Here is a 57,671-nt window from a genome sequence, read left to right as displayed (position 1 = left end):
ATACTTCTTTTGGTACCGCGCGATAGTCGCCTTTAAAATCATCGTCTAGTGTACAAGGCACAAAGTAGGGCGTTGCTTGTGCCAGTATCGCCGCACCTTCGTATATTTGATAAAACGGATTGGGCATGACCACGGTAGGAGATAGACTGCTCTCCGGATTCGCTACATCATGATCAACAACCGCTTGTACAAAACTAAAAATCGCCTCGCGCGTGCCCATGACTGGCAATACTTCCGTGTTGGCATCGACATGATTTAAGAAAAATCGCTTTTCTAGCCAATGGGCGATGGTTTGACGTAGCTCAAAAGTACCATTAGTGGTGGGATAACGGCTTATTTTGTCCAAGTTTTCACGTAATACGTCCAGTACAAATTCAGGTGGTTCATGTTTTGGTTCACCAATGCCGAGCTTGATTGCACTGTGGTTATGGGCTGGCGTGCTATCAGCAAGTAACGTTGCCATTTTAGCGAAAGGGTAAGGATGCAGAGAGGTTAAGTTGTGATTCATAAGTAGGGTAACTATAATAGACAATTAATAATAAAGTTATAAAGAAAATTTACATTCAAGCAGTGTAGCACTTCTCTTATTTTTTGTCTTTTGCTTATCTTGGCTAATTTATCTCCTCTCAAATAGAGGCTCACAGCAAAATTGTGACGTGATAAGTAAATCTAAGACGTTGGCATAAGTTTGGTGCTTTATAACTGATAATAATATAAAAGTGACTGTCAGCGGTAACGACAGATTATGGTAAGGATGATTTGACATGGCTAGTGTCTCAAAAACTGATGATCTCAATGCCAAAAATATCCAGAATAAAAATTTGGGTAACAGTACGCCGCGCGCAGAGTTATACAAACAATTGAAACAGCGAGAGAATCATTGGTGGCAGGCGCGCCATCATTTGATTCGCCTGCAAGAGCGGCAGATGTTTTGGTTCGGTGACAACAGCTTTATGATGTGGCTATTGTGGCAGTTGGTCAGCTATGTGGTCGTGGCTACGGTACTTATGTTACTTAGTAGGCTATTTAGCATATCGCTACCTTTGTGGCAGTATGTCGCTTTATTTGTGCTACAAACGCTGATTTTCATCATTATGCTGGCTTTCAAAGGTCGATTGGCCAACAACTTGCAACGCCGAATTAATGAACAGGAAGTACTGCGGGAAGAGGCACTAAACGAGATGATTATCTTGGCAGATGACAGTCTCTATCTCGATGTTCATGCCAAAGCACCTATTTCCTTGCAAGCGCTTTATGAGCATTATGATGCCAAGTTCCATCTTTCAAGTTTGCAGTGCTTGCTAAAAAAAGAGGTCGATGCTGGACGATTACTATTAGGTGAACAACAGGTTGAGGCAAATATCCTGCCACCAGATTTGGCTGATGACGAGCTCAACGCTCATGCCAGCGAGATGATATATAGAAGTATCCTATAAACTCTGCTATCTATTCCGATGACTTTTTATTATGAAAGTGAGATTTTTACTGTATAAAAAATAGATTGATGCTAAACGGCATGACTTGCTTATCTAGCACCAATCTACTTTTTACGTTAAAGCGCCAATCCCAATCCACGATATTCGTTACTCGTTAAACTTCTTAATAGACCACACTGCTTAAGTTGCAGCACTATCGCTATGTAAGCTCAGACTCGTTGTCAATGCCGTTTTTAACGTTTCTAACTTGTCGGCAGACAAAGGCTCGTCATTTTGATCACTGATATAAAACATATCCTCTGCACGCTCGCCTAGTGTGGTAATGCGAGCCGCATGTACCTCAATTTTCTCCTGCAAGAATACTTGTCCCACCCGTGCCAGTAGCCCTGGCTGATCGAGGGTCTCTAAGCTCATAATGTGCTGACCTGATGCTTCATTAAACTCAAAATTAATCACCGTCTTCACCTCAAAATGTCTGAGCTGACGCGGCATTCGTTTATTCGTAAGCTTCAGTACGGTGGGGTCTTTAAAGGCATTGATTAAGCGCTGCTTAAGCTCTTGCTGACTATCTTCATCGACCAATAATGTGCCACTAGGATCTAGCAGTACATAAGAATCCAACGCAAAATTACGAGTGGCAGTGATGATGCGTGCGTCTAAAACATCTAGATTCATTTGATCAAATACGGCCATAGTGACGGCAAATAGGTTTGTCTGATCTTGGGTGTAAACAAAGACCTGCACAGCATCCAGTGCCAGCTCACGATGCTCTCGTAGTACCACTAATGGTGGGCTATCGGCATTAGAGGCAAGTCCAATCGGTGGATGGTTCAAAATGGCTTCGGTATGCCATAAGATATCTTCAGCAATCTCACGCAAGAAGTACTCATCACCTAAGTCATCCCACAGTCTAAGTACCTCACTGCGGTTCATGTGCTGATTATCGACGTTATCCAACATGACCATTGCTTGCTTGTGCGTGGCACTGATCATGTCTTGACGATTGGTTGGCGCATCGATATCAGCACGTAAAATACGACGCGTTTGCGAGTATAACTGTTTCATCAAGGTCGCCCGCCAGCTGTTCCATAACTGTGGATTGGTCGCGTTCATATCAGCGACGGTCAGTACGTACAGATGATTCAGGTGGGTGACGTTGCCAACCAAATCAGCGAAAAGTGTCACCACTTCTGGATCTGAAATGTCTTTTTTCTGCGCGGTCATCGACATCAATAAATGGTAGCGGGTCAGCCAACCAACCAAATTGGCATCTGCCTTACTCATGCCATGTGCCAAGCAAAACTCAATCGACTCAGTCTCACCAAGCAAGCTATGATTGCCACCACGACCTTTCGCAATGTCATGGAACATGGCTGCTAATACTAAAATTTCTTTGCGCTCAATACGCTGAAAGAGGGAACTGACCAGTGGAAAGTCTTCATAAAAATTCGGATCGGTAAAGCGGTGCAAGATGCGGATCAAAAACAACGTATGGGCATCAACGGTATAACGATGGAATAAATCATACTGCATCAGACCGGTGACTTGGGAAAAAGCAGGAATATAATTGCCCAAAACGCCATAGCGATTCATGGTACGCAGGCGATGAAACAAGTAGTTTTGTTCTTTTAAATTGGCCAAAAATAGCGTTTGGTGATTAGGGTTGTCGCGGTAAGTTTGATCGATACCGCGCGCGGCGATTTTTAGTGCTCGTAATGTATGCGTCCGGACGTTTTTGATACCGTACTGACCCATGAGTAAAAACATCTCTAGAATCGACTCAGGATGCTGGGCAAAAACGCGATGATGCGCCATGGCGATTTGGTCGCCAACTTGATTGAAACGCGCATTAATAGGCTGCTTTTTTGGGCGCTCATCATCAGGTAGATTGGGCTCTATGATTGTCTCATAATAGTGATTGGTCAGCATCTCAGATAGTGTTGATATCTGCATGGCACAGCGATAATAGTCGCGCATAAAGCGCTCAACAGCGGCATTGGGTTGATCATCCGGCTGTGCCTCATAACCCATAAGCTGGGCAATGTCACGTTGGTAATCAAACAGTAGCTTGTTTTCGTTACGTCCAGTCAATTCGTGCAAGTAATGCCGTATTTGCCATAAATAACCTTCGGCAAAGCTCAGCTCGTCGAACTCTTTTTCGGTCAAAAAGTTCTGCTGTACCAGATCATAGAGCTTAGTGACCCGAAAATAACGTTTGGTTACCCAGCCGATAATATGAATGTCACGCAGGCCACCAGGCGCTGTTTTGATATTCGGTTCTAGATTATATTCCGTCGCATTATGCTGCAAGTAACGCGCTCTGGCTTCCTCGGTTTTTACCTCAAAAAAAGCGCGCGGCGACCATTGCTTATTGACAATTTGAGCCGGAAAATCTTGCAAAACGTCATTACCAATCAGGAGCCGAGCTTCTAACTGCGCACTAGCAATCGTATGATCGAGCGCAGCTTCCAAAGCATCATTCACGCTACGTACAGAGAGGGCGGGCTCCAGCCCTATATCCCACAACAGCGCCACCAACCGATCGATTTTCCCACTGGCATCAGTGCCAACCTCATCAGGAGAGAGTAGTAAAATATCAATATCTGAATAAAGCGACAGCTCACCGCGACCATAACCACCGGTGGCGAATAATGCCAAATCGGTCTTATCCAGCTCAAACCATTTAAACAAGGCGATGAGTAAGCCATCAATAGCACACGCGCGTGCTGCCACTAATTGACGAATATTGACACCACGCTCAAGCGCGCGGCTGATATCCAAATTTATTTGGGTTAACCATTCAGGAATACCGAGTAGGGTTTTTTCCGTTGCATTCGTCGCCGGTTGCAAGGAGTCGACAGTCGCGGTCTTAGATGAAAATGAAGGGAGCGGTGTCAGATCAATCGATGCGGCATCACAAGTAAACATGAGTGTTATCCCGTTAAGAGTTTAAAAATAAAACGTTTCAGCTGAAAAGCGTAGAATCACCAATGTGCTGGTAGCTGATAAAAGCCACAAATAGAAGTTACTAATATAAGTTATTAAGTCATCAGAGTATAAAGATAAAAAGCGGGTAAGCACAATACTCAATATGCCTGAATTATTGGCCAAAAAAAAGACCGCCTAAGCGATCTTTTATGATGTTACTGTGTTAAAAAACTTAAATCTTCTTCAGGGCGGGCAGTAAACACCTCACAGCCATTGTCTGTGACGACCATGGTGTGCTCCCACTGCGCAGACAGTTTGCGGTCTTTGGTAATCGCCGTCCATTCATCAGGTAAGATTTTGGTCTGCCACTTACCTTCATTAATCATGGGTTCGATGGTGAAGGTCATACCTGTTTTTAGCTCGAACCCTGTGCCTTTTTTGCCATAGTGCATGACTTGTGGCTCGTGATGGAATTCATTACTGATACCATGCCCACAGAACTCACGAACGATACTGAAACGCTCAGGCTCGACCACTTCTTGAATCGCAGCACCTACATCGCCTAGGCGTGCGCCATCTTTGACAACACTCATGCCAGCATAGAGGGCATCTTGTGCCACTTTACAGATACGCTTTGCCATAATGGAGCCATTGCCCACGATCCACATTTTTGAGGTATCGCCATAATAGCCATCTTTGATAACCGTCACATCGATATTAATGATGTCGCCATCTTTTAGCAGTTTCTTTTCACTTGGGATACCATGACAAACCACATGATTGACCGAGGTGCAGATTGATTTTGGAAAGCCATTGTAGTTGAGAGGCGCTGGGATAGCACCTTGTACATTGACAATATAGTCATGAGCAATTTGATTCAATGCTTCGGTGCTGACACCCACTTTGACGTGCTCGTCTAACATTACCAGCAAATCGCTAGCAAGTTTACCGGCCACGCGCATTTTTTCTATGGCTTCTGGGGACTGGATAAGAGATTTTTTAATCATCATCATCTATCTTATAATTATGGGTTTAATGTGAGTAGATTATACCATAAATGGGTTGATGACAGTTTTACGTTAAGTGATAGCTAACCTATCATTGTGATTGATAATAATTGCTTTACAGCCAAATCAGGGCGGTTATGACTGTTCAGTCACGGTAATATATTCATATTTTGACAAATTAGTTGAATGTTACAGAATATATAAGTAATGTAATTTTGTCTGCTAAAGGGATTAGCAGCAATCTTTACTCCTTTTGGGAGGTAAAGATAACCAAAATTATTGATGACAAGGATGTTGTTATGACTCTAAAGACCTCTTTTGCTGCAGCTGTTACGCCCAGCGCATTTTTACCTTCACTCGGTGCTATCGCTGCCGGCATCCTCCTGATGACCTTGCAAACCACATCTGCTCAAGCAGCTGGACAGTATTATAACTGTGCTAATGCCAACGGTTGCAAGCTGGTTGATAGTAAATACTTCACCTCGAGTTACACTAAAACTCAGTATCCGGTCGTCATGGCTCATGGACTTGGTGGCTTCACTACGATGTTTGGGCTCGTTGATTACTTTAATGGAATACCTGGCGAATTGATGAAAGGTGGCTCAGAGGTATATACCACCAAAACATCAGCCGTCAATAATAGTGAGATTCGTGGAGAGCAGCTGCTACAACAAGTCAAGACCATCACTGCCATTTCAGGCAAATCTAAAGTCAATCTATTTGGGCACAGTCAAGGCGGTATAGACATCCGTTATGTCGCTGGTGTTGCGCCAAAATATGTGGCGTCAGTGACAGCAGTATCAAGTCCAGAGCAAGGGTCAAAAACGGCAGATTTTGTCAAAAACACGCTTGAGCCAAATAATAATACTGGAAGCCCGTCAAACATCACCACAGAGTTAGTATCAGGGCTGTTTAATTTGATTGGTGGCTTTACAGATATCGGCTCTGGTATCAGCTTCTCAGAGATTCAAGAACAAGATGGCTGGCAAACATTGATGGCGCTATCGACCGATGGTGCTGCTCAATTTAACGCTAAATTCCCTGCTGCCATGCCAACCAGTTATTGTGGTCAGCCGACTAGCACTGCTGCTAATGGCATCAAATACTATTCATTTAGTGGTGTTGGACAAATAACGAGCGTACTTGATCCTAGTGATTATATATTGGCAGTAACGGGTGTACCGTTTGCAGGCGAGTCTAATGATGGTTTGGTATCTGCCTGCTCAAGTCGTCTTGGTTATGTGATTCGTGATAATTATAGAATGAATCACTTAGATTCAGCCGATCAAGTGCTAAGTTTGACAGCATGGGGAGAGTCTGAGCCAAAATCTATTTATCGTACTCAGGTTAATCGTCTTAAAAATGCCAACCTTTAAGCTGACTTATAAGATAAGAACTCTCATTTATGTCGAATAATCGCCGTCCAGCCTATTTATCAATCGTTATAATTGCCGTGGTCACCATAGTCGTGACGGCGGCGGTTATTATGTGGTTCAAACCTGATCATACGAGTATGGCTCTAGCGCAACCAGCATCCAATGCTCTGGGCGAGGAGGCTGAGGGTACTCTATCAACTGCGCTGGCGGCGGGTCAAATGCTACCAACGACTGCGACCCAAAGTCAGTCTTTATTTGTCACAGGATTGGAGCGTTTGCCGCGTTCCTTAAAGGGCACGCAAATTGATGGCGAAATCATCATTGATGAAAACAAACAGTTGGTCGTCACTCAAGGGCTACGGCGTTTATTTGATTATTTTTTATCCGCATTAGGAGAGGAGGACGAAGCCGTTATATTTGCGCGTGTTGAGAGTTACATTCGCCATCACACCCCAGAGCCTGCGGCCAGTCAAGCGGTCGCTATATTTGGCAAGTATGTTGCGTATCTCAAAGCACTCCCAGAGATAGAAAAGCGTTATGGCAATCTACAACTACAAGCGACAAAAAGTGGTGAACTGGATTTAAACGCTGTGGCACAGCAACAACAAGATGTGACCAAGCTACGTCAGCAATATTTTGCAAAGGACACCATTAGTGCGTTTTTTGGTACAGAGGATGACTATGATGACTATAGTGTAGAGATGGTCAGAATCAACCAAAACAAACAAACCTCTGAGGCACAAAAAGAAGCCGCCAGACAAGACTATATCAGCCGCTTGCCAGATAGTGTCACCAAAGCCAATATCGTTCAGCAAGCCAATCTTGGTGAGCTTATGGCTCGTACTGAACAAATGAAAGCTCGTGGCGCGACGCCTGAAGCACTATATAATATGCGCCGAGAGCTAGTAGGTGCGCCAGCAGCAAAGAGACTGGCGCAAGTAGACCAAGAGGATGCCAGTTTTGACCAGCGCTTTACTCAATATCAAACACAAAAACAGCGCTTGTTAAGCCAAAGTGCAGATCAAGCTCAAGCGCAAATTCAGGTAAACCAACTTGAGCAGCAGCTATTTGACGATGCTGAGCGTAAACGCTTGTCAGGCTATGCGGCTCTACAAGAGACGAAGACTCAATAAGCGTATTTCATTAACATTAATTAACTTACAGTGATGTAAGAGACAAGTATGCTAAAAGTGCAAATAAGTTATGGTCATTGGGAGAAGGACAGCCCACTATCTATAGCTTTAGTACAATGATATTTGTACTTCATTTGAACCAAAAGTGTTTTAAAACTATTCTAGGAGCTTATATGAAAAACATGACCAAAGCATTGATGACAGGTATTTTAATGGTGACAGTATTGGTAGGTTGCCAATCTATGTCAAGTATGACGGCACCCGCTACTGATCAGCCAAATATAACTGGTACAGACGTTATCTAAAGTGGTGGCTAATAATTTTACTGAAACCCAGATTGATTATTTAAGGTATCAGTAAGCGGCACTAGCAGTCATATGCAGTGCCGCATTATAGTTATACGACATCAAAACACCTCACTATTTAGTGGGGTTTTTTTATGTCAGCGCTCACCTGACACCATAGTCAGAGCACTTTTAAACCGCTAGGGTGTTACCCGTCCTAGATGTACTCAGTGTACTATCTGCGGTCGGTCGCCTTGTAGCGATTCTAAAATTCCTTGACTATAAGGTGTATCATCATTTTAAGCCCACTAAATATATCAATGTACTAATACGCCCTAGCTGCTTTAGACAAGACATCAGTAAGGTATTAGCATCGTTAGTGAATAAGGTCAATAGCAAACATCCGGTCAACTTCGCATTGCAACAAAACCTCCTTCAAGTAACCACTCAATTCATAATGACAGCTCATTGTGAGTCATACAAAATATCGCCATTGTTTAAAACAATGAACAAGACAATAAACGAATCATAATAAAACCAAAATTTTCACTAGGTCTGTAAAGGGTGCATCCAGTGCAAGATTTATAAGTAGTGAAAATTTCAGGTTCAATAAGACGAGGAACTTATATGAAAAGCATGACTAAAGTAATGATGGTAGCTACCTTGGCCGTTGGTACGCTTGCCGCTGGTTGCCAGACTACCGCAAATCTACCTGCTCCAGTTAGTCAGCCAATCACTTCAGATATTTTACAAGCTCATCACTGGCAGCTTGTTGATGCCAAACGCAGCAATGGTGATAAGGTAACTCAGCTGTTTGTTAATCCGGCAAAACCCTTAACTTTGAATTTCATGAATGACAACGGTAGAGATTACGTGGCATTTATGAACACCTGCAACAGCATGAGTGCTGGATATAGCGTTGTCAATGGCAATGTAGAGATCAAAAACGGCATCAGTACTATGATGGCGTGTCCTGAGCCGCAAGCAAGTTTTGATACGGCAACCATGGCAACCGTACAAGGTAAATATAGCATCAATAACAATGCGAACAATGTGCCTATCTTGACTATCCGCAATGACGATCAAGTTGCGTATTTCAAAGCTATTTCTAAATAATTTGATGATTGAGTAAAAAATTAGATATTTCGGCTGAATTTAATAATGCCTCACTAATCAGTGGGGCATTTTTTTATCCAAAATTTAGTCCAGTTTAGGATACACTAGAGTAATGTTTCTGTAATATATTTGATTTTTTTAGAGGGATAGTTTTGACTCTAGGCTCATCACTAGTGGTGCTCACTCTCTAAAACTCTCGACATGTTTATCATTAGGCTTTATTGGACATTACTCTATGCTAAGAACCTCTATGCTAAAAACATCTATGTCAAAACCCGTTATAAATAGACTGACGATAAAAACGCCCATTGCCATTACGCTGTTTGTACTCCTCACAGGCTGTCAGACATTGAACAGCACATCAGTCAATAAGCCTATTAGTACAGTTGAGACCAATCCGTTGACGGCTCGGATGCCTGCGATCGATCGTCAAGGGCGCATAGCCTACGTGGATGAGCAGGGCACAGGTGCCGCAAAAATATCGACACTGTATAGCATCCGTCCTGATGGTAGCGATCGTCAGTTGATTGATCAGTTGAAGGGTTATATCTATGCGCCTGCATGGTCTGCGGACGGTCAGTGGCTTGCTTATAGCAAACAAGCACCACGTCAAAACCCCAAAATTTATATCTATGACAGAAAAAGTAAAACCCAAAGTCTAATCGTTAATGCTGAAGGCAGTAACATGTCCGCGTCATTCTCACCTGATGGTCAAAAACTCCTCTATAGCTCAACCGTCGGTGGCAACGCAGATATTTATGAGATGCGTCTCAGCGATGGTAATACCAAACAGTTGACTACACTATCAAGTACTGAGGTACAGCCAAGCTATGCGTCTGATGGCAAAAGCTTTGTCTATACCAGTGATAAAGTCCGTGCTGGACGCCCAAGCATCTATCGCTATGACTTTGCCACTGGCAATGCGATGCCTATGCCGACTAGTGGCTATGTCGCAAGTCCTCAACTCAGTGCAGACGGTCAGCAGTTAGCGTATCTCAACGGTCGCAAGGCTGCGGTTATGACATTGGCTACCCGCCAAACCATCGATCTCGCAGAAACAGGACTTGATGAGCCTGCAAGGTTATCACCGTCTGGACAATATGCAGTTTATCCAATGCGCAGCTCGCAAGTGAGCAGCCAAGGCACTAGAAATATAGGCAGCCTCGTTATCCGCTCGTTATCTGGCAACACAAGCTACAGTATTAATAGTGACGCTGGCGGGATGGTGCGTTCACCGATTTGGGGACGCTAATGGCGAAATCTATGTATTATAGGGTGAGATGTCTATATAATTAATAAAGAAACATAAGTTGATTCTATAGCTTAAGTTTTCATGAACATCACATAAATTTTATAAACGGCTCATCAAGATTCTGCGTATCAAAATACTATATATAAACACGCTGTATATAGAGATACTGGATTGGGTGAGCAAAAGGAGAAAGTACGTAATGCAAGAGTCGTTTTTGATATTCATCACCAAAATCAGCTTGTACCCGACGATAGTCTTTACAGGATTGGTGATGTTTGTGACCTTGTATTGGATGGTTTCTCTACTTGGTATGGCAGATATGGATACGGTAGATATTGGCGATGCAAGTGGCGAAGGTAGCAATTTGACCTCATCAGGATTTGTGTCGGGTCTGCTGCTTAAGTTCGGTCTATATGGCGTGCCACTTATCGTTATTCTTAGCCTAATCAGTTTAATTGGTTGGTTGTTAAGTTACTTCTATACCAGTTTTTTACATCAAAATTTTGACTCGGGCATCTTATATTATCTATTCGGCACCGGGGCGCTAATCTTTGTATTGGTCATCTCCATGTGGCTGACAGGTATCATTATTTCTCCCATCCGCAACAAAATAGCCAAAATACCTAGACGCAATGCTGCTAGCAATATCGGCAAAATCGCGGTTGTGCGTACCCTTAGTGTCACGGACAAACACGGCGAAGTAGAATTGAATGATGGCGGTGCAGGATTGATACTCAAAATTCGCTCAGACATCAATGATGGCTCGCTGAAACAAGGCGATCGAGTGATGTTGGTGGAGTATTTAGAGGCAGCCAATACCTATCGCGTAACCCCTGTAAAAGATAAATAACCACTATAGTCACTCCACTATAAAAGTGTTACTGCGTTAACCTCGCTTGAAGTATTTGATATACATCTACACTCGGTTGCCTTGTACTACTTTTAAATTGAATCGACTATATAAATAATTTAGCCCCTAGTAAGTAATTTAGTCACGATGATTAGCCATCGTTATTTTCAGCACATCATTATCGCTTTTAGCACAGAATAACTCATAGAATGAACAAGGATTTAGCTAGAGATACCAAAAGAATCTCTGGTTTATGAATAATATTTTTAGCAATGATTTAAAAGGTTTTAAATTTGGTGATAGTCGGTTCAGAATAATGCAGATATACGAATGGTGCGTGATAGGGCTATTAAGGCACACGTGCTATAAAAGGTGCTATAAACAGTAAGTTTAACAGGCCTGATAGCATATCTGATTTATATAGAATTGATTATGGAATGTTTTAATTAAAGGAATGGATATGGACACACTCATTATCGTCGGCGTGGTTGTAGTGCTGGCGTTTGTTTTTATGATGGTCGCACTACTGATGCTCAAGGCCTTTTATTTTAAGGTCGAGCAGGGCAAAGCACTCATTATCAACGGTGTGAGTAAAATTGCCGTACGTTTTGATGGTGGTTTTGTTTGGCCAGTCATCAACAAAAAAGAGTTGATGAGAATCTCGCTTATCACGTTAGAAGTGGACAGACGCGGTAAAGAAGGTTTGATTTGCGCAGACAACATGCGTGCTGATATCACCGTGGCATTTTATTTACGCGTCAATGAAACCGAAGAGGATGTGCTAAAAGTCGCCAAATCGGTTGGGGTAGAGCGTGCGTCAGATAAAGTCGCTGTCAACGAGCTGTTTAATGCTAAGTTCTCTGAAGCCTTAAAAACAGTTGGTAAGCAGATTGATTTCGTCAAACTGTTTGAAAACCGCAGCGAGTTTCGTGACAGTATCGTTCAAGAAATTGGTAACGATCTGAATGGCTATGTCTTAGAAGATGTGGCGATTGATTATTTAGAGCAAACGCCAAAAGCGTCATTAGATTCAAGTAATATTTTAGATGCTGAAGGTATCAAAAAGATTACTCAATTAACAGCCTTTCAGAACGTCATCACCAACGAGCTTGAGCGTGACGAAGAGCTGGCCGTTAAGAAAAAGAATGTCGAAACCAGAGAGGCGATGCTAGAGCTTGAGCGTCAGCAAGCCGATGCCGAAGCCAAACAGCAACGTGAAATCTCGTCAGTGATTGCACGCGAAACGGCTGAAACTCGCAAGATTGAAGAAGAAGAGCGTAAAAAGTCTGAAACAGCCGTTATCTCGGTTGAGCAGGATTTGGCCATTCAGCGTGAGAATCAGCAGCGTGAAATCGAAGTAGCAGGTCAAAATCGTCTGCGTGCAGTCGTCATCGAAGAAGAAAAAGTGACGCGTGCTCGTGATTTAGAAATTGTCTCTCGTGAGCGTGAAGTTGACTTGCAACGTATCGAAGCTGAACGTGCGATTGAGCTTGAGAAAAAAGAAATCGCCAACGTCATTCGTGAACGTATCGCAGTGGACAAAACCGTTGCGCAAGAAGAAGAGCGTATTAAAGAAGTCCGCGAAATTAGTGAAGCTGAGCGTTCTAAGCAAACACGCGTCCTAGCAGCAGAAGCCGATGCGGAAGAAATCAAAGTACGTCAGGTGAAAAAAGCCGAAGCAGAAGAGCTGTCAGCCAAGCATAAAGCCGTCGAAATCACCACGCTTGCCGCTGCTAATCTTGAAGCATCTGCCAAAGATTCAGAAGCCAAAATTAAGATGGCCGAAGGTACCAAAGCAGAAGAGTCAGCACATGGCTTCGCTGAAGCGGCTATCCAAGAAGTCAAAGCCGCTTCTTTGGAAAAAGAAGGTATTGCGAAAGCCAATATTATTAGAGCGACTGGACAAGCTGAAGCGCAATCAGATCGTGAAAAAGGTATGGCAGATGCTGAGGTTATTGCTGCTCGTGGCGAGTCTAAGGCAAAAGCTGAGCGTGATATCGGTATGGTCGATGCAGAAATCATCGCCGCTCGCGGTGAATCTACTGCCAGAGCTGAGCGTGAAAAAGGCATGGCAGATGCTCAAGTCATCGCGGCTCGCGGTGAGTCAAACGCCAAAGCAGAACGTGAAGTTGGATTGGCAAAAGCCGAAGTTACTCGCGCACATTTCCAAGCCGAAGCAGATGGTCTGGTCGAGAAATTCAATGCCATGGGTAGCATGAGCAAAGAGGCACGTGAGCACGAAGAGTTCCGCATGAGCCTTGAGACAGCATTGCAAGAAGCGCTTGCTTCTATTGACGCTGGTAAAGAGATTGCGAAAGAAAATGCTGAAGTATTGGCAGTGGCGTTACAGAAAGCCAAAATTGATATTGTTGGCGGCGAAGCGCATTTCTTTGATAACTTTGCCAAATCACTGTCTATCGGTAAAGCCATTGATGGCCTAGCAGGTAAGTCAGATACATTGAGCGGTATCATCAATGGTGTGATGGCCAGTCAAGCCATGAAATCAAACCAGAAAAATGATGATCAAACGACTTATTAATAGGGTCCAAATACCTAGCCTTAATGCGCAAGTATTAGCAAGCAAGTTTTTATCTAACAGTATGAATGAGTAATATTCTCTGAAATACAAAATCTGTCGTGTAGGCGGCAGATTTTTTTGGCTAACTCAGAGTGATTCAGAATGACGAATCATGATGAGTTGGCTAATCTAAAAAAATAGCAGTGACCACTCGTTTTTTTAGATTAGCCAAGTGCTTCTTTACTTTCAATGATTCTTTATTGCCCAAAATTCTCTTATAGTGGATTCAGTTTAAAAGAGATACAAGGCAACCGAGTGCAGATGTAACTGTGATACTTCAAGCGAGGTTAACGCTGTAGCTCTTTTATAAAGGATTGACTATATTACGTAAAAACAGAAACGGACGAGCAACGATGGCGGACACGCAAAACTCAACAAATTCAGACAGCAACGATAACGCTAATCAAGCCAACCAAACCGATCAGGCAGTTGCTTCAGGCAATGCTTATGAGCTCATCAAAAAACGTCTGACGGAACAAGGCGGTCGTTTAGAGCAGCAGACGCAGACGCTCAATAATGCGCGTCTCGAAGAGTTTGGTAGCACCCAAATGCAAGTCATCGCCCGTACTCGTATTCGTACCGAGTACAACTGTGTGGCACAAGACATGGTGCAGGTCGGCGATTATTTGCTGTTTGGCTACAACGTTTTTATGGGGCTCAAACGCGCGAGCAATATCAAGGATGTATTGTCGTTATATCGTCTGAACGAGCCAGCTGGTAATGAAGAAGAGTATCAGCTCGAAGAGGTCGATTTAAAAGGAACGTTTTTAGATCAAGATGCCTTTGTTCAAGATTTCAATGAGTTGTATCGATATTACAAGCAAACGCGCCTGATTCAAATAACGGTGAAAGACAGCAAATTGCTGTTGGCGTTTCAGATTGGCGAGCGTATCACCGATATTCGAGTGTTCCGTTTCGCGCTAGATTTTAGCCAAGGCACACCAGAGTCAGCGCAAGTCGCTTATGTGGACAATCGAGGCGAGCGTGATATTGAATTGCCGCCTGCTTATGATTTTGACTGGATTGAGACCACACGCGAGCAAATGGTGAATGGCAAATATCCGCATATGAATATCTTAGACACGATATTTGTAGAAACGGTCGGTGGTGATTTGACCATTAAGATTGAGGACAATACGCAATCAGGGCAAGGTATTTATAGCGAACCGGTCAATGACCGTACCCAGTCGCTGACGGATGCTGAGATTGCTTATGCCAAAGTCGGCAGTCTAATACTGCTTAAGATACTGCCCTACCGTGAAGAGGACTACCGTTATTTTGTTTATAACACCTTGACCGAAGCGGTGCTGCGATTGGATGCGATTGGACAGTCGTGTGTTCAGCTACCAGAAGATCACGGCATCATGTTTCCGGGTGGTTATTATCTACAGACGGGTGAGTATAAGCTGTTTGAGGCCAATAACGTTGGTGCTACTGACTTACGGTTTAAGCGTAAAATTGTATCGCCGAATGGGGAAGATGTTCTATTCTTATTTTACGACCGAGACTTGGGCGTCACGGGACTGTTTCCTTATAACCTGATTAAAAAGCAATTGGCAAACCCTATCTATTGTAACGGCATGGCTTTGGCTGAGAATGGCCGCTTGGTACTGTTCAGTGACCAAAGTGAGCCATCTCGTATTCATCCGATGCAGATATGGCACACGCCTTACGCTTCACATGAGTATGTCAGTGAGTTGCCAGAGAGCACGAGCTTCTATGGCAAAATCGGCAATAAAGAACTGGTACGTGGTATCTCAGATCTTTATAGCATTACTCGCCTGATTGACAATCAAAGCGTGTCACAGAAGCTCTATGAAGAGCTTACCAATAATACCAGCCGACTCTTTGACAGCTATTACTGGTTGTCTGAACCTGAGCTGAGCGAAGTCGCCAGTAGTATTAAAGAGGTGACGGCCACGGCTGAGCTAGTGATTGATGAGTTTGCCAAAGTACAAAGTATCCAGAAGCAAACCCAAACTGCGCTAGCCGATGCTGATACGCAGCAAAGTGAGATTTTGCGGCAGATACGCGTCACTAGCTTTGAGTCTGCCAGTGATTATGTCGATCAGTTGTCAGCGTTAAGACGCCAAAAAGGCCGTTTGGTCAGCTTGGAGGATTTGCGCTATCTAGATGCCGATAAGTTACAAGCGCTGCAAAAGCAATTAGAAGAGGCAGAAAGCGAGCTGGCTGAAAAAACGGTATTGTTTTTAAGTGGTGAAGAAGCGCTATCAAGCTACGAAGGCATATTGGTCGATGTCAGTGAGCGCTTAAACACAGCAGAAACCAATGCTGAACTAAAACCAGTACTAGAAAAAATTGATGAGACAGCGCAGGGGTTAGATTTATTAACCGAGTTGCTAGGCACATTAGATGTGGCCGATGCCACGGTGCGTACGCAAATCATCGATGACATATCGACCATTTATGCCAGCCTAAACCAGAGTAAAGCCAAGCTTAATCATAAGCGCAAAAATCTAGGCTCAGCTGAGGCCGTGGCGCAATTTGGCGCGCAGTTTAAGCTGTTCGGTCAGTCCATTGCCAATGCGTTATCCATTGCCAATACGCCTGAGAAATCAGACGAGCAAATGGCGAAATTATTGGTGCAGCTAGAAGAGTTAGAGAGCCAATTCGCTGATCCAGAGACCAATAGTGGCGATCAGTTTTTAGCTGATATTATTAGTAAACGTGAAGAGATTTACGAAACCTTTGAAAACCATAAGCAGCAATTGCTCGATGCTCGTAACCGTAAAGCGCAAAACTTAGGTGATGGTGCGCTGCGGATGCTTGAAAGTATTAAAAAACGCACGCAAAGTACGGGTGTCACGGGCTTTACAGAAGAAGAAGCGTTAAATACGTATTTTGCGGCTGATGGTCTGGTGCAAAAGGTGCGCAACATCGCAAAAGAGCTGCAAGCGATGGGCTTTAGTGTCAAAGCCGATGACATCGATGCCCGCCTAAAAGCCATCCAAATCGAAAGCTATAAGAGTTTAAAAGACAAGTCGGACTTGTTTGAAGATGGTGGTCAAATCATCAAACTGGGTAAGCATCGTTTTTCGGTTAATACTCAGCCATTAGATTTGACCTTATTGAGCCGTCAGCAGTCAGATGGCAAGCGTGTGCTGAATTTGCATCTAACGGGTACAGATTATTATGAAGTGCTTAATAATACTGAGCTAAACGCCTTGCGCCCGTATTGGGACATGAATATCGCCTCCGAGTCTGACAAGGTGTACCGCGCCGAGTACTTGGCGTATAGCATTATTGAAAGTGCTAAAAATAGCCAAGATGGACTAACCGAAGCCCGTTTATATCAAGCATATGATGCGACTATCATTACCCTCGATGTTAATGGCGATATTGATAACGACAGTCCATTGTCCAAATTGGTTAAAGCCTACGCCACCCCTCGCTATCAGCTTGGGTATGACAAAGGCATTCATGACCATGATGCCACGCTATTATTGATGCAAATATTGCCAACGTTGCGTGAGGCAGGGCTACTGATTTATACCCCGCAAGTACGAGCATTGGCGCAGTTGTTTTATTGGCAGCTAAATATCGTGCAAGCGCTTGGTTTGGATAGCTTACGTCAATTTGGTTATGACAAATGGCTAAATGAATCAGTGCTGACACGTGCAAATAATTGGACGGATAGAGCCGCGACCGCTGAGCAATTGCGCCGTGCATTGGGCAGTGATACGGCTAAATCTTTATTGGTCGAGGACATGAGTCAAGTGATGCGTCACTTTGTTATGGCTCATAATGATGACAATATTGGTAGTGATATCGGTGCTAGCGTTGATAAAGATGGTAGCGTTGATAACGGTGCCAATATTTTCAAACCAAGCTACGTTCAGCTTGCTTGTGAATATTTGGTGAGCGTCATAGGACAGTCAGCTGAATCGAATACTGGCGCATATAACACAATAAACTGGCAAACCAGTCAACAAGCGCAGCAGTTGTGTGAGCAGCTAAGCCAAACGTTGAATAGCGCATCAGGTGGCACGCAAAATACCGCCAATTTTGACCAATTACAATCTTCTATCAGTAAGCTTGGCCTTCAACCCAAATCAGCCTATGAGCTACTAGCCACATGGTTTCATGCACTACTTGATAAGACTTATGGTGGTACTGAGTCGGCGGATGGCACGGATGAGGCAGGCGAGACACTCAATGAAGCGCAGCTTGCTGAAAGTAAGGAAAAAGAGGCGCTACGCAAGCAACAGCTAGAGAGTGGCCGTCATTATGTGCCAGAAGCCATTGCCGTCTTGCTTACCCAGTTAAATGATGCTCAGCGTGAAGCCTTGGTGCAACGATTGATTGATTCAGGTGCTAGCTTTAACAAAGGGCTAGGCAATAAAGGGTTGGGTAATCAAGGTTTAGGCAGTAACGGACTAGATAATCAAGGCACAAGTGGCAAACCATCGGCCTTGTCGTTTTCATCAATCACCTCATCAACGCCTTCATTGACCAGTATTAATAATCCGCTTAATCAAGTGCAAAGCTTTGAGCGTAGCACGGGTAAGGTATCGCTTGAGATACAAGTCAATAACCTGCTGGGTGAGCATATACGTATTTATCAGCAGACCTTAACCTTTGCCGTCGATGATTTCTTAAATCGTTTGCATCATCATGATACCCAAGTTATCCCTGCCTATAGACGTTATCTGGCCATGCGCTCAGAGATATTGCATGACTCAAAAGAGACGTTGCGACTGGACGAATTTATGCCGCGTCCATTGTCCTCGTTTGTACGTAACCGTCTGATTAACGAGAGCTACCTGCCGCTCATCGGTGACAATCTTGCCAAACAGATGGGCACGGTCGGCGAGGATAAGCGTACCGATTTGATGGGTATCCTCATGATGATATCGCCACCAGGGTATGGTAAAACCACCTTGATGGAGTATGTGGCAAATCGTCTTGGTCTTATCTTTATGAAGATTAACTGTCCGTCCCTTGGTCATGACGTCACCTCATTAGATCCCGAAAAAGCACCCAATGCCACTGCGCGAGAAGAGCTGAATAAAATCAACTTGGCCTTTGAGATGGGCAATAACGTCATGCTTTATCTCGATGATATTCAGCATACGCATGCAGAATTTTTGCAGAAGTTTATCTCATTGGGCGATGGTACACGCCGTATCGATGGCGTCTGGCAAGGTAAAACCAAAACCTATGACATGCGTGGCAAAAAGTTCTGCGTGGTCATGGCAGGTAACCCATATACCGAAAGTGGCGAAGCCTTTAAAGTGCCTGATATGCTTGCCAACCGTGCCGATATCTACAACTTAGGCGATATCATGAGCGGCATGGAAGAGGTGTTTGCACTCAGTTATATCGAAAACTCGCTGACCTCTAATACGGTCCTTGCACCAATGGCCAACCGTGACTTAAGCGATGTGCATCGTTTGATTAAAATGGCAAAAACAGACAATGCCAACCTCGCACAAGCACAAAGCAGCGATCTGACGTATCCGTATAGTACTTCAGAAGTTAACGAGATTATCGCTATTTTGCGTCATATGTTTAGGGTGCAAGAAGTCATTTTGGATGTCAACCAAGCTTATATTGCCTCCGCCTCGCAAGATGACAAGTATCGTGTTGAGCCGATATTTAAGCTGCAAGGCAGTTATCGTAATATGAATAAGATGACCGAAAAGCTATCGGCAGTCATGAATGAAGAAGAGCTGAACCAGCTGATAGACGATCACTATCTGGGCGAGTCGCAGCTACTGACCCAAGGCGCAGAGAGCAACTTGCTCAAGCTTGGTGAGATGCGTGGTGTCTTGACCGAAGCAGAAACAGAGCGTTGGGCGCAAATCAAAGCCGACTTCCTACGTAACAAAGCCATGGGCGGCGAAGATGGTGATACTGGCGCACGTATCGTCGCCCAGTTGGTCGATTTGGCCAGTGGCTTCAATGCCATCAGTAGCCAGTTTGAGACATACTTAACGAAAAACGACCCAGAGCAAATCGCTCGCTTACGAGAAGCAGGTCAACAAGCGCAACTCGATGCCCAGTTAAACGCTCAATTAGAAGCACAAAAAATCCTTGCCGATAGCGTGCTCAATAATGCCAAAGTTGTCAGCGACAGCATTGATAACGGTTTTGAAAAAAGTGTGAGCCAATTGCTACAAATATATAAGCATGATCACAATGCTGGAAAGGCAGAAGGCGAGTATCTCAAGCAAAACCAATATGCACAAAAACAGCTCATGGTGCAGCTAGTCAACGCTGTTGAACAACTGGCGCAAAAAATGGCGGATAGCTTGTCTAATAGTTTAACTGAGAGCCTAGCTAAGAGTGATGAGAATCAAGCGGCAGATAGTGATATCCCTGATATTCATCAGCAGACCGCATTGATGGCAACTGCCCTCAAGCAAGCGTTAGAGCCATTGACGATGCGGATGGATGAGAAGCTGGCGATTGATACCAGCACCGATCAATCAGGCAAGTTAATCGTCAATAGTCTCAATCGACTTAATAAAATCTTTGATGACTATGATTAACAACTAATGCTGATGCTTAGCATTCATGAATAGCACTATAAATAGGGCTTATGATTAAGAGACAGTGGTAATATAGTCGGCAACAGCTACTTTGGATACAATGACAGCGAGTAAGGTTGCTACAAACAGTAGGTTAAGCAAGACTGACACCGTATCCGATGGTAGTGAATCGACTATATCAAACCAATGAGAAAATTATGGCGCACAAAAAGAAGAACGTCCGCAAAAAACTTTGCCCTGTCTGCGAGCGCGAATTTAGTTGGACTAAAAAGTTGGATAAAAACTGGGAGAGCATGGTCTATTGCTCAGACCAATGCCGACGGGTGAAAAAGTATGAAGGTTTGGATCATCAAAAAGAAGCTAAATAGGCAGTAAACATTAACAATAGATATTAGATATACGGCACAAGGGGGCAGACGATGGCACATAAAAAAGTAAATCTACCGCAAAAAATCTGCCCCGTCTGCCAGCGCCCATTTACGTGGCGTAAAAAGTGGGAGAAAGACTGGGAGCAGGTGATTTATTGTTCAGAGCGGTGTCGGCGGGGTAAGGGCTTGAAAGTTAACTAACTAAAATAAATCTAAAGTAGCAGGATTGAAAAATGGCTAGAAAAACTGAGAATGACTTTACAGAGGCTACCAAAAAGGACTTAAGAGACAGGGTAGCTAATCTTTGTTCTAATCCTGAATGTAGAAAGCTTACTATCGCTGCAAATTTAGAAACCAGTGACAAGACTACATTAATCGGGGAAGCTGCACATATTTGTGCTGCTAGCTCTGGATTAGGGGGTGCTAGATTCAACAAGAATATGACTCGTGAAGAAATAAAATCGATCAATAATGGTATATGGTTATGTAGAAACTGTCATAAAAAAATTGATCGTGAACCTAATGCCTATACTGTAAAGGTGCTTAAAAACTGGAAAGTTGAGGCTGAAGAATTTGCTAGTGAACGATTAGGTAAAAGCTTTAATGTTGAGAGTTTAGATCGTGAGTGGTTTAAATTCCAAGTTGAAAATGAAATTAAAGACTTAGGTGTTAGATATAGTAAGAAATTGAATGTTGAAATAAATGATATATCTAATAGTTTTGAAGCTTTATTAAGAAGTGAGAGTTTTGAGAAAGTTATTTTTAGTGTACTTAACCAAATATATGAAATATTTAGTGATTTCAAGATTGATATAGGAAATGATAGTGAAGTAGTCAAATCAATTGATTCTATATTAGCTGAATTAAATTCTAGTTGGCATAAAGTGTTAGATAAAGGTGTTGGAGATACATCATTTTTCGTTGTTATGAAAATGGTTAATAGTATTGGACCTCAACTTAACGACCTGATAGCAAACAAAAATGAGAGCTATAGATACTTAACTGAAGATAAAATCTGGGAGTTAAGAGACATTATAGAAGAGTTTGAAGGTGTTAATTTCAAACTTTTTAATAATCCATATCTTGTTGTATACGGTAGTGCAGGTGTCGGCAAGTCTCACTTGCTAGCCGATTTAGCCTCAAGCATTATAAGCAAAAATAACAAATGTATCTTGATACTGGGACAAAAGCTTAATAGTCTGGATAACCCATGGATTCAGATTTTAAGAAGCGAATTAAGGCTTGAATACAACGAAGATCGTCTATTAGAAATTTTAAATGACATAGGTAAAAGACAAAAAGAAAGATGCTTAATCATTATTGATGCACTTAACGAAGGGCAAGGGAGGTATTTCTGGAATAACTCATTGGCTGGATTTATTGAGAAGTTCAAGAGATATCCATGGGTTGGTTTGGTAGTATCTGTACGCACTGAGTATAAAGACGAGATTTTAGAAAATATTAAACCATCTATAAAAAATGGTGAAATTAGTGAAGTATTACATGAAGGGTTTGAGCATAATGTCATCGAAGCAGTTCAGGAGTTTTATAAGCATTATGACTTGCCGTTACCCACTGAACCAGTATTGGAGGATGAGTTCAAAAACCCTCTTTTTCTGAAGATTTATTGTGAATACAGAGCGAGTAAAATCAGCAACGAATATTCGATCAATCTTATAACAGATGTTTTTGATGAGTACCTGAGGAAAATAAATTTAAAGCTATCACATGTAACTATGCTTAATTATCGGAATAAAACTAACTACGTAAAAAAAGTATTACTTAAAGTTGCAGAAGAGATATATTTAAAAAATGGTAGTCAAATCACTTATCAGGAAGCTTTAGAGCTTGTTATTTCTAGTTATAGAGTATCAGATGCTGAGAACTTTTTACAAATGCTTTTAGCAGAGGATTTATTGCTTAGTTACTATGATAGAACCACTGAGACTGAGTATATATATTTTGCTTTTGAAAGATTTTTAGACTTTCTGACAGCTGACAATATTTGTAATAGTATTAATAGTGCTACTGAGTTAAGTACAGTCTTAACTTGTGACAATCTATCTCTTACCTTCAAAGATACTAACTTATCAGTTGGAGTTATAAGTATACTGGCAGTATTAATCCCAACAAAATTCAAAAAAGAAGTTTTCGATGTGTTTCCAACACAGTCACAATATATGCTCTCTATTTTAGGAAAAGCTTTTATAGCGAGTTTATCTTGGAGAAGCGAAAGTAATATTGATGTAGTTAAATCTAAGATATTCATCATTACACATGTTTTTAAAGATAATGATCTTTTTAGTGATTTTATAGATTTGATGTACAAAATTGCAGGACGTGAAAACCATCCGTTTAATGCTAAGGAACTGCACTTCTGGTTAGAAGATATGAGCATGGCAGATAGAGATGCTATTTGGACAGTTCATATAAGTAGTCGTATATATGATACATCTTCAATACTTAGTTTGATTGATTGGACTAAGGAAGCCTCTTTTTCTGAGCAGTTATCCAACTCTAGTCGTAAACTGGTGGGAATCAGTCTAGCGTGGCTATTTACTACGACAAATATTAAACTTCGTGATAGTGCGACACAAGCACTTGTTAAGCTGTTTAAGGACAACTTATTAATTGCTATGGAAATTCTAGAACTATTCATAGAAGTAGACGATCCTTATATTATAGATAGGTTGTTTGCATCAGTTTATGGAGCTGTTTTAATTTCTAAGCAACTTAAAGGTTTAAGTAATATTTGTAATTATCTAGTAGAAAGGTTCTTCTCGAAAAATGAGGTTTATCCAAATGTACTAGTAAGAGACTATGCTAGAAATATAGTAGAACATGCTCAAAATAAAGGGATAATTCGTTTTAATGAAAAGACGCTTCAATCATGTAGACCTCCATATAAAAGTAAATTTCCAGCTAGTTTGCCAACAAGAAAAGAAATTGTCGAAAAATACCATCCTGAAGGGATACTAGAAGGTGACCCTAAGTATCGTTTTGTAGGTAGCAGAATTATTAGTTCGATGACAACTGAATATGCGGTTGGTATTGGAGGTTATGGAGATTTTGGGAGATATACATTTCAGGCTGCATTTAGTAACTTTGATTATTTAGATGTTTCAAAACTAAGTAACTATGCAGTACAACTTATTTTTGAGCAGTATGGGTACTCTTTAGAGAAGCATGAGGATTTTGATAAATATGAGGCAGCTAATGGTGACCGCCATACTAATACAATAGAAAGAATAGGTAAGAAGTATCAATGGATAGCATTGTATGAGGTTTTTGCGAGAGTGTCTGATAATTATAAAATGATAGAACCATCTACTAAGTATGGAGAAAAAGTTGTAAAGGTATGGTATGACGGAGCTTTAGATACTTGTCTTCGAGATATAGACCCTACTTTTATGGCTCCTAGAAAAAGTGATGTAAAATTGATTACCAACCCAATTTACGAAGATTGGAGTGACGATTTTGAAAGTTGGTCACAATCTAGCGAAAACTTAATAGATCCTCACAATCTTATCCTTAAGAGCTTTGATGGTGATCAATGGTTGAGTTTGGAACAGCACATTGAGTTTGCTCCGAAACCTAACTTGGGTGAAAATATTCATTCAGGTAACTATCAGAGGGTTTGGTATCGAGTTCAAGCGTATCTTATTAAAAATGATGAGTTTGAAAATGTAACTTTATCTCTAAAAGATAAGAGTTTTATGGGTAATTGGATGCCTCAACCTGCTGAAGAGTATTATTTATTTAATTTAGAATACTATTGGTCACCATTACTTAAAATGTATGATAACCCATATTATGCAAGATACGGATGGCAGGATATAAAAACTGATTACAATCAGAGTTCTTTGGGTAAAGCTTATGTTTGCTCTGAAGAACACAGATGGGAAGGTGGAAGAAATTCAGATCTGGCTTATAGTGTAATTTCTCCTAGCCAGTTAGTATCAGAAAAACTAAATTTAACTAACTCTGAGTATGCTGGTGCATGGTTAGATCCAGATAATAAAGTGGTTTTATTCGATGCTTCATTATATGGCAATGATAGAGCTAATTTACTCATTCGCAAAGATAAGTTAGAAGAATTACAAGAGAAAACAGGATGTAGAGTGGTTTGGACTATATTGGGTGAAAAAACAGCAATGGGTAAAGGCCGTGATGGAAGCAATAAAAGGCTTGAGATATCAGGGCTATATTATTATGAAAATGGAGAAATTAAAGGTAAACAGAATTTCTTTATAGAGTAGTTATAACAATTTTTATTAAAAGAAAAACCTGCAACCACAATAAATACCTGAAAAGATGTGAAGCTATGGCTAACCTCGGTTACCGGGTTATATTGTTAGTCTAGATTGAAAGGCTGAAGCAAAATGGAATTGGCTACTTAAGTAACTATCCCACTCATTAGATACCTCTCTAGAAATTGCTAACTAAAACTATCCTTACAAATTTGGATTTAACTTCTACCTAGCATCTCTCTTAGCAAATATATTCGCAACCAACGCACCACTAAAGTTATGCCATACGCTAAAGATCGCACTAGGTAAGGCAGCGACAGGATTGAAATAAGTTGCTGCAAGGGCGGCGCCTAGACCAGAGTTTTGCATGCCCACTTCTATCATAATCGCGCGGCGTTGTTTCTCCGTAAATCCAGACAAGCGAGCGATTACATATCCCAAGGTATAACCCGTCATATTATGTAATGCAACCACGATAAATACGATAGCACCGCTGTCTAGAATAGTCGCTTTAGACACGGCCACCACAGCCGCGATGATAATAGAGATACCCAATACCGACACCATCGGTAATACCTCGGTGACGAACTCGATCTTTTTACCCAAAAATTTATGAAAGATAACACCCAGTAATATGGGCAAGATTACGATTTTTGTAATGGTTATCATCATACTGGCCAAATCGATATCAATCAGCTGCCCCGCAAAAATACTGAGCAGAATAGGGGTTAGAAAAGGTGCAAGTAGGGTAGAGATAGAAGTAATCGCCACACTCAAAGCCACATCACCTTTGGCTAAGAACGTAATCACGTTACTAGAGGTACCGCCCGGGCAACAGCCAACCAAGATAACACCGACTGCTATTAAAGGATCAAGGTTGAAAATGACCGTTAATAAGTAAGCGATAAGAGGCATTAGCGTAAACTGTGCTAATAGGCCTACCAGTACAGGCTTTGGTCGTTTGACAATTTCCAGAAAATCTTCCGTTTTGAGCGTCATGCCCATCCCAAACATAATGATGCCAAGTATAGGAACGATCAAAAAAGCCAACGAGGCAAAGAATTCAGGAAAAACAAATCCCAAAACAGCACTGACCAATGCCCAGATTGCAAAGGTTTTGCCAATCCAACTAGAAAGTAATGCAATCTGATTCATAGCCTGTCTCACAATAATAAGAGTAATAGAATGTCTAGTAATTTAGCATGGTTATTATTAGCAAATGATAAAAGTATTTTGTTATTAAGCGAGCAATAAGTTTGCTTATTTAACGCAAATCACTACCCCATAAAAAATGGCTTACCTATATTAAATAAGTAAGCCAAAAAAGAACTATTAGGTTTCTATAACTTGATTAGCCAATCGACTATAAATTCGGATTTAACCATTTCTCAGCAGTTTTCATATCCCAGCCTTTACGCTCAGCATAGCTCTCTAACTGATCACGGCTTATCTTACCGACATTGAAGTACTCACTGTCAGGATGCGAATAATAGAATCCGCTGACCGATGACGCAGGCCACATCGCATAGCTTTCGGTCAAAGTCGTGCCAATCGCATCTACCGTACCGAGCCAATCAAACAATTTGCCTTTTTCCGTATGCTCAGGACAAGCAGGGTAGCCAGGTGCAGGGCGGATGCCAACGTATTTCTCTTTGATCATCTCATCATTGGTGAGTGACTCAGTCGGTTGATAGCCCCAATACTCTTTACGGATGAGCTCATGTAGATGTTCAGCGAATGCTTCAGCCAAGCGATCAGACAATGCCTGCACCATAATGGCATTATAATCATCACCTGCCGCTTTGTACTTTTCAGCGAGTGCTTCTGTACCCACGATGGAGACGGTAAAGCCGCCCAAGTGGTCAGTATGTGTCTCTGATGGCGAGATAAAGTCCGCCAAGCTAAAGTTCGGCTTACCACTGGCTTTGTCGCTTTGCTGACGTAAGTGTTCAAACTGATAGGTTGGTTTGCCGCCATCAGCAGGCGTATTGTCGTAGACCGTGACCGTATCGGCACCAGTACGGCGCGCAGGCATAAGCTTAAACACCCCTTTGGCCACGAGTGACTTCTCATCGATCATCTTTTGCATCAGCTCATTGGCATTTTCAAATAAATCACGAGCCGCTTCGCCAACCACATCGTCTTGCAATATTTTCGGATACTTACCGACCAGTCCCCAAGAGATAAAGAACGGCGTCCAATCGATATATGGCAGTAGGTTGATAATAGGGTAATCATCCAATATCACTTGGCCTAACTTATTAGGCACTGGTGGCACATAGTTTTCCCAATCGTACTGAAATCCAATCTTGACCGAGTTCGCATAAGAGATCTTGGCCGCTTTTGGCTGACGCTTGGCCAGACGCTCACGTACTTTGACGTACTCTTCGCGTGTCTCATCGATCAGCGCTTGACGATGCTCTTTTGATAATAGCTTGGTGACCACACCGACTGAGCGTGAGGCATCAGTGACGTAGATGACGCCATCGTTTTGATACTGCGGCTCAACCTTGACCGCAGTATGCGCTTTAGAGGTTGTGGCACCGCCAATCATCAATGGTAGCGTCATGCCGCGCTCTTGCATTTGCTTGGCGACATAGACCATTTCATCGAGGCTTGGGGTAATCAAACCAGACAGACCGATGATATCGACTTTTTCGGCGATAGCGGTATCAAGGATTTTTTCACAAGGGACCATCACGCCCAAATCGACAATGTCGTAGCCATTACAGCCAAGTACCACGCCGACGATATTTTTGCCGATATCATGCACGTCACCTTTGACGGTCGCCATCAGGATTTTACCTTTGACTTCGCCCTCGACTTTTTCGGCTTCGATGTACGGGTTCAACCACGCAACAGACTGCTTCATCACGCGGGCAGATTTCACGACTTGCGGTAAGAACATTTTACCGGCACCGAATAGATCACCGACGATATTCATACCGTCCATGAGTGGGCCTTCGATGACTTCTAGCGGTTTGGGATATTTCTCCCACGCTTCTTTGGTATCGGCTTCGATAAAGGTGGTAATACCTTTTACCAACGCATGGGCAATACGCGCTTCGACGGTGCCTTCACGCCAGCTCATATCGACTGTGCTTTCTTTTTTCTTACCACCGTCTTGATAGTTTTCAGCAGCTGTCATCAAGCGTTCGGTCGCGTCTTGACCTGTTTCGCCTTGATTGCGGTTGAGCATGACATCTTCGATAGCGTCACGAGCTTCCTTTGGAATGTCATCGTATAACTCAAGCATGGCTGGGTTGACGATACCCATGGTCAGGCCATTGGTAATCGCATGAAATAGGAAGACGGAGTTGATGGCTTCACGAATCGGGTTGCCACGGAAACTAAACGACACGTTAGACACACCACCCGATACCATGGCGTTTGGCAAGTTATCCGTAATCCACTTAGTGGCGTTGATGAAATCCGCACCGTAGTTGTTGTGCTCAGTGATACCAGTGGCAACCGCAAAAATGTTCGGGTCAAAGATAATATCTTCAGAAGGGAAACCAACTTCGTTAACCAACACATCATAGCTGCGCTGACAGATTTGGATTTTACGCTCGTAAGTGTCGGCCTGACCATCTTCATCAAATGCCATGACGATAACGGCGGCACCATAGCGCATACAGAGTTTGGCGCGCTCGACAAACTCAGCATGACCTTCTTTTAAGGAGATAGAGTTGACGACAGATTTACCCTGAGTGCGCTTTAGACCTTCTTCGATGATGTCCCATTTAGAGGAATCAATCATGAGTGGTACGCGGCTAATATCTGGCTCGCCAGAAACTAGATTGATGAAGTGAATCATCGCCTGCTTGGAGTCGAGCATGCCCTCATCCATGTTAATATCGACGATTTGCGCGCCGCCTTCTACCTGATCGCGAGCGACATCGAGCGCTTCGGTATAGGCTTCGGTTTTGATCAAGCGTAAGAACTTTTTAGAGCCTGTCACGTTGGTACGTTCACCCACGTTGACGAATAAGCTGTCTGCTGTGATGGTAAATGGCTCAAGTCCAGACAAGCGGCAGGCAGGAGCGATTTCAGGAATCACGCGCGGCGCATAGTTTTTCACCATGTTAGCGATTTGGCGAATGTGTTCTGGTGTCGTACCACAGCAGCCGCCCACGATGTTTAAGATGCCCGCTTTGGCAAAGCCTTCAAGCAATGCTGTCGTCTCATCAGCGGTTTCATCATATTCACCAAACTCATTGGGTAGGCCTGCGTTTGGATGCGCTGACACATAAGTATTGGCGATATTAGATAACGTTTGAATGTGTGGGCGCAGCGCATCAGCACCAAGCGCACAGTTGAAGCCAACCGATAATGGTTTGGCGTGGCGAATTGAGTTATAAAATGCTTCAGCCGTTTGCCCTGATAAGGTACGACCTGAGGCATCAGTAATCGTACCCGAAATCATAATTGGTAATTCAAAACCAATATCATCAAACACGCCAGTAATGGCAAATATCGCTGCTTTCGCATTCAGCGTATCAAAGATTGTCTCGATTAGGATAAGGTCGACACCGCCTTCTATCAAGCACAAGGTCGCTTCGCGGTAGTTGAGTACCAATTCATCAAAGGTGATATTACGAAAGGCTGGGTCATTGACATCAGGTGATAGCGAGCACGTGCGTGAGGTAGGGCCTACGACACCAGCGACGAAACGTGGCTTATCAGGTGTCTTGGCAGTGAACGCATCTGCTGCACTGCGGGCAAGTTGAGCGGCTGTCCTATTTAACTCAGGTACCAAATATTCCATGTCGTAGTCGGCCATGGATAGACGCGTACCGTTGAAGCTATTGGTCTCGATAATATCCGCGCCAGCAGTCAAATGATCGTTATGAATGTCTATAATCATTTGCGGTTGCGAGAGTACGAGCAAATCATTATTGCCGCGCACATCTTGGTCTATATCCGCAAAGCGCTCACCACGATAATCTGCTTCTTCTAATTTATAGGTTTGAATCTGCGTACCCATCGCCCCGTCTAACATCAAAATTCTTGAGGCCATTTGCTCAGTGATACGGGCACGTGCTGTTAGCTGCTGCTCTTTATATGGAAACACGGCAGGTGGCGTGAGGATGAAATCATCAGCAGATTGCGCTGAGCTAGAGGTGGCATCATGTTGAGAAGTAATCGTTTGAGTCATAGGAGCGCTGCTTATATCGTCAATGTCATAAAAGGAAGGAATAACAGATAGGGTGTAAATGTATATAAAAGGCGTCGAAAAAGTCGCATTATTTTAGCATGAAAATAATATCCCACGCGGGATAGTGCTTATTCCTCTTTGGCAATATGGCAGATACAAAATCTGCTTTTTGAGCCATCAAGTTTGGAGTTTATTGCATAAAATAAATAGGCACAAATGAATATCATTTCGTTTAAAGATTACATAAAGCTTTGTTTTTAAGGTTAAAACCTATCAAGACTATTAAAAGTCCGACAGAACTTACATGCCTACGACAAAAAGTAGCGTAAAAGTGAATTCATAAGGCTTTTCTATATGTTAATTTAATTTCAGAAGAATTGGCTGTTGGTAAGAAAAACTTACAAGAAAGTGTTCATTGTTATTACTATTTGATAAATATTATCAATAGCGCAATTAACACATTCTAAAGCCAATTATCTACTCTGTAAGTCAGTAATACAATAATCAAGAATGATTCAATCATTAAGGGATATATTATGAAAATTACTAAAATTGCTACTATCGGTACACTTGCTCTTTCAATCGCAGGCCTAAGCGCTTGTAATAATATGATGCCAAGCAAAAGCGCGGATATGAAAGCGCCAATGCACAGCCAATCTATGGCAAAAATGAATGTCGTACAAGTGGCGCAAAGCAATCCTGAGTTCTCAGTATTGGTAGAGGCAGTACAAGCAGCCGGTCTAGCAGGCATGTTGTCTGATCCTAATGCTCATTACACCGTATTCGCACCGACCAATGCTGCTTTTATGCAAGCATTACAAGAAACAGGTATGACCAAAGCGCAGTTGTTCGCTAACAAGCCTTTGTTAACCAAGGTATTAGGTTATCACGTTGTGAGTGGTGATATGGCCATGTACGCTAAAGACGTTAAGCCTGGTAATGTCATGACAGCCAGCAAAGATACCTTGATGGTAACTAAAGAAGGTAAGTTGATGGATGAAAATGGCCGCACAGCTAACATCTTGAAAACTGACATCGCTGCTAACAATGGTGTGGTACACGTGATCGATAAAGTGTTGTTACCTAAATAAGAGTAATCAAAACCTGATATCTCTACTTTCTATAGGGTAGAGATTGAGCCAATAACAGCCGTTATCTGTATGAGTCAATAATCAGATAATGGCATTTTTAGATATATAGTATGTCAAATAGTGCTACTTCAAAATAGCGTATTAGCAATTATAAAGCAGTTGTATTGCCGATACGCCATATCTAGAATAAAAGTCAACAACAGCGTACACGTGATTGATACAGTGTTGCTACCTAAGTAAGTACCAATTAAAAATTAAACCGTTAGAATTATAGTTATCGATATAGCGAATTTGATATCAGGACTGGATAATAAGTAGTCAGTACTGTCTGCAAGATATCAGTCACTTTTATCTTTATTTAAAATGAATATTTGTTAATCACATTATTTAATTAATTATCTACAAGGAAATACCTATGTTAAAGAAAAACTTACTATCTATCGCCGTAGTTACAGCCGCCATGTCACTAGCCGCTTGTAGTGACAAAGAAGCCGCTACTGATCCAGTTGATCCTGAAGTTACCACTGAAGAAATGGCAGTTGAGCCAGTTGCTGAAGCTGATCCAATGGTTGAAGCAGAGCCAATGACTGAAATGGACATGGAAGCTACACAGACTATCGCTGAAATAGCGGCAGGCAATGAGAACCTAACTATCCTTACAGCAGCGCTTCAAGCCGCTGGTCTTGATACTATGTTGATGGAAGATACCAAATACACAGTATTTGCCCCAACTGACGATGCTTTTGCTCCAGTACTAGAGAAGCTAGGCGTGACTAAAGAAGAGTTATTGGCTAACACTGATTTACTTAAGAAAGTACTTCCTTACCATGTAGTACCTATGGAAGTTAAAGCTGCTGATATCCCTTACGCTACTGATATCAAAACCGCTAACGGCGCAACGATTTCTATTAGCGATGCTAACGTCATTACAGATGCTACTGGTGGAACGGCTAACATCACTGGTACTGACATCATGGCAACCAATGGTGTGGTACACACTATCGATGCGGTATTAATGCCTGAGTAATTTTTTACAGACTACTGGTCATGACTTATCAGTAGTTGACGTATAGATAATACTGAAAGAGCCTAGCCATTGAGCTGGGCTTTTTTGTGCCAATATATTTATCTTGGTATTTTTTACGACGATCTATAAGAATATCGGCACAAAAAAGCCCGAGACAATAGTCTCGGGCTTTTTATACGCAATGAGTAGGATGTAGCAGTACCAAACTAAAGAATATTATACGTTGTCTTTACGTAGTGGATCTGCGTTCATTCTTTTTTGTTCAGCTAGATGACGCTCTTCCCAATACGGTGCGTTTTTGATACCAAATTTGGCAGGATCAAAACTATAGCGTTTCACGCCAGCTTTACGCTGAGCTTCATAATCTTTTAGCATAGTCAGTGTTGGACGAGCCACAATGAAGATGACCAAGATACCAACAATATTGAGCCAAGCCATGAGACCAACACCAATATCACCAATAGCCCAGATATAACCAGCTGAATTCAAGCCACCGTAGGCAACCATCACCATGATTAGAATTTTGACTAAGAATAGACCAGTTTTATTGGCACCGCGACCGAGGAAGCGAGTCAAGTAAGCCACGTTTACTTCAGCGATGTAGTAGTAAGCCAAAATCGTAGTAAAGGCAAAGAAGAATACTGCGATGGCAATAAAGGTATTACCATAGGTGCCATAGACAGATTCCATTGCCATTTGCGTAAAGGCAGGTGAGTTAATCTCAACACCAGCTGCAACATTCTGTACGATGAACTGACCATCTGGAAGCGTACCTTGAATGTTATACATGCCTGTAGATAAAATCATAAAGGCGGTAGCAGAACAGACTAGCAACGTATCGACATATACTGAGAATGCCTGTACTAAACCTTGCTGTGATGGATGCTCAACTTCAGCAGCAGCAGCAGCGTGAGGGCCAGTACCTTGTCCAGCTTCGTTAGAGTAAATACCACGTTTTACACCCCAACCAATAGCAGCACCGAAACCTGCTTGGGCAGTGAATGCATCACCAATGATCATCCCAAATACATCTGGGATCAAGCTGACGTTAGAGAACATAATAATTAAGGCTAAAACGATATAACCTAGTGCCATAAAAGGTACAGCAAACTCGGTAAAAGTTGCAATACGCTTAATACCACCAAAGATGATGATACCTAGAACGACTAGAATGATACCTAGTGCCACTAAACGCATAGAGCCAACTTCTAGGCCTCCGACGTTCATGATAGTACCTTCACCCATCACCTGTGCGAATGCACTGATAACACCGTTTGCCTGTACGCCTGGTAAGAACATACCGCAAGCTAAAATAGAGGCGATGGCGAAGAGAATACCGTACCATTTTTGACCAAGGGCACGCTCAAAGTAATAAGCAGGGCCACCGCGATATTCGCCAGTAATCACATCTTTTTCTTTGTAAATCTGTGCAAGGGTAGACTCGACGTAGGCAGTAGATGCCCCTAAGAAGGCCACAACCCACATCCAAAATACTGCACCTGGACCACCGAAGCCGATAGCAGCAGCTACCCCAGCGATGTTACCCATACCCACGCGTCCTGCGAGTGAGACGGCAAGTGCCTGAAATGATGAAATACCTTGTGCGCTAGATTTACCGGTGAATAGTAATTTGATCATTTCACCGAATAGACGTACTTGTACGAAGCGCGTCATAATGGAATAAAACAGACCCGCACCCAGACACAGATAGATCAGTGCAGGGCTCCAGATAATTCCGTTTACTAAATTGACTAAACCTTCCATATGTATATTCCTAATACTGTCTCAAAGTGGCTATTAATACTAATACCGGCGTCAACCAATTGCTCTAGTGGCTCACTTAGTTTGCCTGCATAGACTTACACATCTCGTTAAGTCTTATATGTACTTAGCCACTCAGAATGGACTGTAGTTGTCTGTATTTATCCGCTTGGCCTATTCGCAACACTGACCATGTGTATACCGCTCATCAGAGTCAATTTCAAAATGAGCTGCAGTTGCAATCCTTTGCTGTCTTCATTATGCGGTACATCCAGTCATTACGTCATCGACGCAATAGCTGTTATAAATGGACCAGCGGATAAAACAGGCGGTTATATAATTAAATACTTATCAGTAAAGTGATAGCATTCAACTTGCTATGAGTCGTATCGATTGGCTACACTGGTAAAAGCTTGTCGATTTGTAAGTTGAGGCTTTGGCGATCCCTGAACAGAGTTAACCAGACGTTCGTAATCCTCTAATACTAAACAAACGATAAGTCCACTACCAAATGTATTCAAACCGTACGGCTACGTAACTGCAATTTGCCATATTTTTGGCACAATTACTAGAAATTTCTTTAAGAGTAGCAGGATATCTCGATGTTTGAGACGACAGACCCCACAATAAATAGCGATGAAACAAAGGAGTTTTGTAACTGCTACATTATTGTTTTACCCGCAGTTCAGAGCGAAATGGTTTATTAGTCAACATAATTAGGCTTTTGGATAAATATAACCATAGTGTAAGCAAGTATAAATGCCAATATGATTAAGCGTGGCGGTTGTGTTTTGGTAACGATGAATTGTAAAAAGTGGGTTATATCGCCATTATTGGCAGAATGTCTTGTAGGCTATAAAATGTAACCGTTACTGACGACTATCATTCTATTGAATAAAGTAGCAGTTGATGGACTGGATAATAGACGTACAGGATGGTTGAACAAGTGGTTATATCAGCTGTAAAAAAACGTGTTACTAGGTATTTGTTATTTATCATTATTAGGAGAGACAACGATGACGCGTAAATCCATTGTAAAACCCATGTTGCTATCAGCAGTATTAGCGACTTCTACCGTTGGTTTGACGGGTTGTGGTTATAACAATCTGCAAGCACAAGATGAGCAGGTAACGGCTTCGTGGTCAGAAGTAGTCAACCAATACCAACGCCGCTCAGACCTAGTGCCAAACTTGGTCAAAGTCGTACAGCAATACGCAGAGCAAGAGCAAGAGGTGTTTACCCAAGTTGCTGAAGCGCGCTCACGTGCTGGTGGTATCACCGTGACCCCTGAGGTGCTCAACGACCCTGAAGCGATGGAGCGTTATGCGGCTGCGCAAGAGCAGATGACTGGCGCTTTATCGCGTCTAATGGCTGTCTCTGAGCGCTATCCTGATCTAAAGTCAGATGCCTTGTTCCAAGATTTGCAAGCACAGCTAGAAGGCACGGAAAACCGTATCGCCGTTGCTCGTAACCGCTATATTCAAGAAGTACAAAGCTATAATACGACGGTGCGTCAATTCCCAACCAACATCACTGCTAAAGTATTTGGTCTAGATACCAAGCCAAACTTTACGGTAGCCAATGAAGACGCCATTTCAACAGCACCCAGTGTTGATTTTGGTGACGACGATGCAGCAGCTGCTCAGTAAAGTAAGACGCATAATAAGGCTTGATGCTTAAAAGATAAACGAAGCTCATAGTTATTGTAGTAGTAGCCATTCATTCAGCACAGACGTCATTTGAGGTGGTATAGATTAGATGAATCATTCAAAAGCAATCTTATCAGTATTACTATTCACACTGAGCATCAGTAGTGCGCCAGTGCTGTATGCGGCACCTAATGATACGGCAGTGGCTACCGATAGTGGCTCAAACAGCCCCTCGAATCTGCAAAACCGCAGTGTCGAGGATCTGGTAGCCATTGCCAAAGCAGGCGAGTCCAACGAAGCCATAAATGATGCGGTATTGGGTAACGAGGCAATTAACGAAGCCATATTGGGCAACGATGCGATCAACCCTAATGCGGCTGACAATGACACGGCTAATAGTGAAAATCCAGCAACACGAGCGCCTGCTAAGCCAGCTGTTCAATCAAATGCTGAAAGTGTCGATGCGGACAAGCTCATATTAAACAGCCCTGTTATTGACCAAGCCAATATTTTAAACCCGCAAGAAAAGCAGCGCTTAGAGGCGCAGCTCAGAAGTATCTATCAACAAGGTTTGGCGCAGGCAGCTGTTGTCATTGTGCCGACTACCAATGGTTTGCCTATCTTTGACTATGCTTTGCAGGTTGCAGAGAAATGGCAGTTGGGTGATAAAGATATCGATGATGGTTTGCTGATTGTCGTCGCAGTCAATGACCGTGATATGTATGTCCTAACGGGTTATGGGCTAGAGGGTGTGTTACCAGATGCTGCGGTCAACCGTATCATTCGTGAAGACATCACACCATTGTTTAAGCAAGACAACTATGGCGCAGGGATACTAGCAGGTGTTGATGCATTCAAAACGCGTCTGACTGCTGATCCTGACGTATTGGCCCGTGCCGATGCTCAAGCTGCGGAGCGTAATGTCCAGCAAGGCTCAGATGAGCTACCATCACCTATTTTCTTATTTATTATGGCAATGATATTTGGTAGTTTTATTACCAACATTTTAGGCCGAGTATTTGGTTCTATCATTACCGCAGGTGGTTTTTTTGCTGGCTCGCTGGCACTGGGCGGCGGGTTCTTTATGACATTGATTATGGCAATATTTATATGGCTGTTTTTGATCTCACGCGGCGGCGGTGGTGGCAAAGGTGGCGGCGGTAAAGGTGGCAGACGACGCGGCGGTATGATTTTCTTACCCGGTATGGGTGGCGGAAGTGGTGGCGGCTTTGGCGGTGGGGGTTTCGGAGGCGGCGGCTTTGGTGGCGGCGGTGGTGGATTTGGCGGTGGCGGCGCTGGTGGCTCATGGTAAGTAACTATTAAAAATTGGTTAGTAAAAACCGAGCAAATGAAGCCGCAGTAAAAAAACGCAAACAACCTGCAAAAATGATGTCTGTGAGGAAACAATTAAATGTCAGAAAACAATGCTCCAAAAGCCAGTTTTGCCCGCTGGTGGCGTCAGGTCTTATTTGTGCCTTTGCTGCACAGCAAATGGCTGACAGCAGAAGCCAAAGCCCGTTTGACAGATGAGGTCACTAGCGCAGAGCGTGGCCATCGTGGAGAAGTGTTTTTAATTATAGAAAACCACCTGCCGACTCAGGATGCTTATCATATCGACTGTCGCGAGCGTGCGGTGGATTTATTTAGCGAGTATCGCGTGTGGGACACCGAAGAAAACACGGGTGTCTTGGTTTATGTCAATATCTGTGAGCACCAATTAGAGATAGTCGCGGATCGCGGTATCAGCGCTCATGTGAGCCCCACAGTCTGGCGGGCAATGTGTGAAAAAGCCGTGTCGGGCATCGCAAATAAAAACACTGAAGAGAGCTTGGCTGAATTATTAGACGAAGTTGGACAGGTATTGCGTCAGTACTATCATCTTGAGCATAACCCAGCAGGTAATGAGCTGTCCGATACGGTGGTATTTTTGAAATAGCGTTTATGAAATAGCGTTTATGAAGTGATGCTTATAATAAGGTAGGACGTTTTGATCTTAATCTATAGGGTTTTAGGCGAAATCCAAATATAATAGACTTTTAAACAAGAGGGCGCTTCCAAACGCATCTATAGCCAGACGCATTTATAGAGAGCAATCCTCAGAAAGAAAGTCTTAAAAAAAAGCCTTTATCAAAAACCATTACTGGAACACTATGATCGAGTTAATAAAAAAGCTACCAAAAGCGGAACTTCATCTACATATTGAAGGCTCGCTAGAACCTGAGCTGATGTTTAGATTGGCGAAAAAAAACCAAGTAGAGATTCCTTATGCAGACATAGAAGATGTACGCAATGCTTATAACTTCACCAACTTGCAGACCTTTTTAGATATCTACTATGCGGGCGCCAATGTCCTGCTCACAAAAGATGATTTTTATGATTTGACGTGGGAATACATTCTTAAATGTGTTGAAGACAATGTCATTCACACAGAAATATTTTTTGACCCACAGACGCATACCGAACGTGGTGTGTCTTTTGAAGCCGTAATCACCGGTATCAAAGAAGCGCTCGTAGATGCTAAAGAAAAGTATGGTATTACGTCTTGTATCATTATGTGCTTCTTAAGACATTTATCACAAGAAGAGGCGTTTGAAACCTTAGAGCAAGCATTGGCGTTCAAAAATGATATCATCGGTGTTGGTCTTGATTCATCAGAATTGGGCAATCCGCCATCGAAATTTAAAGAGGTATTCAAAAAAGCCAAAGAAGAAGGCTTTAAGCTGGTCGCTCATGCAGGCGAAGAGGCAGATTTTTCGTATATCTACGAAGCTTTGGATTTGTTAGAGATTAATAGAATCGATCATGGTGTGCAGTCTATAAAAAGCCCAGAATTGATGCAAAGGCTCAAAGACGAGCAAATGCCGCTAACAGTTTGTCCGAACTCAAATATCGAACTCAAGGTCTTTGAAAATTATAAAGAACACAATATCAAAGAGCTGCTAGATTATGGTTTGAACATTAGTGTCAATTCAGACGATCCAGCATATTTCAAAGGCTATATGAATCAGAACTTTATAAATATATGCGAAAACTTACCGCTAACGGAAGACGATGTTGTTACTTTAGTAAAGAACTCCTTTAACTCCTCATTTATCAGTAATGAGTTAAAAGAATCCTACTTAGCGAAGGTTGATCTTGCGTTGAAATAAGCTTTAATGCATTTATTTTTTAGCAGTAAAGGCTTAACGGTTGATATCAATCGTTAAGCCTTTTTTATTGTTCATTTTATACCCATACTTATAAAGCAGTAATTTCTTCTATAAGTAATGGCAAAATGACGCCAGCCTTTTCTGCTAAAGTGATATCAACGATGGTGTTTGGCGTCGGGTCGGGGTTTATCTCTATAATCTTGGCACCATTTTGCTTGGCTAGCTGTGCGAGACCTGCGGCAGGGTAAACAAGACTTGATGTGCCAATACTGATAAATACCTCGCAATTAGCCGCTGCTTCTTCTGCAATCTGCCATGCTTGTATGGGTAAGGCTTCTCCAAACCAAACAATATCCGGTCGGATATAGCCACCACAATGCGGGCAGGTCAGCAGTGCCTCATCGAAGCTCATGGTGTTTCGGTTATCGTATGAAGTTCTTGGTTGATCTTGATAGGGTGTCTGACATTGACCACAGCGGTTGCGCCACAGATGACCGTGTAAATGAGTCACCGAGCTACCAGCTTGCTCATGCAAATCATCGACATTCTGAGTGATGAGAGTCACTTGCTGATCAGAAGTTTGCGCATGGTATTGCCAATGAGCCAACGCATGATGGGCTGGATTTGGCGCTTTATCTGCTACCAGCTGTCTGCGCCACTGATACCATGACCACACCAGCTTGGGATCACGAACGAACGCTTCAGGTGTGGCCAAATCCTCAACGCCGTAGTTCTCCCACAATCCTGTCTGCTTGTCTCGAAACGTTGGAATGCCGCTTTCTGCTGAAATGCCAGCGCCAGTCAAAATGCAAATATGCTGTTTCGCTGCCAACAGTTTTGCCGCAAGTTTTACTTCTGCTATTAACGCTGGTGATAATTCTGCTAACATGAGCCAACCCTTGCTAATAATGGATATTTTTTCTTATGATAGACGGAATTTGGTGGCTTGTCATATTGTTCGCTGTCATCGCAGCCTTATGGTTCGCAGCAAAATCGCGCGGGGCAAAAGTAGGCGAAAAGCATAGTGGCGCAAAATCAAAAAATGCAACACCTAATGATGCTCTGCAAAAAACATCAGCGCTATTAAAGCAGTACTTTCCTGATTATCGAGTCACACGTAAGGCAAATCATTTACTCGTTAGCAAACAAGGCAAGAAAGTCGCAATGATTACGATTGATAAGAAGATTGCTGCAAGTCAGCGCCGTCTAGGTGAGATACCAGTGATTAATTACCACCGAGTCCCCAGCCGTGACCAACTGACTGCAAATCTACAAGAGGCGGAGTAAATTTTGCTATATAGTCAATTCTCTATAAATTGGGTACGGTGTCAGTCTCGCTCAGTCTAGTATTTGTAGTACTTTCACTCGGCTTCCTTGTATCCAAATTATACCGAACCGACTATAGGTGAGAGCCTCAGAAGTATACGGGCACAAAAAAACCTCAAACATTTTGAAGTGTAGGTTTGATGAGTATGAATAGTTTAGGGCAGTGCTAAGGAAGTGATGGAGCGAGGTTGTAAACATCATAATTGGTGCGCTCGGCGGGAATCGAACCCACGACTTCGGAGGCTAGAACCACCATATTTCATTAAGTTATATTAATGTATAATAACCTACCATACTATACAAATAAAGGGGTGTAAAGGATTGATCGGTATGACGTTTAGCGTATTTTAAAGGAGTTTATAGCAACATGAATATCAATTTTGGTCACTAGTTAAGTATAAAATTTAGACATTATTTATGGTTTTAATGTACATATTTCGTACTTAACTTTTTAAAAACTATCAGTGAGCCCTAGCACTAGCACGCTGCTTAAAAACTAATAAGCAGGCAATGATGAAAACTAATAGTGCTGCCGAAGCTCCAAAACGACTAAGTGCAAGACCGCCATGATCAAGCGGCTTATCTAAGAAATCGCCTAAGACTGCTCCTAAAGGGCGAGTCAAGACAAAGGCACTCCAGAATAGAAGCGTTTTAGATATTTTAGTGCCAAAATGCATCAAAGCGATAAGCGCTAGTAAAGAGCCAAAAATGATAGCACTCGTTGTATAGCCCATGCCTTTAGTGTCTGCTACCCAGTCACCAAGTGCGGTACCTAATGTTTGTGAAAACATGATGGTCGTCCAATAAAACACTTCCGCCTTAGGTTTACTAATGCTATCGACAGCGATACTTCCCATCGTTTTCTGCCACATAATTAGGCATACCCCAAGTAGAGCTACCAGCAGCGCTGACCCGCCAGCGTAGCCAATGCCTAATGACCTAGTCACGTAATCTGCTATCGTTGTACCTAAGGTCGTCGTCGCTATAATGGTGGTCCAATATAACCATTTATTAAAGGAGTTAGCTTTGATTTGGGTGGCTACTGCTATAGCAAACAATACAGCGAATATACCAGTACTGACAATGTAGCCTAGGTTTAGCGACATTGATAAAGCGTCGCCTGCCGTTTCACCTAGTGTCGTAGCAGCGATTTTAATTATCCAAAAAAGTAGGGTAACTTCCGGAACTTTGGACAAAGCGTTTAGCACTGGATCATTACTAAAACCAGTGGGTGAATATTGAGTGTTCAAGGTTGTATTCATAGGTGGATTCACTCTATTGAGAAGCAAATTTAATGTTACGTTGTAGACGTCACTAAATTATCAATAGAGGTGTTAAGAAAACGTGAAGATATAGCCAATTAAAGCTATTAAAATTTCTATGTATAAGTTTAGAAGACTAGCGTGATACAAAGTCCTCGATTACCATTTAAGTTTAAAATTTCAGAAGTAGAGTCATTCATAAAAACATCGATACCTGCCTGCTCACAGATTGACTTGACGATAGAGAGCCCAAGTCCTGTACCTTCTATTTCCTGTGATTGCTTACTGGCGCTATCTGATCTTGGAGCGCTTATAGTATCGCTGAATTGATCAATAGTACCTGCCAACTGGTTAAGCCGTACAAAGGGTTCAAAAGCATTCCCATAGTCACTAGAATCAATGCCTGCACCTGAGTCCACTATTTGTAACACTAGTCTGTTATCTTTGACCTTGTTAAAATTGTTTGGTTTTCCAGATTGAATTACATGTGAGCCAAAACTGTATTGAGTATTTAGAGCTAATTTATCTGATTTGTCTAGGTTTTGCTCAAGTTGATATAGTTTAACCATGACTTGACCACCAGTTGGCGTGTAAATAATGGCGTTTTGAATAAGGTTTTTGATCAGGATCAATAACGATGTCTCGCCCATATTTACTTTATTATTAGACTGCATATCAAGGCTTAGCTCGATATTTTTATTATCAGCAATAGGAATGAGTAATCCTATGACTTGTTCGATAATAAATTTAACGCTGGTGGGGGTTTCTTCAGGATCGAGCACTGTATTGATATTGCCAGCTTTAGCAAGCGTCAATAATTGCTCAACCAAACTTTGATTACGTTTCAAGCGAATAGCCAGTTTATCAAGACCTTCCGACATAACATTATCATTACTAATACGCTGCAATCGTTGTCGCTGTAATGAGATAGCAGTGAGCGGCGAGCGCAGTTCGTGAGCAGCATCAGCGATAAAACGTTGTTGACGCTCTATACTAATCTTCACTAAGGCTAATAACCTATTTAGGGATTCTGCTAGTGGCAGCAACTCAGAGGGCAGTCTACCAATCGATAAAGGACTTAGGTCATTCTCATTACGTGCGCTTATCTCATAGTGTAATTGGCGCACAGGTTTCATCATTCGCCACATGATAAAAGGGAGTAAAAGCAATAATAATGCTATACCGATAATAAGGGGTAAAAAAGATTGCAAGGCACTGGCTTTGGCTAAATCATCCTGTAAATCTGTCTGCTGGCGTAAGATTAGCGCCACTTCTTCATCAGTATCTAAAGACTGAATCTTGACATCATTTCTATAAGTTCGCCAAGAATGGCCGTCAATATCTTGATCGCTTATTCCTTGTGGAATGCTATCTACTAATGCCAGCGATATAGGTTCTGAGTAATCATGCTCGTCATCGCTTTTATCATTCTGATAATCTTGTACCCCGTTACTGAGTGAGGCGGAGAGTATGACGATATCAACGGTGATCGCACCATCATCGTCATCGGTATCAAAATGGATGTTACTGCTGGTATGCTCTTCATTGTCTAAAGCAGCTGCATTACTATTCAAACCGCTAATATTGAGCGACTGCTCCAATAAGGCGGCAGTATTTTTTAAGTTATCATCTTGAAAGTCATTTATCTCGTTATAGCTGTACCAAAATCCATAACCGCCAGCCACTATTGCCAGTAGCAATAATGACACAACAGACCAAAAGATAAGTTGGAACTGTAATGAGTTAAAGAGCTTACGGAATTTAGGCATAGCATTTAACTTTTATAGATAATAGCGAGTGTTTTGGGTTATTCATTTAAAGTTAGGTATTGCTGATATACCAGCCAAGGCCACGAATATTTTTGATTCTATCTTGTCCGACCTTTTTGCGTAAACTATGAATCAAAAACTCAATGGCGTTACTCTCAACTTCACCGCCCCAGCCATATAGCGAATCTTCAAGCTCATTTTTGGACATGACTTTTTCAGGCGATAGCATAAAAGTAGTCAGGAGCATGTACTCTTTGGCGGTCAAATCTATAGGGCGACCATCCATCATGACCCGTTTGTGTGCGGTATCTAAACTTAAATTGCCAACGGTTACTTGATTGTCAGCCTTGCCTTGAGCACGGCGAATAAGCACTCTCATGCGTGCAAAGACTTCTGCTAGCTCAAAAGGCTTAACGACATAATCATCAGCCCCTGAGTCTAGACCTGCCACTCTATCTCTTAGTTGATCACGTGCAGTTAATATTAATACTGGCGTTTCAATTTTAGCATCACGAATAGCGGTCAACACGCCCATGCCATCAACCTCTGGCAAGCCCAAATCTAATAAGATGATGTCGTAAGGTTGCACCCTTAATGTCAGTATGGCTTGGCGACCATCTTTGACCCAATCAACCGTATAAGCCTCATCCTGTAAAGCTTCACATAGACTTTCGCCAATCATTAAATCATCTTCGACTACTAATACTCTCATTAGATGCCCTTATTGTGTGGCTATTAGGATTAAAAAATATTTATCTATAGTGAAAATTTTTATAGTGTCTTTAAACTAAAAAGCTCTAATCAATACCAGTGTACAGAGTAGAGCCGTTGTTAAGCTATATTCAACCAAGTTTTAAAATATTAATCATCATCGTCTAACTGACTGCTGACAACCTGACCATTCGTGCTATCGATTATCAGTTTATGTATGTCCATCCCTTTAGCTATTTCAATCTCGTAAGCGGGTATACCGTTATCAAAATCAAACTCTGCTTCAGTAATTTTGCCACCAACACTTTGCGTTGCTTTTTGCATGGCTTGGGTTAGGGTTTTCTGAGCTTGCCTCATAGCGTTATATTCTGCTAAATCGTCTTGATCCATTTTTTCCTGCTTAGATTTTAGAACTTTGCCGCTACTGGCATCAACTTTTACTTTATGTTCCAAGCCATTAGCGATAAATTCTATTTTATACTCGCCACCTGCCATATAGTCATTTTGGTCAAACTCAGCACTGATTAAGTCTCCTTCGACTGTTTTTTGTGCAATAGCGACGGCTTGCTCTAGACTGATTTTACTCTGTGCTATTGCGACTGCGTCACTCGTCTTTGCGCCTGAAATAGCAGGTATTTGACCTGAGGCAACAGCGAGCGTACCAATACCTAGAACGCTAAGAGCAATAAGTAGGGATTTGCTTAGGGTTGATAGTTTTTTTATCGTGTTTACTCCGTATTTAAGGTTCATGTCTGACGAATTATTATCAAAGTTGTCAGAAGTGTCGATATGAATCCATCATACAAAAGAAGACATAGGAGAAGCTTAGCGTAGAATAAGCGTTTGATTAGATGTTAAAACTTACAGGTAAAAAAACCTATAAATTATAGGCAGAAGTTTTAGGTGGTTTAATCCTAATAGTAATCGGTGTGACGATGATTGTCTAAAGTATGATTATTTTATTTGACATTAGTTGTTCTTTTGAAAAACACGCTAGCAAGCGCACAAACTATCGTTAGTGAGAGCAGCATTGATACTAAAGTATGACTAAAGAAATGATCACCAAACATCATTTTGTAGAGTCCCATTGACCAACCTAATACGGTTACGGTTTCAAATATTCTGTAGCGATACTTATAAAGAGCAGGTATAAATACTAAACCATATAAAGAAAATCCTGCGCTAGCATGAGCCGCTGGGAAGCATTTTGCATCGGTTTTAGCGAGCATGCTTTGCCAAAGATTAAGATAGGGTAGATCCCCACCGAACAAGGTTAAATGATTAGGGCAACTAACATGTGTGACCCCTTTTAATAGTGCGATAGTACTAGGTACTGCAATAAGAATAATCAGTAAGTAACTTATCTCACGAATTGAGAAAGGTACAATATATTTATTCAGATTACTATAATTGGTGATAAAGGGTCTCTTTGCAAGACGTTTATATTTGACAAGTAATATGGTTAATAGATAGATAGCTGATAAAATTAATAGCGCTTTAGGGCCGTCGTAAAAGATAAAAGCATAAGGCTGAGCGCCTTTTTCTATAAGCCACTGACCATTATTATAAAAAAACTCACTGATACGAATATCAAATTGGCTATGCTCAAATGTCAAAGTCGTAATGATTGTTAAGCAAAATAGCTTGAGCCACATCCAATGAGAGAAGTTATTGTCTAGAGTCATCGAAACGCCTTATTGATCAAATCGCAAAAAACATAAGCACTATTCAGTATGAAAGACTGGATAACGCCATCAACCATAAAACAAAAAGTAGCAACAGTGCTAAAAATTGCGCAGCAGAACCGACATCTTTGGCTATCTTCGCTAATGGATGCTGTTTGGTTGAGGTATGATCGATACTTGCCTCTATTCCCGTATTAATAAGCTCCACAATCAGGGATAAGAATGAAGCAACCACAAGCACCATTTTTAGAATAACTCCAAAAGGCATAAATACGATGACAGTGAAAAGTACAAGATTAAGCCATATAACTTGTCTAAATGCGGCCTCATACTTATAAGCCGCTTTAAAACCATCTATAGAATACCCCGTAGCTTTAACAATACGAGCTAACCCTTTTTTACCTTTAACCTCATTTGCAAAACTATCCGCTATAAAAGTACCATCAGATACGGGCTGATTTTTATAATCAAGATTTTTATGTTCGTGGCTCAGAGCAGTAGTCTTGGAATTATTCATATCGATAGCTTAGTGTTTATTAAGATTAGAATAGCTGGCAGGTCTTAATGATATGACAGTGCATGTTAAGATCGCGTTAAGGTAAATTTCACAAACTAAAAAGCAGTAGCTGATACCTAGTTTTACTGCGGTATCAGCTACTGCTGCTTGTCAAAATTGAGATGCGAATAAAAAGTGCAATCATCGATTTAATTATTATTGTAATGATCCCAGTGTAGGAGAAGGGCACTGGTTAGCACTTGGGTATCAGTATGAGCTTATGGTTGTTAAGAAAACGTTAAGAGCAACACTTTTCAAAATTTATAATTAGCTGAGATACCATAAAATTTTGGTAACTTTCGTAATAATGAGATGCTTGTCATCAAATTAGCTGACTCCTTAACGCTCTAAGGTGTCGGCTAATTTACGTCTTGTTAAATGCGTATTGGTCTAAAACTAGTTCGATAAACTATTAATCATCATCCTCCATATCAACTTGGCTGCTTAAAACCTTGCCAGTATTGGCGTCTATACTCACATCATATATCTGATTGTCTTTGACAACTTCGATGTCATATAGAGCTTGGCCTTTTTCAAGCTCGAACTCAACACCGATTACTTGACCATTTACGCTTTGAGTGGCTTTTTGCATAGCACTAGTTAGCGTCACTTTGGCTTGCATCAGCGCACTGTATTCAGCCATGTCCTTTTTGTCTAACTTTTCTTCATCAGTCTCGATGACTTTACCAGTATTGGCATCAATTTTGATCTCGTAAGCCGTACCGTTAGAGATGAATTCAACTTCGTATTCACTAGTTGCAGCACCATTGCCATCTTCATCGTCGTAATCAAACTCTGCGCTGACCAGATCACCTTTAGCATTTTGTTTAGCTATATCGATTGCTTGCGTTAAGCTGATCTTACTTTGCATAGCACGGACGGCTTCACTTGATCCAGTTACGGCTTTGGTATTGGTAGCAGGGGCGGCTATAGCGGTTGCACCTACGCCTGCAATAGTAAGGGCGATGATTGCTGATTTGGTTAGCGTTGATAAGTTTTTCATAATAGTTATCCTTTGTATTCAATTAATTTCTGATAAAATCATAAGTGGTTTTGACAGCTACCTTTTGGGTATGAGTCTATGATACAAGAGATGACATAGGAGAAACTTAGCGGGAAATAAGAGTTTAATTAGCGAGTGAAATATAATAACTATAGCTTAGTTTTTTGAGTTAAATCATTGTTAAAAGACTATTAAACGTTTAACACAGCTAATATTCGTTTTAGATACTAGGCTTGCTAAGTTTTGATTAAAGGAGTGTCTATAGGAGGAAAGCATGTCAGAAAAGTTCTTACGAAACACCACACTTATTACTTATTCACCTTCAAAAGTGTCAACAGTACCTTGCGAAGATATCTTAATTTTGAACTTTGAGCCTCATGGAGATGAAGTTTTTTGGCTCAATACCTATGGATTGAGTGAATTAGATGAGATGGAACAAGTAGTTATCCAAAACCAGTTTGATGACTTCTTAATTAAATTACTGCAAGATGATGAGCATGCCAATAAGGTTATTGAACTCGATAACGTATTATTTATCGCCTTGAAGGTGCTGAAAACTGACGATAAAAATCTAAATAATGAACAACTGATTTTTGTTGTATCGTCAAATATGTTATGGAGTTTGCAAGAGAGTATTGACGACCATTTCCAGTGGATTCGTGATCGCTTGATTCAAGGTAAAGGGCAAGTTCGAAGCAAAAGAGTCGATTACTTAATTTTTCTTTTGATTGAATCACTGATAGCAAACTATGAGGAAACGTTTGAAAAATTATTGAATGCTGACAGTGACTCTATAAAGGTGACGAATATTAATCCAACACCTTATTTCACTGAAAAGGTTGAGGAGCAAAAACGTCGCATGTTGAATTTTAAGAAAGCGACGCTAAGCTTGCGTAATACTATTGTAAAACTGAAAACGATTAATATCATTCCTATGGACAGCAAGTATTTTACAGAGCTAAAAGAGCAAGCCAACAATTTGATTGATGAAATTGATTTTGAGTTGTTTGAGCTTGATAGCAAAACCAATCTGATATTCTCAATTCAGGGCCATCGTTTGAATGAAATCATGCGTACCTTGACCTTAATGTCAGTGGTATTTATACCATTAACCTTTTTGGTAGGCGTTTATGGCATGAATTTTGAGTACATGCCTGAGTTAAAATGGAAGGAGGGTTACTTTGCCTTATGGGGTGTAATGGCAATATTGATTATGGCCATCGTTGTGTATTTTAAACGTAAGAAATGGTTTTAAATCAATCGTAGTCTAGCTTTTTATATTTTGAGATATGCAAATATGACGTAGGGAAGGCTTAATAAGAGGTAATAATTTAATTAACGAAGATATATTTAAATTAAGAGGTAACTGATGAGGTCTTAACACTTTCTTAATAGCTGGGTAATTACTATAGGTTAAGGATGTAGCAAATACAGTGCTATCTCCCAACTACTCTAAAAAGGAAAGCACTCATGTCTATCTCTCCTCAACTACTCGTATCAGAAAACAGCCTATCCAAGTCATCAAAGTATGCCAACATGTTCAATAAAGTGCCACAAATCACTTTAGTGTTTTGGCTGATAAAAATGATGTCAACCACAGTAGGTGAAACAGCTGCCGACTTTATGATCTTTAACTTTAAGCTAGGCTTGCCAGTCACTTCTCTTATCATGACCGTACTGTTTTCAATCGTATTAGTGATACAGCTAAAAGCCAAAGACTATATACCGTGGAAATACTGGCTAACGGTAGTGTTTGTCAGTATCTTAGGGACACTGATTACCGATAATATGACAGACAACCTTGGCATCCCATTATCTTATTCCACAATAGGTTTTAGCATAATACTGGCGGTAGTCTTCGCTATTTGGTACGCACGAGAAAAAACTTTATCCATTCATCATATCGAGACCTTTGCTCGTGAATTATTCTATTGGACAGCTATTTTGGCTACTTTTGCGCTCGGAACTGCCGCAGGAGATTGGTTTGCAGAAGGGCTTAGCATTGGCTATCAAAACTCTACATTGATATTTGCGATAGGAATAGCACTCATTACCGGAGGGTTTTACGTGCTTAAGTTAAACGCCGTATTATGCTTTTGGTTGGCTTACATTTTGACACGCCCCTTGGGAGCTGCACTTGGTGATTGGTTATCACAACCGATCAAGAATGGAGGGCTGGATCTAGGCGTCACTAGCATAAGCGTTGTATTTTTACTAATGATTGTGGGTCTGGTAGGTTATGAGACATATAAAAAAAGCGGAAGGATAAGTAGGAACTAATAAGTTAACAATTTAGTTTGGGTATGGCACCCTTTACTGGACTTGAAGCAACGACTGAATCTGTGACAGACAGTAATGATTTAAAAGATAATCACTCAAAAGGTAAAGTTCTAGAAGCTATGAACCAATCTAGAGTAGATGGCCAACACGTAGAGACTGCAGTAGAAGCTGACGTTATCGGACCAAAATGGCGCTATGTTACTAATACTGTTACCAAGTATGGTAAAACTTATTATAATTTTACGGGACTGCGTCATTTTAAAGAAAAATTCAATCCTGATTGGGAGCCACGCTATATAGGCATCGAAACGGGACTTAGAGCGGGTATGAAACCGATTAAAGGCTTAACAGATACAACCTTAATCATATCAGGTGGTCTTAGTAGTTTGGTAAGGAATTGAAGTTAATTAATATCATCGTACAGCACTATTTATTAATAGCGTTTGAGCGTAATTGCAGCACTATCAACTTTATTTATAATAAATACTAAAGGTACTGCCACCAGTAGGATTGTTATGATGAGTAAGTTGCCAGCCCATGTGCGTCATTATGCGTTGTACGATGCTAAGGCCCAACCCAGTACCCTCAACCTTATAGCTTGCATATTCCTTTGAGGCAGATGCAGTAGCCCAAGGCTTATTATTGCTCTTTTGTTCCAGACGCTCAAACCTTTCATAGAGCAGAGGCATCATAGCTTCAGGAATACCTAAACCGGTATCTGTAACGGTTACCTTTTCATCATCAATAGTGACTCTTACTTCACCATCATCTGTATATTGAAAGGCATTTTTAATTAGATTGCCTAACGCCATTTTTAGTAGTTCAGGTCGCACGTATGCGAAATGCTCTTGTTCAGCGGCTACGGTATAGTTCACCGTTTTATAACGTAGTAAGTACTTTAAGCGGTCTACTTCACTTAAAGCAATGCTGTTGATAGAAGTTCTCGGAGCATCTAGTTTTTCAGGAGCACGCGAAAGTAATAATAGCGCACTAATAATTTCAGAAGTTTCCTTGGCCGTAGTGCTAATACGGTCGGTGAACTCGCTCAAACGATTATCGCTTTCTAATTGAGAAGCTAGTACTTCTGACGCGCCCATAATGATTGTTAAAGGAGTACGTAGTTCGTGACTGACATCACCCGTAAATAACTGCTCACGTTTAAGATACTGCTCAAGCTTATGGTTTTTATCGTCAATAGCACGGGCTAACACACCGACTTCCGACGGCAGATGAGTCAACTCAGTTAAATTCTGATGGTCGTTTTCTACCGCACTTTTTAAGTCTAATAAAGGCTTAGTAATCTGCCTAGAGGATAGTTGAGAGAATATAACAGCAATAAGTAAACTTAGAATAATAGCCGCGTTCAATGCGTTAGAGAACGTATCCTCTAGTTGTTCAAAAATTGCCAAAACAGGATAGTTTTCCATTACCATCTCGTCATCTTCTAAATAGGTCAAAATATAATTCTGCTTACCTTGCTTATAATTAAAAAAGAACATTTCAGACTCAGTGTATCCATCATCTGTAGCTACAGTTACATTTATATCTTTAACGGTCTCAGTCGCCAAAGTTTTTAAATCATCAGGGGCGTAATCGTAACTATAGATTTTAATACCTGGATCTACAGTGTAAATAGGTTGCTCGCCCCGTTTTTCTTGACTAAGCTCTAATTGTTGTAACAAACCCGCTTTAACTAGTTCTTGTTCCATTCTAGTCTCAGCATATACATAAATGCTAATAAATACAGAGCAAAGCATTAGGGCAAAAACTAAGTATGATAGTCGAAATTTATTGGCGATTGATTCAATATAGAACATAGTAATTTCTTAGTGATGAGAAACAGCAAATAGAGAAGAGTAGATATAGTTAAGGTGACTTAATGAAAGAAGTGTAGAAAATTTTATTGAGATACTTTATGCTCTATTTGGATCAATAATTTGATAACCTACTCCAGGCATTGTGATTATCATAGGTTTAGCAAATGGCTTATCGACTTGTACACGTACACTGTGCAAGTGAGTCCGCAACGCATCACTGCTAGGAATATCTTCACCCCACACCTTTTCTTCAAGCTCATTCTTGCTAACGACTCGGGGCGATGCACTCATTAAAGCTTCTAATATTTTAAACCCTGTAGGTGTCAGTTTTAACGGCTGATTTTCGCGTGCGATAGTATGCTCATTAGCATTTAAGGACAAGTCGCCAATAATTATACTATGCTCAAAAAGATCATCTTTATTTCGACGTATAAGCGCCTTGATACGTGCCTCTAACTCAACGAGTGAGAAGGGTTTGACTAGATAATCATCAGCACCACTATCAAAACCTGCAACTTTGTCTAAGACCGTATCGCGTGCGGTTAGCATCAATACGGGAGTTTTATTATGCAAGTCTTCTCTGAGCTTTTTACATAGTTTTGTACCATCCATACCCGGTAACATGACATCTAACAAGATAACGTCATAACGATTGTTCGCAGCCAACGTTAGGCCACTAATGCCATTATGAGCATTGTCTAACTCAAAACCTTTGGGTTCAAAAAAGGCATAAATATTGGCAACGATGTCAGGGTTATCTTCAACAACAAGTATCTTGTACATAGGGGTCTCGTGTATAAATGCCATAGTTGATACTAAATAAAATAGATATGTTACTTTATGGCGCGTGACTGGGATAAATTTTTCTAGCGTGCTGTGCCTACGCAGACAGAGGCTGCGAAATATTTATCCCAATCACGCTGTAGCGTTTTCATATTGAACTGACTATAGCAGTACTTAGTTTTCAAACTTTAATAAACAGATTTAAAAAAGGTCGGCGCTCCTTTTACTTCCTCAGTAGTAATACCGAAAAAGTTAAGCAGAGTCGGCGTAATCAAGTCGTGTGATACGGGCTGATCAATCATACCAACGAGGCTACTTTTATCAATATTATTACTAGTAGGCGACCAAATAATGACGGGCACCTGCTTTTGGGCGTCGGGTGCTATAGCGTAGGGCATACCATGCAAGTAGATATTGTTCTCGCCTAAGCTCTCTCCATGGTCGCTGATGTATACCATCACCACATCATAATCTTGCTCGTAGGGTTTTAGCGTATCAATAACATTATTTAAGAAATAGTCGGTATAACGAATAGCGTTGTCATAAGCGTTGATAACAGATTGATCATCACATCTAGAGAGCTCATTGGTCATACATACTGGCTTATACTCTTCAAACTCTTTAGGATAACGCTTATAGTAAGCAGGACCGTGATTACCCATTTGATGTAATAAAATAAGCGTATCTTTAGCAGGTGCGTCTGATTTTACCTCTGCATCTGACTTAACTAAAGTACTAAAACCATCAAGCATACCGATGTCACGACACTCCTCATCACAATTTGGGTTGACATTAGCGGTTTTAAAATCTTCAAAAGTTACTCGATCCGCGACCCCTTTAGAGCTCGAATTATTATCTCGCCAGATAACACTGACGCCTTGCTTATTTAAAGTATCTAGTACGTTTTCATTATAGTCTGCACTTTTAGAATCGTAATCTTCTCTATTAGAATAGCTAAACATGCAAGGTACAGAATAGGCAGTAGAGGTTCCGCAAGAGGTGGCCTTTTTAAAGCTATAGACATCTGGCTGGCTGGCAAGTAGGGGCATAGTCTCGCGCTTATAGCCATTTAAGCCGATGTGATCAGCACGAACCGTTTCACCAACGACGAATACCATAAGTTTAGGTTTTACAGCTTTAGTACTGACTGTAGGAGTTATTCGTTTTGCATCTGTTGCGTGCAATGTCAAAGTATCAGAACGGCGCAATTCATCAACGTAATCGCTACCCAACTTGATGACAGAATAGATAGGAGTAATAGGGTTAGTGTAATTACGCACTATTTTATGTTGACGAAAAAAAGTAGCGTACTGATCACCGAATGGTAATAGGCAAGCAGCTATTACGGCGAAAGATAGAATTAAAGTGACTGCCTTTTGCCACAATGCCCTACGCAAAGGTATGCGCTTGATATTTAGTTTAGCAATAACAACAGAGGGTATAACGCCTAATACAAAAACTCGTACAAAGAAACTTAGCGACATCAATCCCATCGCTTCGCCTTGATCAGTTTGCATGCTATTGATAAGCATATTAGTATCAAATATAGTGCCATAGGCATCAGTAAAATAGGAACATATGGCAGCTATCGTAACTAGAGCGATTAGTACGGGCTTGGCAATGGGTCTGTAGCATAACAATTGGATGAGTAGCCACATTAAGCCGAACAATAAGCCTGTGATCGAAATCATGAAGCCAATATTATCGCCAAGAGGATAAATGCTTAGTACTTGTGAGAAAAAGCCAAAATTCGCAGTAGCGACTAAATAGAGCGCAACGATGATAACTAAAAAGCTAAGATTAATTTCACGATCAAAGATTTTACTAAGATATCTTGATTTAGTGCTTGCTTTGGTAATTTCAGTGCTAAGTGCTTGAGAGGTTGACATAAACAGGCTTCTCAACAGGATGATAAGGAGTTTGATTTCCTACCATAACAAGTGCTCTGTTAAGAAGACGTTAAGGTGAGATATTACCTTTTTTATAGCTGGCTAATCGACGCCTAATAAACCAACCAATAATAATGATTATAGTAAGCAGTAGAAAAATCTTTGAATAGGGTGATAATGCTGTTTCTATAACCTCATAGTTTTTGCCAAAGTGATAACCTGCAAGCGTCAGCACGGTTGTCCATACACTAGAACCTAAAGCAGTTAATGCTATAAACGATAAGATGGGCATTTTGTTCATGCCAGCAGGAACAGAGATAAGTGAGCGAATACCAGGAACCATACGCCCAAAAAACACCGCTTTTTTACCATGCTTATCGAACCAATCGCTAGACGATAATACATCTTCAGGTTTAACAAACACGTATTTACCGTACTTGTCAGTAAAAGCCACTAAGCGCTCTTTATTGAATAAACTGCCAAGATAATATAGAGGTAGTGCGCCAAGTACGCATCCTAACGTACCTGCTAGTATGACTAGTATTAAATTGAAATCACCTCGTGCTACCGCAAAGCCTGCCGCTGGCATGATGACTTCTGAAGGGATCGGCGGAAAAACGTTTTCGGCGAACATAGCAAAGACAATACCTAAGTAGCCGAATTTTGCCATGACTGCAAGCACCCATTCACTAATCTGGTTCATTGAAAATCTCGCTGAGCGTATAGTTGGAAAAGGTAGCGTAGCAAGGGAGATGTTAAGAAGGGGTTAAGATGGGCAAGATAAGAATCATTAAATTGTTATTGAATATAATGAAATAACTAGTCACTTATTTAATAATAGTTTAGATATTCACTCTTATGCTGTTATTTCGATCTCATGACCTTTGTTTCTGTATTGATTATCTGACGTACAAATATGGCGAACTTGTCAATGATATTATATGTTTCTCGCCCAACACTTCGATGCACACTCATTAAATCTGTAAAACTATGCGGTGCACCAAGTACAGTATGAGTCTGTACATTGATACCATTATCTCGTAGCTGCTTGGCATAAACTAAGGCTTCATCACGTAAAATATCTAATTCAGCGGCGATGACATAGCTTGGGCATATTTGTGTGTTATCACCATGTATGAGCGAAAGAAGAGCATACGGTTGCGTTAAGGAGCTATCTTGTAGATAAGTGGTATGAAACACTTTAATGTCGTTATAATCCAATTGATATGGATAAAGTGATTTTTTATATGAGTCAAGATGGCATGAGGAATGAGGCAGGATTCTACTTGAGTGTAAGACCAGAACAGTATTTATCACTATAATGGTTAACTATTATATCTACTAAGGCCACAAGGAAATATTATTCAAACGGCAAATCATTTCCGATCGTGATCGCTAAATTCATTCGACAACTTTATTAAAGTTGACATTATTTTAAACGATTATTCAGCACTGATACTATAGATTTGATTTGGCTTGACTATTCACTGTGTCACGTGTCTTATCAAGAAAATCGGCGACGTTATTTAATTACCCTAGGCTTCGGGGGTTAGAACCACCATATTTCTTTAAATAACTTTAATGTATATAAACCTGATATATTATTATAAATAAAGGGATAGGAAGGATTTTGTGCCATGACGTTTAGCGTATTTTAAAGGAGTTTATAGCAACATAAATATCAATTTTGGTCACTAGTTAAGTATAAAGTTTAATCATTATTTATGGTTTTAATGTATGTATTTTATACTTAAGTTTTTCAGAAATTACTGATTAAGCGAATTATTAACTCAGCAAAGTAATATCGGAATAAATTACTGTAGAAATGAGTTGCTATAATTTCGAAAAAATAGTCAGGCATTTCAGCTGTAGTTTAGATCTTAACGAGTTTTCGAATGCGTTGAAGAAACTGTTCTGGACTACACTTGCAAATACTCTGATATTGAGTTTTTGACAACAACGTTTTTAGATTATCTTCTTTTGATTTACCTTGTTAAGCCATCAATAATCCTACAGTAACCTCAAAAAAATACTCATCTTTGATAGTGATACTAACCGTACCTTTATGTGCATTAGCGATAGCCTGAACAATAGATAGCCCTAGTCCTGTACCTGAGTGCTGATGGCTGGTCTTATCGTGACGATAGAATCGCTCAAATAACTTATCAGCTTCACTCTGGTTTAACGGTTTATCTAAGCGATTGGTCATCGTTATTCTTAACCATGGCTGCTTTGATGGTCGAACCTCATCTTTAGCCACATTAAGTGAGGTGGTTGAGGTGAGGGCGGTAGCGGATATCATGATAGTACTACCGCTAGCTGCGTAATAAATGGCATTTGACATCAGGTTGGCAAACAGCCGCTGCAATAGGCCTTCATCACCTAATACTGTCTTAAATTCGCCTGATCTTTCAAAAGTTATCCCTCGATCCTCTGCAATCATTTCATAGTAATCAACGAGCTTGGTGATTAGGTTTTCAGTATCTACGTGATTAATTTGCGAGTCACTTAATCCTTTCTGAGTTTTTGCCAGTAGCAACATATTGTTTATCATGGCTGACAGCTGCTCTAACGTATCATGCTGATGATGCAGTTGCTCAATGTATTCGTTGCCTTCTCTTGGCTTAGTTAGCATGACCTGCGTTTGTGTACTCAGTGTCGCTATTGGGGTACGCAGCTCATGAGCGATATTGTCTGAAAATCGTGACAAAGATTCAAAGTTGCTTTCAAGCTTGACCATCATCGAATTATAAGACTCTGCTAGTGGCCGCAGTTCTAACGGCATATCGTCAACCCCAACTCTTTCGTCTAACCTTTGGAGGTTTATGCCTTGCATTTTTTGTACGATAGTGGCCAGAGGAGCAAAACCCCAATACACACTTAATGCCGCTACTGAAACCAATAATAAGGTGATGGCAGTAAGTATCAAGCTCAGCTGGCGATTAAACTGGATAAGATATTGATGATGCACATCGATAGGTAATGCAATAAACGCCAAAACCTCTTGATTTCGAATAATAATTGCTCGGTAATGCCTATTATTTATCTTGATCATAAACTGCTGATCGTGATGATCCTGCCATAGTGATAACAAGCTAAAATCGGGCGGTAAATTATAAATAAAATTACTAGGGTCACTGGATAATAATTTGCCTTTTTTATCTGCTACTAAGGTTTTTAAATCATAATCTAGCCAAGAGGAATGCAAGTGATTGTCATTAATTAGTGATTGGGACTTTGACACTGTGAATGGTTCTATGTGATCGTTAACATCACCCATGCGTTTACGCAGGTTAAAAGCCGCATGGGTGATAATCTCTGAGTCCATTTGCTCAAAGTGTCCACTCACAGAGCGCTGCACCCACGCATAGATGATGACCTGAGAGATAATAACGAAGACTGTCAATAAGAAAATAGTTCGCCATAGCAATGACCAGCGCCGATTTTTGAGTTTATCGTTCATGCTATTTAGAATAGTCTCCGTCCGCACCACTTTGGACTTCAGTAGCTAGCGCCTCCAATCGGTAGCCCATACCGCGCACAGTATGAATCAGCTTCGCCTCATGCTCATCATCTATTTTTATGCGAAGACGCCTTATCGCCACATCAATCACATTGGTATCATTTTCAAAATTCATATCCCATACTTGAGAAGCAATGAC

43 protein-coding genes (1 of these 43 running past the window's edge) are annotated in these 57,671 nt (G+C 41.4%); 22 read left to right on the top strand and 21 right to left on the bottom strand.

Translation table 11 applies throughout. The features are described 5' to 3' along the window. A protein-coding gene (gene dapC / locus J5X94_RS13155; RefSeq protein ID WP_210541539.1) for a succinyldiaminopimelate transaminase crosses the window boundary here: on the bottom strand, positions 1-508 show its 5' end (the start). 707 nt of this gene lie to the left of the window's left edge; only the first 508 of its 1,215 coding nucleotides appear in the window; its start codon is at positions 506-508; its stop codon lies beyond the left edge, outside the window. Between the two features lie 256 nt (positions 509-764). On the opposite strand from dapC, the gene J5X94_RS13150 reads away from it, so the two are divergent. Beyond that, positions 765-1,436, top strand: a complete 672-nt coding sequence (locus J5X94_RS13150) for a hypothetical protein (protein ID WP_010196520.1) — start codon at positions 765-767, stop codon at positions 1,434-1,436. A 180-nt stretch (positions 1,437-1,616) separates the two neighbouring features. On the opposite strand, the gene glnD is transcribed toward J5X94_RS13150, so the two are convergent. After that, on the bottom strand, positions 1,617-4,364 hold the full coding sequence (glnD, locus tag J5X94_RS13145; RefSeq protein WP_210541538.1) for a [protein-PII] uridylyltransferase: 2,748 nt from the start codon (positions 4,362-4,364) through the stop codon (positions 1,617-1,619). A 215-nt stretch (positions 4,365-4,579) separates the two neighbouring features. After that, positions 4,580-5,374 carry a type I methionyl aminopeptidase gene (gene map / locus J5X94_RS13140; RefSeq protein ID WP_189586849.1) on the bottom strand — a complete coding sequence of 265 codons (795 nt, stop codon included), beginning with the start codon at positions 5,372-5,374 and terminating at the stop codon, positions 4,580-4,582. Positions 5,375-5,670: 296 nt separating this feature from the next. Here map and J5X94_RS13135 point away from each other — a divergent pair, with 296 nt between their 5' ends. The 11 genes from J5X94_RS13135 (at position 5,671) to J5X94_RS13090 (ending at position 25,102) form a co-directional block, all read left to right on the top strand. After that, a complete protein-coding gene (locus tag J5X94_RS13135) occupies positions 5,671-6,747 on the top strand; it encodes an esterase/lipase family protein (protein ID WP_010196527.1) in 1,077 nt (358 codons plus the stop codon). A gap of 29 nt (positions 6,748-6,776) precedes the next feature. Beyond that, the gene (locus J5X94_RS13130; RefSeq protein ID WP_194621205.1) at positions 6,777-7,880 is read left to right on the top strand and encodes a lipase secretion chaperone; all 1,104 of its coding nucleotides are present in this window, start codon (positions 6,777-6,779) and stop codon (positions 7,878-7,880) included. Positions 7,881-8,053: 173 nt separating this feature from the next. Then, positions 8,054-8,185: a hypothetical protein gene (locus tag J5X94_RS14025; RefSeq protein WP_264623034.1), complete on the top strand. Its 132-nt coding sequence runs from the start codon at positions 8,054-8,056 to the stop codon at positions 8,183-8,185. 606 nt (positions 8,186-8,791) lie between these two features. Beyond that, positions 8,792-9,280, top strand: a complete 489-nt coding sequence (locus J5X94_RS13125) for an META domain-containing protein (RefSeq protein WP_194621204.1) — start codon at positions 8,792-8,794, stop codon at positions 9,278-9,280. 250 nt (positions 9,281-9,530) lie between these two features. Then, positions 9,531-10,532, top strand: coding sequence for a PD40 domain-containing protein (locus J5X94_RS13120; protein WP_194621203.1), 1,002 nt, complete (start codon positions 9,531-9,533; stop codon positions 10,530-10,532). A gap of 199 nt (positions 10,533-10,731) precedes the next feature. Further along, entirely contained in the window at positions 10,732-11,382 is a 651-nt protein-coding gene (locus J5X94_RS13115; RefSeq protein WP_189586854.1) for a DUF1449 domain-containing protein, read from the top strand. Between the two features lie 460 nt (positions 11,383-11,842). Further along, positions 11,843-13,921 (top strand): flotillin family protein, encoded by a 2,079-nt coding sequence (locus tag J5X94_RS13110; protein ID WP_210541537.1) that lies wholly within the window; start codon positions 11,843-11,845, stop codon positions 13,919-13,921. 392 nt (positions 13,922-14,313) lie between these two features. Further along, positions 14,314-20,475 carry a DNA repair ATPase gene (locus J5X94_RS13105; RefSeq protein ID WP_210541536.1) on the top strand — a complete coding sequence of 2,054 codons (6,162 nt, stop codon included), beginning with the start codon at positions 14,314-14,316 and terminating at the stop codon, positions 20,473-20,475. Between the two features lie 197 nt (positions 20,476-20,672). Then, on the top strand, positions 20,673-20,843 hold the full coding sequence (locus tag J5X94_RS13100) for a DUF2256 domain-containing protein (protein WP_102077519.1): 171 nt from the start codon (positions 20,673-20,675) through the stop codon (positions 20,841-20,843). A gap of 51 nt (positions 20,844-20,894) precedes the next feature. Continuing rightward, positions 20,895-21,044 (top strand): DUF2256 domain-containing protein, encoded by a 150-nt coding sequence (locus J5X94_RS13095; protein ID WP_210541535.1) that lies wholly within the window; start codon positions 20,895-20,897, stop codon positions 21,042-21,044. Positions 21,045-21,076: 32 nt separating this feature from the next. After that, the gene (locus J5X94_RS13090) at positions 21,077-25,102 is read left to right on the top strand and encodes an HNH endonuclease (protein ID WP_210541534.1); all 4,026 of its coding nucleotides are present in this window, start codon (positions 21,077-21,079) and stop codon (positions 25,100-25,102) included. 216 nt (positions 25,103-25,318) lie between these two features. On the opposite strand, the gene J5X94_RS13085 is transcribed toward J5X94_RS13090, so the two are convergent. Continuing rightward, positions 25,319-26,248, bottom strand: coding sequence for a bile acid:sodium symporter family protein (locus J5X94_RS13085; protein WP_210541533.1), 930 nt, complete (start codon positions 26,246-26,248; stop codon positions 25,319-25,321). Between the two features lie 208 nt (positions 26,249-26,456). Beyond that, positions 26,457-30,251, bottom strand: a complete 3,795-nt coding sequence (metH, locus tag J5X94_RS13080; protein ID WP_210541532.1) for a methionine synthase — start codon at positions 30,249-30,251, stop codon at positions 26,457-26,459. A gap of 536 nt (positions 30,252-30,787) precedes the next feature. Between metH and J5X94_RS13075 the strand changes: the two genes are divergently transcribed. Together J5X94_RS13075 and J5X94_RS13070 are read left to right on the top strand one after the other, a co-directional pair. Then, positions 30,788-31,342 (top strand): fasciclin domain-containing protein, encoded by a 555-nt coding sequence (locus J5X94_RS13075; RefSeq protein ID WP_194621195.1) that lies wholly within the window; start codon positions 30,788-30,790, stop codon positions 31,340-31,342. 415 nt (positions 31,343-31,757) lie between these two features. Further along, positions 31,758-32,369 carry a fasciclin domain-containing protein gene (locus J5X94_RS13070; RefSeq protein ID WP_194621194.1) on the top strand — a complete coding sequence of 204 codons (612 nt, stop codon included), beginning with the start codon at positions 31,758-31,760 and terminating at the stop codon, positions 32,367-32,369. Positions 32,370-32,585: 216 nt separating this feature from the next. Here J5X94_RS13070 and J5X94_RS13065 read toward each other — a convergent pair whose 3' ends face one another. Further along, positions 32,586-34,133, bottom strand: coding sequence for an alanine/glycine:cation symporter family protein (locus J5X94_RS13065; RefSeq protein ID WP_010196574.1), 1,548 nt, complete (start codon positions 34,131-34,133; stop codon positions 32,586-32,588). A gap of 1,013 nt (positions 34,134-35,146) precedes the next feature. Here J5X94_RS13065 and J5X94_RS13060 point away from each other — a divergent pair. The 4 genes from J5X94_RS13060 (at position 35,147) to J5X94_RS13045 (ending at position 38,928) form a co-directional block, all read left to right on the top strand. Next, on the top strand, positions 35,147-35,779 hold the full coding sequence (locus J5X94_RS13060; protein WP_210541531.1) for a LemA family protein: 633 nt from the start codon (positions 35,147-35,149) through the stop codon (positions 35,777-35,779). Positions 35,780-35,888: 109 nt separating this feature from the next. Next, the gene (locus tag J5X94_RS13055) at positions 35,889-37,091 is read left to right on the top strand and encodes a TPM domain-containing protein (protein WP_210541530.1); all 1,203 of its coding nucleotides are present in this window, start codon (positions 35,889-35,891) and stop codon (positions 37,089-37,091) included. 99 nt (positions 37,092-37,190) lie between these two features. Then, positions 37,191-37,715, top strand: coding sequence for a TPM domain-containing protein (locus J5X94_RS13050; RefSeq protein WP_210541529.1), 525 nt, complete (start codon positions 37,191-37,193; stop codon positions 37,713-37,715). 214 nt (positions 37,716-37,929) lie between these two features. Continuing rightward, positions 37,930-38,928 (top strand): adenosine deaminase, encoded by a 999-nt coding sequence (locus tag J5X94_RS13045; RefSeq protein WP_210541528.1) that lies wholly within the window; start codon positions 37,930-37,932, stop codon positions 38,926-38,928. A gap of 88 nt (positions 38,929-39,016) precedes the next feature. On the opposite strand, the gene J5X94_RS13040 is transcribed toward J5X94_RS13045, so the two are convergent. After that, positions 39,017-39,817, bottom strand: a complete 801-nt coding sequence (locus tag J5X94_RS13040) for an SIR2 family NAD-dependent protein deacylase (RefSeq protein ID WP_210541527.1) — start codon at positions 39,815-39,817, stop codon at positions 39,017-39,019. A gap of 35 nt (positions 39,818-39,852) precedes the next feature. On the opposite strand from J5X94_RS13040, the gene J5X94_RS13035 reads away from it, so the two are divergent. Continuing rightward, positions 39,853-40,215, top strand: a complete 363-nt coding sequence (locus J5X94_RS13035) for a hypothetical protein (protein WP_210541526.1) — start codon at positions 39,853-39,855, stop codon at positions 40,213-40,215. 500 nt (positions 40,216-40,715) lie between these two features. Here J5X94_RS13035 and J5X94_RS13030 read toward each other — a convergent pair whose 3' ends face one another. From J5X94_RS13030 to J5X94_RS13000, 7 genes are all read right to left on the bottom strand, one after another. After that, on the bottom strand, positions 40,716-41,516 hold the full coding sequence (locus tag J5X94_RS13030; protein WP_210541525.1) for a hypothetical protein: 801 nt from the start codon (positions 41,514-41,516) through the stop codon (positions 40,716-40,718). Between the two features lie 128 nt (positions 41,517-41,644). Then, a complete protein-coding gene (locus J5X94_RS13025) occupies positions 41,645-43,285 on the bottom strand; it encodes a sensor histidine kinase (RefSeq protein ID WP_210541524.1) in 1,641 nt (546 codons plus the stop codon). Between the two features lie 52 nt (positions 43,286-43,337). Further along, positions 43,338-43,997 carry a response regulator gene (locus J5X94_RS13020; protein WP_210541523.1) on the bottom strand — a complete coding sequence of 220 codons (660 nt, stop codon included), beginning with the start codon at positions 43,995-43,997 and terminating at the stop codon, positions 43,338-43,340. A 149-nt stretch (positions 43,998-44,146) separates the two neighbouring features. After that, positions 44,147-44,746, bottom strand: coding sequence for a PepSY domain-containing protein (locus J5X94_RS13015; protein WP_210541522.1), 600 nt, complete (start codon positions 44,744-44,746; stop codon positions 44,147-44,149). A 209-nt stretch (positions 44,747-44,955) separates the two neighbouring features. Next, positions 44,956-45,612, bottom strand: coding sequence for a PAP2 family lipid A phosphatase (locus tag J5X94_RS13010; RefSeq protein ID WP_416346188.1), 657 nt, complete (start codon positions 45,610-45,612; stop codon positions 44,956-44,958). Positions 45,613-45,724: 112 nt separating this feature from the next. Further along, positions 45,725-46,198, bottom strand: coding sequence for a diacylglycerol kinase (locus tag J5X94_RS13005; RefSeq protein ID WP_189586891.1), 474 nt, complete (start codon positions 46,196-46,198; stop codon positions 45,725-45,727). A 451-nt stretch (positions 46,199-46,649) separates the two neighbouring features. After that, positions 46,650-47,240, bottom strand: coding sequence for a PepSY domain-containing protein (locus J5X94_RS13000; RefSeq protein ID WP_210541521.1), 591 nt, complete (start codon positions 47,238-47,240; stop codon positions 46,650-46,652). Between the two features lie 274 nt (positions 47,241-47,514). On the opposite strand from J5X94_RS13000, the gene J5X94_RS12995 reads away from it, so the two are divergent. The 3 genes from J5X94_RS12995 to J5X94_RS12985 all read left to right on the top strand — a co-directional run bounded on the left by J5X94_RS12995 (position 47,515) and on the right by J5X94_RS12985 (position 49,921). After that, positions 47,515-48,495: a CorA family divalent cation transporter gene (locus tag J5X94_RS12995; RefSeq protein WP_210541520.1), complete on the top strand. Its 981-nt coding sequence runs from the start codon at positions 47,515-47,517 to the stop codon at positions 48,493-48,495. Positions 48,496-48,710: 215 nt separating this feature from the next. Beyond that, positions 48,711-49,520: a hypothetical protein gene (locus tag J5X94_RS12990; RefSeq protein ID WP_228293267.1), complete on the top strand. Its 810-nt coding sequence runs from the start codon at positions 48,711-48,713 to the stop codon at positions 49,518-49,520. Positions 49,521-49,543: 23 nt separating this feature from the next. Next, complete coding sequence (locus tag J5X94_RS12985) at positions 49,544-49,921, top strand: phosphatidylglycerol lysyltransferase domain-containing protein (protein WP_194621183.1); 378 nt, start codon at positions 49,544-49,546, stop codon at positions 49,919-49,921. 69 nt (positions 49,922-49,990) lie between these two features. On the opposite strand, the gene J5X94_RS12980 is transcribed toward J5X94_RS12985, so the two are convergent. From J5X94_RS12980 to J5X94_RS12950, 7 genes are all read right to left on the bottom strand, one after another. Next, entirely contained in the window at positions 49,991-51,337 is a 1,347-nt protein-coding gene (locus J5X94_RS12980; RefSeq protein WP_210541519.1) for a sensor histidine kinase, read from the bottom strand. Positions 51,338-51,433: 96 nt separating this feature from the next. Then, complete coding sequence (locus tag J5X94_RS12975; protein ID WP_210541518.1) at positions 51,434-52,120, bottom strand: response regulator transcription factor; 687 nt, start codon at positions 52,118-52,120, stop codon at positions 51,434-51,436. Between the two features lie 188 nt (positions 52,121-52,308). Then, a complete protein-coding gene (locus J5X94_RS12970) occupies positions 52,309-54,009 on the bottom strand; it encodes a phosphoethanolamine transferase (protein ID WP_210541517.1) in 1,701 nt (566 codons plus the stop codon). 70 nt (positions 54,010-54,079) lie between these two features. Next, complete coding sequence (locus tag J5X94_RS12965; RefSeq protein ID WP_189586904.1) at positions 54,080-54,712, bottom strand: DedA family protein; 633 nt, start codon at positions 54,710-54,712, stop codon at positions 54,080-54,082. Positions 54,713-54,873: 161 nt separating this feature from the next. Continuing rightward, positions 54,874-55,326 (bottom strand): alpha/beta hydrolase fold domain-containing protein, encoded by a 453-nt coding sequence (locus tag J5X94_RS12960; RefSeq protein WP_323128913.1) that lies wholly within the window; start codon positions 55,324-55,326, stop codon positions 54,874-54,876. Positions 55,327-56,002: 676 nt separating this feature from the next. Continuing rightward, positions 56,003-57,472 (bottom strand): ATP-binding protein, encoded by a 1,470-nt coding sequence (locus tag J5X94_RS12955; protein WP_210541515.1) that lies wholly within the window; start codon positions 57,470-57,472, stop codon positions 56,003-56,005. Position 57,473: 1 nt separating this feature from the next. After that, positions 57,474-57,671: winged helix-turn-helix domain-containing protein (locus J5X94_RS12950; protein WP_210541514.1), on the bottom strand; the 198-nt coding region annotated here is incomplete at its 5' end.

It is taken from the genome of Psychrobacter sp. K31L, assembly GCF_017942195.1.
Taxonomy (GTDB): domain Bacteria; phylum Pseudomonadota; class Gammaproteobacteria; order Pseudomonadales; family Moraxellaceae; genus Psychrobacter; species Psychrobacter glaciei.
Note: the sequence above shows the minus strand (reverse complement) of the source record. Positions and strands in the feature narration are given on the sequence as shown.

What these genes read in the sequence shown, in the direction of transcription:
- J5X94_RS13150 (WP_010196520.1), top strand. Translation starts at nt 765, where the DNA reads ATGGCTAGTGTCTCAAAAACTGATGATCTCAATGCCAAAAATATCCAG.
- glnD (WP_210541538.1), bottom strand. Translation starts at nt 4,364, where the DNA reads ATGTTTACTTGTGATGCCGCATCGATTGATCTGACACCGCTCCCTTCA.
- map (WP_189586849.1), bottom strand. Translation starts at nt 5,374, where the DNA reads ATGATGATTAAAAAATCTCTTATCCAGTCCCCAGAAGCCATAGAAAAA.
- J5X94_RS13135 (WP_010196527.1), top strand. Translation starts at nt 5,671, where the DNA reads ATGACTCTAAAGACCTCTTTTGCTGCAGCTGTTACGCCCAGCGCATTT.
- J5X94_RS13130 (WP_194621205.1), top strand. Translation starts at nt 6,777, where the DNA reads ATGTCGAATAATCGCCGTCCAGCCTATTTATCAATCGTTATAATTGCC.
- J5X94_RS14025 (WP_264623034.1), top strand. Translation starts at nt 8,054, where the DNA reads ATGAAAAACATGACCAAAGCATTGATGACAGGTATTTTAATGGTGACA.
- J5X94_RS13125 (WP_194621204.1), top strand. Translation starts at nt 8,792, where the DNA reads ATGAAAAGCATGACTAAAGTAATGATGGTAGCTACCTTGGCCGTTGGT.
- J5X94_RS13120 (WP_194621203.1), top strand. Translation starts at nt 9,531, where the DNA reads ATGCTAAAAACATCTATGTCAAAACCCGTTATAAATAGACTGACGATA.
- J5X94_RS13115 (WP_189586854.1), top strand. Translation starts at nt 10,732, where the DNA reads ATGCAAGAGTCGTTTTTGATATTCATCACCAAAATCAGCTTGTACCCG.
- J5X94_RS13110 (WP_210541537.1), top strand. Translation starts at nt 11,843, where the DNA reads ATGGACACACTCATTATCGTCGGCGTGGTTGTAGTGCTGGCGTTTGTT.
- J5X94_RS13105 (WP_210541536.1), top strand. Translation starts at nt 14,314, where the DNA reads ATGGCGGACACGCAAAACTCAACAAATTCAGACAGCAACGATAACGCT.
- J5X94_RS13100 (WP_102077519.1), top strand. Translation starts at nt 20,673, where the DNA reads ATGGCGCACAAAAAGAAGAACGTCCGCAAAAAACTTTGCCCTGTCTGC.
- J5X94_RS13095 (WP_210541535.1), top strand. Translation starts at nt 20,895, where the DNA reads ATGGCACATAAAAAAGTAAATCTACCGCAAAAAATCTGCCCCGTCTGC.
- J5X94_RS13090 (WP_210541534.1), top strand. Translation starts at nt 21,077, where the DNA reads ATGGCTAGAAAAACTGAGAATGACTTTACAGAGGCTACCAAAAAGGAC.
- J5X94_RS13085 (WP_210541533.1), bottom strand. Translation starts at nt 26,248, where the DNA reads ATGAATCAGATTGCATTACTTTCTAGTTGGATTGGCAAAACCTTTGCA.
- metH (WP_210541532.1), bottom strand. Translation starts at nt 30,251, where the DNA reads ATGACTCAAACGATTACTTCTCAACATGATGCCACCTCTAGCTCAGCG.
- J5X94_RS13075 (WP_194621195.1), top strand. Translation starts at nt 30,788, where the DNA reads ATGAAAATTACTAAAATTGCTACTATCGGTACACTTGCTCTTTCAATC.
- J5X94_RS13070 (WP_194621194.1), top strand. Translation starts at nt 31,758, where the DNA reads ATGTTAAAGAAAAACTTACTATCTATCGCCGTAGTTACAGCCGCCATG.
- J5X94_RS13065 (WP_010196574.1), bottom strand. Translation starts at nt 34,133, where the DNA reads ATGGAAGGTTTAGTCAATTTAGTAAACGGAATTATCTGGAGCCCTGCA.
- J5X94_RS13060 (WP_210541531.1), top strand. Translation starts at nt 35,147, where the DNA reads ATGACGCGTAAATCCATTGTAAAACCCATGTTGCTATCAGCAGTATTA.
- J5X94_RS13055 (WP_210541530.1), top strand. Translation starts at nt 35,889, where the DNA reads ATGAATCATTCAAAAGCAATCTTATCAGTATTACTATTCACACTGAGC.
- J5X94_RS13050 (WP_210541529.1), top strand. Translation starts at nt 37,191, where the DNA reads ATGTCAGAAAACAATGCTCCAAAAGCCAGTTTTGCCCGCTGGTGGCGT.
- J5X94_RS13045 (WP_210541528.1), top strand. Translation starts at nt 37,930, where the DNA reads ATGATCGAGTTAATAAAAAAGCTACCAAAAGCGGAACTTCATCTACAT.
- J5X94_RS13040 (WP_210541527.1), bottom strand. Translation starts at nt 39,817, where the DNA reads ATGTTAGCAGAATTATCACCAGCGTTAATAGCAGAAGTAAAACTTGCG.
- J5X94_RS13035 (WP_210541526.1), top strand. Translation starts at nt 39,853, where the DNA reads ATGATAGACGGAATTTGGTGGCTTGTCATATTGTTCGCTGTCATCGCA.
- J5X94_RS13030 (WP_210541525.1), bottom strand. Translation starts at nt 41,516, where the DNA reads ATGAATACAACCTTGAACACTCAATATTCACCCACTGGTTTTAGTAAT.
- J5X94_RS13025 (WP_210541524.1), bottom strand. Translation starts at nt 43,285, where the DNA reads ATGCCTAAATTCCGTAAGCTCTTTAACTCATTACAGTTCCAACTTATC.
- J5X94_RS13020 (WP_210541523.1), bottom strand. Translation starts at nt 43,997, where the DNA reads ATGAGAGTATTAGTAGTCGAAGATGATTTAATGATTGGCGAAAGTCTA.
- J5X94_RS13015 (WP_210541522.1), bottom strand. Translation starts at nt 44,746, where the DNA reads ATGAACCTTAAATACGGAGTAAACACGATAAAAAAACTATCAACCCTA.
- J5X94_RS13005 (WP_189586891.1), bottom strand. Translation starts at nt 46,198, where the DNA reads ATGAATAATTCCAAGACTACTGCTCTGAGCCACGAACATAAAAATCTT.
- J5X94_RS13000 (WP_210541521.1), bottom strand. Translation starts at nt 47,240, where the DNA reads ATGAAAAACTTATCAACGCTAACCAAATCAGCAATCATCGCCCTTACT.
- J5X94_RS12995 (WP_210541520.1), top strand. Translation starts at nt 47,515, where the DNA reads ATGTCAGAAAAGTTCTTACGAAACACCACACTTATTACTTATTCACCT.
- J5X94_RS12990 (WP_228293267.1), top strand. Translation starts at nt 48,711, where the DNA reads ATGTCTATCTCTCCTCAACTACTCGTATCAGAAAACAGCCTATCCAAG.
- J5X94_RS12985 (WP_194621183.1), top strand. Translation starts at nt 49,544, where the DNA reads ATGGCACCCTTTACTGGACTTGAAGCAACGACTGAATCTGTGACAGAC.
- J5X94_RS12980 (WP_210541519.1), bottom strand. Translation starts at nt 51,337, where the DNA reads ATGTTCTATATTGAATCAATCGCCAATAAATTTCGACTATCATACTTA.
- J5X94_RS12975 (WP_210541518.1), bottom strand. Translation starts at nt 52,120, where the DNA reads ATGTACAAGATACTTGTTGTTGAAGATAACCCTGACATCGTTGCCAAT.
- J5X94_RS12970 (WP_210541517.1), bottom strand. Translation starts at nt 54,009, where the DNA reads ATGTCAACCTCTCAAGCACTTAGCACTGAAATTACCAAAGCAAGCACT.
- J5X94_RS12965 (WP_189586904.1), bottom strand. Translation starts at nt 54,712, where the DNA reads ATGAACCAGATTAGTGAATGGGTGCTTGCAGTCATGGCAAAATTCGGC.
- J5X94_RS12955 (WP_210541515.1), bottom strand. Translation starts at nt 57,472, where the DNA reads ATGAACGATAAACTCAAAAATCGGCGCTGGTCATTGCTATGGCGAACT.